Origin of the sequence: Numidum massiliense (assembly GCF_001375555.1) — a bacterium.
Taxonomy (GTDB): Bacteria; Bacillota; Bacilli; order Thermoactinomycetales; family Novibacillaceae; genus Numidum; species Numidum massiliense.
The window spans coordinates 1,612,380-1,670,050 of record NZ_CTDZ01000009.1; the positions used below are offsets into that span (position 1 = coordinate 1,612,380).

Below are 57,671 nucleotides of genomic sequence, written 5' to 3' on the forward strand. Positions count from 1 at the left end.
CGCGACGTTGTCGCCGGAGGAATTGCGCGCGATATACGACGTCGGCGAGGGGCTAGAATACCGCCTACAGCGGCAACTGTTCCGCGCGGCACAACGACATGCGAAAGGGACTGACAACAGGACAGACCGCCCGTTAGCGACGGAGGCCATGGAGGCCATGGAGGCGACGGATGTTTGGGCTAATCTATCCGTTTACGACTACATCGCCGCGTTAAAGACGAAGCGGTATACGTGGGCACACCTGCAGCGCATCCTGACGTACGTGTTACTCGGCTTGCGCAAAAGCGACCTCACGCGCTCAGTGCTCGACAACGGGCCGTCATACATTCGCGTGCTCGGGTTTACCCCACGCGGCCGCACACTACTCAAAACGATGAAAGCCCGTGCGACTGTGCCGATACTTACGCGCATTGGGCGCGAACGCCCCCCTATGTTAGAGTGTGACCTACGCGCCGCCGCCGTTTACGCCTTAGCGAGTGAAGCCCGCTTGCCACTCACAGTGGAATACGAGCGGGCACCGGTATACGTAGGCGAAACGGATCGGTCGCGAACTACGGCGCAAGATTACTCAGAAGGTGCAGACTTTCGTTTGGGTCGCAAGGCCTCTAAATAAGCGATGGCCTCATCGATATCTTTCACTGGTACGATGTCCAGCGCCGTCCCGAGATCGCGCGCCTTTTTAGCGGCGTCTGCTGCGTTCGAATCGTGTGGACCCACATCGGCAGGCACGAAGAAAATGTCGGCACCTTGTTTGTCAGCTGCGGCCACCTTATGGGTGACCCCGCCGATTTGCCCGACCTTGCCCGCTGAATCGATCGTTCCCGTACCAGCGATGTGGTACCCTTTCGTCAAGTCGGGTCCGGTCAGTTGGTTGTATACTTCTAAAGCCATCATCAAACCGGCTGACGGTCCGCCGATATCGTCCATCTCGATCCGAACAGTCGGCGAGGTCGTCACGGTCCGCTCCGTCGACTGGTAAATACCGATTCCGGCGCGGCCGTCTGCCAGCTTCGTCAACCGCATGCGTTCGGTACGTTCTTTTCCCCCGCGCTGGATTGTTAACGTAACGAACTCGCCCGCGCGCTTCTGTTGCATCAGAGTTAACAGTTGCTCGCCCGAATCGACAGCTGTCCCATCGACCCGTTTGATCACGTCACTCGGCTGTAGCACTTTTTCGGCGGGCGACCCTTTAATCGTTCGAATGACGCGAACCCCGTTCAGTTTCTCGGCCACTTGAACGTCTACACCATTCGCTTGCGCTTTTCGAAAGGCGACCAATAGCGCGTCGTCTTGCGAGTTTTGCATCTGCAGTAACTGTCGCTCTCGGTACTCGGCCGGTGTTTCATCAGCTCCGAGCATTTGCTCGTGCTTAATGAGATCGACATACGGGTTGACGAGTGCATACATGTACAGGGCGGCGTTCCCGTTTTGCATCGTCACCGTGACCAACATAAAAGTCCCTTGTTCTTTCGTCTTCGTTTCCTCTACATCAATGTGTGGCTTCAAAGCGATAGCCGAGCCTGGAGTCGCGATGTAGTAAGGCACCGGTATGAAAAACAACACCGTCACGACGAGCGCCAAGCCGACGACACTGCCTATTAGCCGTTTGTAATTTCGTCTGTATCTGCCCACGGCAAACTTCCTTCCTATCACTTGCTTCTCCTACACTCGCTTCGCGCCGTGCCTCGTCCCACCTTACACGTGCTCACACAAGCTCACACAGTATGTTCACGTCGTTGCTGGCGCCGCATCGCATATCAACATTTCATCTCGTCAAGCAAAGCGTGCTCTACGCCCGCCCCCTACCTCGTCGTTAGTGTTTATTTTCACACTGTTTTTCATGCAGTTTCGCGTTGGCTGAAGCTTGGTCTATTTTGAAAAGCGCGTACGTACATATGAAAATAACACGTCCAGCGACTGGAGGATTCACATGGTTGAAGGAGCTCGCACATATCGCCCTTGGTTCAAAAGCGTCATTTTCGGAATTACCGCATTTTTCCTTGTCGTCTCCATCGTCTTGAATCCGGAGGTGGCTTTCCAGTCTTCACTGAAAGGTTTAAAAGTTTGGTGGGAGGTCGTGTTCCCAGCGCTGTTACCTTTCTTTATCGCTTCTGAAATACTGATGGGCTTCGGCGTCGTTCACTTTCTCGGCGTGCTGTTAGAACCGTTCATGCGGCCCGTCTTTCGCGTGCCAGGCGCCGGGGCGTTCGTGATGGCGATGGGACTCGCTTCCGGCTACCCGATCGGGGCAAAGTTAACGGCGCGGTTACGCGAACAAAACATGATCACCCGCACGGAAGGCGAGCGGCTCGTTTCATTTACGAATACAGCTGACCCGTTGTTCATGTTCGGTGCCGTCGCCGTCGGTTTCTTCCACGACGTCAGTGTGGGCGTCACGTTAGCGATCGCCCACTATACAGCGAGTTTATTCACGGGTATCGTGCTTAGGTTTCACGAACCGCGAGGCGAAGAAACGCCACCGGCAGTCAAGTCGCACGAATTTTTTCTCGTCCGCGCAGTAAAAGCCATGCATGACGCCCGCTTGAAAGACGGACGTTCTCTCGGTACGCTCATGGGTGAAGCGATTATGAGTTCCGTCAACACGATTCTCATGGTCGGCGGCTTCATTATGATGTTTTCCGTCGTCATCGAAGTGCTGTCCATCATGAACGTCACCGACTTTTTTGCGCATACTGTCGCACTCGTGCTGACGCCGTTCGGCATTCCGAAAGAGCTTTCGCAAAGCGTCATTTCCGGTTTTTTCGAAATCACACTCGGCTCACAAGTGGCGAGTGAATTTAAAAATTCGCTGCCACTCGTCTACGTCGTCGCGGTGACAAGTGCCGTCATCGCCTGGAGCGGTCTTTCGGTGCACGCACAAGTGGCGAGTATCTTAAGTAGCACAGACATTCGCTATACACCGTATTTGATGGCCCGTTTCGTCCACGCCGTCGCTGCTGCCGTCGTGACGATCCTCGTCTGGAACCCGGTACAGAAATACTTACTCGCCTCAGATCAGGCAGTGTCTGTTTTTTTACAACAACTACCTGAAAATAGTTGGACCTACATATGGGCGAGAATTGAATTTATCGGCGTGAAGATTTTGCTGTTTTTACTCCTGCTCATCGCCCTCGCCATCGTGATTCACTTCGCCCAACTGTTTCGGCAAAAAGGTAAATGAAGGTCGGACTTGTGACGCCGACTCAGACGATCCTGACTACCGAACCTAGCCGTCAGAACGGAGCGATCATCGCTGCAACGCGCAAAGGTGCGTCTCCCTTACGCATATTTTTTTTGTAACGCCGCTCCGACCTCGTACGGTACGAGTTCGTTGATCGCTCCACCATATTTGGCAACTTCTTTGACAATGCTAGAACTTAAAAAAGAGTATTTGTTGTTCGTCATCATGAAAAACGTTTCTACTTCGTCGTTCAACTTGCGGTTCATTGACGCCATTTGCAATTCGTATTCAAAGTCGGACACCGCGCGCAACCCTTTAATAATCGAGCGCGCCGACTTTAAGCGCATGTAGTCGACGAGTAGTCCGCTAAACGAGTCGACTTCGACGTTGGCAATTTCCTCAGTCACTTTACGTAGTAGTTGCATCCGCTCTTGCACCGTAAACAACGGCGACTTGGACGGATTCTCGAGCACGGCGACGATGACCTTGTCAAACACGTTCGCCCCTCGTTGAATAATATCTAAGTGACCGTATGTCACTGGATCAAAACTACCTGGATAGACAGCGACAATCATGTCCATTCCCCCTCGTAAAAAAAATTAACGTTGCGTATGTTGCATACTCGGCTGCATCATCCGTTCCGCTTACTCTGCCCCGACATCCGCTCCGCTTCTTTCGCCCGCTCCGACTGCTCCGTCTGTTTCGCTAACCCGAACAAGGCAATACAAATGTTGCCGTACGTCTTTAACCGCAGTAAGCAGAGCGGGCCAACGGCCTCGGGGACGTCTTGCTCCCGCGGGTATTCCACGACGACGACTCCCGTGTCACTGAGCAAGTGGTGTCGGCCAATTTGAGCGAGCAACAGCGGTAACTTTTTTTGCACGTAGGGCGGATCGAGAAAAATGACATCGAAAGGCGCCTCCCGCTGTGCTAACACGTATAGCAACTTAAGCGCATCTCCCCGATAAACGCCTGCTTGCTGCGAAAAATGTACGGCCGCCAAATTTTTATGTATCACTTCTAGCGCCTTGCGGTCGCGCTCGATAAAAACGACCCTCTCCAATCCGCGGCTGAGTGCCTCAATGCCCAGCCCCCCCGTACCGGCAAACAAGTCTAGCCCACAGCCCCCTGTAAAAAAGGGACCGATCATATTAAAGATTGCTTCCTTTACGCGGTCTGTCGTCGGCCGTGTCCTGCTGCCGGGGACAGCGTTTAATTTGTGCCCGCGTTTTGTCCCTGCGATGACGCGCATGAGGACTCACCTTCCGTTGTAAACTTACCGTTCACGCAAGCGATTTATGCGTGAGCGGACATGTTTATCCTACCACAAATAAGGGCGATAACGAAAAATACGTGTATATTTTTTTGCGCGTCGGCAATGATAGAAAGGACAACGTTCGTTGGATATGAGACGTTGTCGACAACCGCGGAGAAGACTTACTTTTCCCCATAAGCTCTTCCTCCGGTTTCTCCTCTCCCATACTGTATCTAGGCACGCTTAGATACAAATTGACCCGCAGGTTCATTAGCTGCGGGTTCTTTTTGTCGCATATTCTTCCGCTATACTTGCGGATATCTTCCGTAAAAATAACGGTAGCAGTTGTTTTGCGTGCCACAATACTCAATCCGGTGGTCTTTTTTAAACGGGTTGTAGTATTTTAAATATTCGTCTTCGTGCATGACCGTTGCACGCGACGTATGTTGTTCGCGGATCACGTAGTACATTCGATCCACCTCCACCTCTAGATTAATGTGTCGTCGTACTTATTATTGTCAATTGATTCGACACTTAATCAAAGCAAAAAAACCACCACCTTAGCGGCGGCGGTTGAAGTCTTTCAGATGGTGATACGTTTTTTTCCCGCGAGGCGTCGTTTTAACCGCGACTTTCGTTTTGCCGATTGGCGCCCTTCGACCGATCGCGTGCGTTTTCCCGATGGACTTCGTCCCTCCGATGCCGTTTGTTCTCCCCACTGTCCTTGCTCGGCGGATGGGGTTCGCTCTCCCGACTCGCTTCGGCCATTTGACGACGTTCGCTCTCCGGGGCACCGCCCTTTGCAGCGGTGTTGACTTTCGCTTGAGATGAGGCGCAACCTTTCTAGGAGTCGGGTACTTCGTACGCGGCGGATACTTGGCGATCGGCCGCTTCCTCTTACGCGGGCTACGCGGCTTATGCGGGGCGAGGTGAAACGACTCCTGCGATTCTATATCCGGTAACAGTGGCGATACAGACAGTCGCTCGTTTGATTCTTTGAGTTGGCCCGATCTTTTTTCCTGCGCCTGTATGTTCCGTTCCTCGCTTTCCCGGGCAAAACTTTCGCGTTCACCTCGGTCTGACGAGCTGTGACGACGTCTCGGTGAGCTGTTACGCAGCGGTGAGCCTAATCCCCCACTTCGCCACAGCGGTTCATAACCACGCTTCCGAGAGCTGCGGTGGGCCCGCGACCGTTTGCTGCTCTTCGGGAGGTTAAACGTGCCTGAAGGTAACTGTGGTGGTCCTGGAGAGTGGGGTCCGAGCCCACCAGGTCCGGGTCTCCAAGTGCCGGGCGGTGCGCCTCCCCAGTCTGGCGACGCGTGGGGCGGCGCTCCAGGTGGACCCGACCCCCAATAAGGAAACGGATCCGGTGGAAATGCCCCTAGGCCACCTGGCGGTACATCGGGAGGCATCCCCCAATGCCCGGGCGGCGCCCCCCACTGTTCTGGTGGGCCCCAGTTGATCGCTGGCGGCCCGGGGGGACCCCACTGTTCAGGTGGCGACATAGGCGGCGGAGGAAGTGGCTGACTGTTGCTATATGGTACGAAACCTTGCTCGGCAGGCGGCATGGGACCCCCTCGCTCCCCTTGCGGCTGAAGCCCAAAAAACGGTTGTCGGTTGCCTAGCAGGCCGCCCCTACCCGGCTTTCTCTTAAACAAACTTTTTAATTTCGGCAAAAAGTCGAGTCGCGGGTTTTTTTCCATCATGCGGTTAAGCCATTCTTTTAGCGACATAACTCCCCTCCTTCTAGGCAGATGCAAACACAAGCTCGCTACAATATATGTGTTTATTCCGCCTTTGGAAGGGAACTATGGCCTATTTTCGCAGCAAACGAATTGCGAGATCACTTTCGTTCGGTCGTTAAAAGATGAGTGATCCAGTAAAAAAGAACCAAAAACCAATGATGATAATGGCGACGATGACAATCCAGAAAAAACCTCCACCAACAAATAGCGACGACAGTTGCTTTGTCATACCCGCCACCTCCCTTACGGCCGCACGTCGTTAAAACCATTATATGACGCATAGGTCCTTCGGTTTACGCTTGTACCTATAGGCGGATAACGATTCTCACCATACGTTATGTACGGCGCACGTATTGCTTTAGTAAATTCGCTTGTGTTAGCGAAAGGACACCTTCGGCAATTAAAACGTCAATCATTTTAAACGACAACTCGTTTTTGCGCCGCGACCGCTTTAACACTTCCTCCTCTTCCTCAGTGACGTATTGTTTGTACAGACGCCTGTAGTGAGAGACTAACGCTAGCGTTCCTCGGCGACGTTTGATCACTTTTGCCTCCTCCACCCATTCGTGAAACAACATTGGCGTCACGACGCGCCGGCCGACGACCCGGTTGATATATGAAGCGATTTCTTTGTACAGCGGCATGTACCTCACTTTGCTCACAATCTCAACCTCCGCTCTTTTTCTCTAACACTACGCTATGCATCACGCCTTAAAACGTTGCTACAAATAAAACGCAGACTGTCTGAAGTGACAGCCTGCGTTGAAAGGATGTGCGTAGGCTTTTCGTTAAAGCCGAGTTTTAATCGAAGTTTTGTTTTTCTAAAGCACCTTCCTGTACGAGGCGCCTGCGCAGTTGACGGTACGAATCCTCTGTCCAAAAAGACGGGTCCTCCATTAGGTGAACTGCATCGCTGCGGGCGACTTCGAGCATGCGGTAATCGTTCACGAGATCGGCTACTTTAAACTCAGGCAGTCCACTCTGTTTCACGCCAAAAAAATCGCCCGGCCCGCGAATTTCTAAATCTTTCTGCGCCAGCTGAAAACCGTCGTCCGTTTCACACATAATGCGCATCCGCAATTGCCCCGTCTCCGACTTCGGATCGGAAACGAGCACGCAATACGACTGTTCGTCCCCGCGGCCGACGCGCCCGCGCAATTGGTGTAACTGCGCGAGGCCAAACCGTTCGGCGTCGTAAATGACCATCAACGTCGCATTGGGCACGTCGACCCCGACTTCGACGACCGTCGTCGAAACGAGTACGTTAATGTCACCCGCGACAAATTGCCCCATAATCCCCTCTTTTTCTTTTTGCGGCAATTTGCCGTGCAATAGCCCAACCTTGTACGGGCGCAGAAACCCGCCGATTTGCGTGTACACGTCGTACGCATTTTGTAAATCGAGTTTTTCCGATTCCTCGATCAACGGGCAGATGACATACGCTTGCCGACCGCGGGTACATTGTGTGTACATGAAGCGGATGACGCGTTCGAGCTCGCTCGGCTTGATCCACACCGTTCGCACTGGCTTCCGCCCTGCCGGCCGCTCGTCCAACGTCGAGACGTCCATATCGCCGAACGCTGTAATCGCTAGCGTCCGCGGAATCGGCGTCGCGGTCATAAACAACACGTCAGGTTCGCTCCCTTTCCCGCGCAACGCGGCCCGCTGTTTCACCCCGAAGCGGTGCTGTTCGTCGGTGACGACGAAACCGAGGCGGTTAAAGTGGACCGCTTCTTGAATGAGCGCGTGTGTCCCGACAGCGACGTGGGCCAGTCCCATCTGTAGCATTGAAACGGCGTCTCGCTTCTGCTTCGGTGTCATGCTTCCCGTCAGCGTCACGACCTCGACGCCGAGAGGCTGCAGCAGTGCCGTTAACGTTTTTTCGTGCTGCTGTGCCAATATTTCCGTCGGAGCCATGAGCGCCCCTTGGTAACCACTCAAATAGTTAGCATACAGTAGTGCCGCCGCCACAACCGTTTTTCCCGAGCCGACGTCGCCCTGCAGCAAACGATTCATCGCCGCCGGGTGCTCTAAATCGCGAAGCGCTTCTTCGATGACGCGCTGTTGTGCCGCCGTCAGTGTAAAAGGTAACTGTGAAAAAAAGTGAGTGAATGTAGCGCGCGGAAATTTCTTGGCGACTCCCGCCGCCTTTTCCCGGCGCCCACGGCGCAACATTTGCATTTTTAGTTGAAACAATAACAGTTCTTCGTAAGCGATCCGCCGTCGCGCTTGTTTCCCTTCTGCCGCATCTACGGGGAAATGGAGCGCGAACATTGCCTCGCGGCGTTTCATCAACCGATAGCGGTCGACAAATGTTTGCGGCAACAGCTCCTCGATTTGCTCCCCGTATTGCGCAAACGCTTGGCGAATCATTTTGCGCAGCCAAGCGATCCCTACCGCTTCGGTAACGGAATAAACCGGTTCTAACCGATCGACCAACTGCGCGCGCTCCCGTTCGGAGTGGAACGAACGGGAGACCGTCAATTGCAGGCGGTGGCGGTCCCACTTGCCGACGAGCGTGACCGGTTGTCCGGGCACAAGCTTGTTTTGCAAAAAATGCCGATTAAACCAAATTGCCGTCATCCACACGCCTTCACAATCGACCTTCACCGCTAACCGCGACTTTTTCCGCCCGTACCACCTAAGTGACGGCGTGCCGGCAATCGTGCCCTGTACCGTCACCATCTCGCCGTGTGCTGCCTCCGTCAGATCGCGAATGCGGTAATCTTCGTAGCGAAACGGATAATACTCCAATAGGTTCATAACAGTATGGATGCCCAGCTGCGCTAAATCGCTAGCGCGCTGGGCACCGATTCCTTTCACTGCCGTTACGGGGAGGTTCACTAGTTCACACATGTTTACCCCTACTCGTTATAAAAAAATGGTTCAGTGCCAGTTTAATGCTAGGCACGGTTTATTGTGCTACAATGCCGAACTTAAACGCCGACTTAAAATACTGAACTTAACTTAAACGGTAAATAGCTTCTCCATCCGTGATGCACTAAACACGTTAACCGGTAACGACGCGCGACTTGACGATCGTAATCGCCACCGTACCGGGTCCGACGTGCGTCCCGATCACAGAGCCAATTTCCGTTTCGATAAGCTGTTCGACGTTAAACTGTTCTTCGAGCATCGCGCGTAGCTGTTTAGCCTCTTCCGGAACCATCGCGTGCATCAAGCCGATGCGAACCGGTTCGTCTCCAGCATACGCATGTAGTTTATCAAAAATGTGCTTCCGCGCCCGCTTTTTACCGCGTGCCTTCGCCTCGGGCGCCACTTCTCCATCGCTATCAAGCGTTAAAATCGGTTTAATGTTGAGTAACGTACCGAGAAAGGCAGAAGCTTTCGCGATCCGTCCGCCCATTTGTAAATATTTTAGTGTATCGACCATAAAATACGTCTCCGTTTCATCGATGAGCCGTTCGACGAGTGCGCGGCACTCCGCGAGCGTTTTGCCGGCGCGCGCCGCTTCCGCCGCAGCGACGACGATCAACCCCGTCGCGAACGACGCTTTCTTGCCGTTGACGACTTCAATCGCGAAATCGGCACCTTCTTCGACCAACATTTCTTTCGCCATCGCTGCCGACTGGTACGTACCGCTCATCGCTTGGGAAAGGTGGATGGAAACAATATCGCACGCTGCGTCCGTTGCGACTTTACGGTACATCTCAACAAATTCGTGCGGCGTCGGCTGCGACGTGGTCGGGAGCTTGTCCACTCTGGACAATCTCTCGTAAAACGCCGTCGGTTGAATCGTCACGTTGTCGAGGAACGTCTCTCCCCCGACGTGCACTTTGAGCGGCACCATTTCGATCCCGAGTTCCGCACGAATGTCTGCCGGAATATCGGCCGTACTGTCGGTCACTACTTTTACGTTTTGTGCCATTGGCATGACCCCCGTCCCCCTACTTTTATTCAACGGCGAACAAATAATAATACAGCGGTTGTTCCCCGTTGTGAATTTCTACCTCTACGTCCGGATACTTGTCCGTGACCGCGTCGCCCAAAGAGGCGGCTTGTGCGTTCGTCACGTCTTGTCCAAACAAAATAGTGACGATTTCAGTGCCGTCGTCGACCATGCCGAGCAAGAGACTTTCGGCGGTTGCGGCCATGTCCGGATGGCTCACCTTAATTTCGCCATCTGCTATACCTAAGAAGTCTCCCTCTTTGATCGTCATCCCGTCGACTTCCGTATCGCGAACCGCATACGTCACTTGCCCCGATTTCACGTTTTCGATCGTCTCACACATCGCTTCCCAGTTTTCCTCCGGCGAAGCGTCGGCATTAAAAGCGAGCATCGCACTTAACCCTTGGGGTACAGACTTGCTCGGAATAACCGTCACCGGCTGCTCGGCGACTGCCGCCGCTTGTTCGGCTGCCATCACCACGTTGCCGTTATTGGGCAAAATGATGTACTGTTTGGCCCGGATATCGTCCATCGCCTTGACGATCATATCCGTACTCGGGTTCATTGTCTGGCCGCCTTCGAGCACGTAATCGACGCCGAGGCTGCGGAAAATTTCGGCTGTACCCTTCCCCATTGCCACCGCGACGATGCCGTACGCTTTTTCTACACCGTCGTCGCGCGCTGCAAGCGCAGCGGTTTCTTCAGCTTCACTGCCGACAATCGCCCGGTGCTGTTCGCGCATATTTTCGATTTTTGCCGTGCGAATGTCGCCGTACTGTGTGGCAAAGTCGAGCAATTTGAGCGGTTCTTCGGTATGAATATGTACTTTTACGAGATCGTCGTCGCGCACGACTAAGAGCGAATCGCCGTAAGCGCCGCACGCTTCGCGGAAAGTATCTTCATTAAAATTAGAATCTCCAGCTGTAGCGGGCAACGTTTGCACGATAAACTCCGTACAATAGCCAAACGCAATGTCTTCTGTCGCTAAGTGCGCCTGAGCACTCTGTCTATGGGCCAGCTCAGTGAGAGAATCGATCGAAATCGAATGTTCTTCGTCGGCTTCCGGCTCACTTTCCCCGGTAAGTCCTGCTAAAAACCCTTCATATATGTATACAAGTCCTTGTCCGCCGGCGTCGACGACTCCCGTTTGCTTTAAGACCGGTAACAGTTCCGGCGTGTTCGCAAGCGACTTCTTAGCCGCTTGAACAACTTCCTCCATCAGCGACACAAAGTCTTCCACGCGACTAGAGACCGTCGTCCCGTGTTTCGCCGCCTCGCGGGCTACCGTTAAAATGGTGCCCTCGACCGGCTTAATCACTGCTTTGTAAGCCGTGTCGACACCGCGTTGCAACGCCTTAGCAAATTCGCGTACGGTAATGACTTCCTTCTCGCGAATTTCTTTTGCCAGCCCACGGAACAGTTGCGATAAAATGACGCCAGAGTTACCGCGTGCCCCCATGAGTAGCCCGCGCGACAACGCGCTCGCCGTTTGCCCGATATGTTCCGATTGACGTCGGGTCATTTCCTCGCTACCTGCCGAAAACGTGAGACTCATGTTCGTGCCCGTATCGCCGTCCGGTACTGGAAACACGTTGAGTGCGTCAACCTTTTTTGCCATCCGTACTAAGTGGCGCGCACCTGCTGACACCATTTGTGCAAAACTGAATCCGTTAAGTTGCTGTTGTACCACGAAATAGTCCTCCCCTTACACGTTGATCAGGCGAACGCCTTGCACGAATATGTTTACTGTACGTACATCTAATCCTAAACTTTGTTTTAACGCGTACCGCACGCGCGTCTGCACGTTGTTCGCAACTTCGGATATTTTCATTCCGTAGCCGACGATAATGTACATATCAAGATCGATACCCGCTTCACTTGTACGAACTTCAATCCCTTTACTCAAATTTTCTCGCCGTAACAATTCGGCTATCCCATCTTTAATTTGACTGCGGGAGGACATCCCGACTAAACCGTAGCATTCCAATGCCGCCCCGCCGACGATCGTCGCAATGACGTCATCCGCAATGTCGATTTGCCCTAATTCGTTGTATACTTCAATAGCCATCTGTCTCCTCCTTAAATCTGATGATCGCCGCAAGTGTAACTGCTATTTTTTTTTACCTACATGCAAATATGACCGCCAAAGGCCGCTAACCGTATGCCCACACATTGTGAACAACCCTTAAAAAGTAACGATACCATTATCATTGTACAATAAATGACACGATAAAAAAAGAACACCTTACACGATGGTAGATTGTTTAAATGCAAGGGATTCAGGGGTTACGTCTTTAGCGGGGTTTAGCGGGGTTCCTCAAACACGCCGTCGTTAGTTGCTTTGAACGGCAAATTGCGGTCGAGTGTCTAGTGGGAGATTGAGGAGGTCTTGCAAACCGTATATCGCTATGCTAACATAAAAAAGTATGGTCAGCCTCGCATTCTGAGAGAAACTTAGGGGGTGGAAGTATTGGCTCGCAGATGTTACATTACCGGTAAAAGTGGACACGCAGGCAACCGCGTCAGTCACTCCAACCGTAAATCACGACGCAAATGGGGCGCTAACGTTCAGAAAGTGCGCATTTTAGTGGACGGCAAACCGAAGCGCGTCTACGTCAGCACTAAAGCATTAAAATCGGGATTAGTAGAGCGCGCCTAGGCTTATCCTCAAGGCGCTCCGGTAAAAAGCACCTGTAGCGGTGCTTTTTTAAAACCGCATCTGACTCCTTCACTTTTGTTTATAAAAGGCACTCATGATCGCTCTAACAATACCTCCGATAAACCGCGGCAATTTGATCGTGTAGAACTTCACCCCTAGCCCTCCTTGTCGTGAACGAACTTCTCGCCTATTCCCCATCATTATATTCTATAGGGCAGGAGGTGTACCTAGAACTACATTTCCCCCCCTTTTTTGGTCGACCTTTTGCACTTCGTCAGCGCGTGTCATCTAACTCGCATGCCCATTTGACCACCTATTGGCGACAGTACTCACAGTGGGTCGCGGCTCTGAACGATGAGGAGTTCGCCTCGACGGTGTGTGACGGTGCCGCTCTCCCCTTGCCATTCGTTGCTAATTGATAAGTTGCTCGTACGCGCCAGCGAGGCATCGACGAGTGGAAAGCGAAAGCCTTCTAACGTAATGCCAGTGACGGTCTCGCGCCACGCAATGAGCGACATATACGTATACGCTTCCTTAGCCACGTGCACTGTACCCGGCCCGACGAGTTGCATGCGGTTGTGTTCATTTTGCATCACCCCACGTACGCCCGCTTGCAGCAACCGTTCTAGCAAGCACACGTTCGCTAGCGTATGATCCCAGCGACTTCCCCAGCCGCCGAGCAGCACTACTTCTTGCGGTGCCCACTCGAGCGCCTTCGTCACCGCGTAATCGGTGTCGGTCACGTCTTTGTCCACCGGCAAGCGCAACGTCGGTACGTTATGGGCTCTCAATTCCTCAATTTGTTCTGGCGGTGCCGTATCGAAATCGCCGACGGCGAGCGTCATTGGGACGTCCCTTTCCATTAACTCGACAATGCCGCCGTCTACGCCGATGACGACATCGTCCGGACGGATGATGAGGTGCTCTGTGGCACCCCAGCTACCGCCCGTCGCGATGACAACTCGCCCGCGTCGTTCGCTTTTACTCATATCCATAGCTATCCGCTCACTCATCATCATCCGTTCACCCATAAGCGCACTCACCTCCATTACCTTTGCTCATCTTCGCACGCACATCCATACATACGTGACACTGTTGGCTTAGGCCCGTGCACGTAATTATTCGCGAAACGAAGCGTTGAACGGCGCTCCTACTCATACGCGAGTAGCCGCCTCTTTTAGCGCGTTTAGACGCGCCTGCCGGTCCGTCGCGCCAAACACGTAAGACCCGGCGACGAGGACGTCAGCGCCGTGTGCCACGACAGCTTGTGCCGTTGCGGCATTAATGCCGCCGTCCACTTGGATACGCAAATCTAAGCCGCCCGCCTCCGCCATTTGCCGCAAGGCGCGAATTTTCGGCAACACGTTAGGGATGAACGACTGCCCGCCAAATCCGGGGTTTACTGTCATCAAGAGGACCATGTCGAGATCGTCCAACACGTATTCGATCGCCGAAAGCGGCGTCGCCGGATTGAGCGCCACACCGGCCTTCGCCCCTTGCGCCTTCACTAAGTGGATCGTCCGGTGCAAGTGCGGACACGCCTCGGCGTGCACGGTAATCCAATTGGCACCACTCGCCTTAAACGCAGGGATGTATTGGTCGGGGTTTTCAATCATTAAATGGACGTCGAGCGGTAGCTCAGTATGTGGGCGTACCGCGTCGACGATGAGTGGGCCAATCGTAATGTTCGGGACGAAGTGGCCATCCATCACATCGATGTGAATCCAGTCAGCCCCTCCCTGTTCGACATCGGAAATTTCTTCTCCTAAACGCGCAAAGTCGGCTGATAAGATCGATGGTGCGGTCAAAATCATAGTTAGTACCTCTTTTCTTCCTGTATCTCTTGTAAAAATTGTAAGTAGTTGTCGTAACGCGACGCCGAAACCGCGCCACTCTCTCGTGCCCGTTTAACGGCACAGCCCGGTTCTCGGTCGTGTAAACAGCCCCGATATTTACAATTCGCAGCGAAACGCGCAATTTCCGGAAAATACGCCGTTAACTCGGCAGCATCCCAGCCTTGAAAAGACAGTTGACTAAACCCAGGTGTGTCGACGATCCATCCGCCGCTCGGCAATACGACCATTTCGACGTGCCGCGTCGTATGGCGTCCCCGCCCTAATTTAGCACTAATTTCGCCCGTGGCGAAATCGCCGTTCGGAATTAATGCATTCAGTAACGAAGTCTTTCCTACTCCGGACTGACCGGCGAACACAGAGATGTGACTAGCGAGCGCCTCACGCAATTCCTCAAGACCCGCATCACTGACGACACTCGTCGTCACGACCGGATAACCGACCTTTTCATACGTGCGTACCGCTGCGTCGACTGCGTCAGCAGACGGACTGAGGTCCGTTTTTGTTAAAACGATGAGCGGCTTGAGGCGTGCGCGTTCAATGTGAACTAACAGTTTGTCGATGAGCAACAACTGCACGACCGGTTCGGCCAGCGAGGCGACGATGACGCCTTGATTGGCGTTAGCGACTGCTGGACGCTTAAGTTCCGTCTCCCGCGGGACGACGTGATGAATGTAACCTTGCCCCTCTTCGGTTATATCGAACGATACCCAGTCACCTACTAACGGAGAAAACTGCTTTTTTTTAAAAAGGCCGCGCGCTCGGCACTGCCACAGTTCCTCATCTACTTGCACATAGTAATAGCCACTTAACGCTTTGACAATTCGCCCTTCAGGCATACAGTTCCTCCTATACGAGATACGCACAAATATACGAGATACGCACAAACATGCAGGCGGCGAAATAACGACAGACTACAGGCGGCGAACGCGTTCGCTTACCGAGTGCTCGTCAGACACGCCGTCAATCGCCTTTAATCCTCTTCGTCTTCTTTTTCTTCTTCATCCTTTTCCCGCCGTTTGGCTTCTATTTCTCGCGGTTTCTCCACTTTTTTCAACGCTTTTTCCAGTTATTTTTCCTTTTTATTGTTTTCTTTCTCTATTTTCTTTATTTCCCTCTCTTCTCCCCACGCGTCCTTTTCCTTATTGTCTAACGACTGATCACCTACTCGGCGGTCGGCGTAGCGCCCCTTACGCGCATCTCCCGCGGAGTCGTTTAAGCTGACGTGCAATCTAATAACCGAGCCTTTCGCCACTTTCGTCCCCGCTGCCGGCGTCGAACCGTAAACGCGATACAAGGGTACGTTGACGTTGCGGTCGTACAACGCACCGTCTGGACCGTTGCGATACACTTTAAATCCAAGCCGACGCAATTTTTCTTCGGCCGCGTCTTGGAACTCCCCGCTTAGGTCAGGGACTTCGACGAGCGTTTTATCTTTGTCGCCCGGCCGCACGTACAAGGTCACTTTTTGGTCGGTGCGCAGCGATTTCCCACTGCCGGGGTCTTGCTTTACAACGTGACCAGGCGCATAGTCGTTGTCGTCCAAATCTTTGATGACGACATTTTTTTTGGCGAACCCTAAATTGTACAGCGCGGATTGCGCGTTCTCCAATGGACTGCCGAGCATATTCGGGATCTTGACACTTTTTATTTCGCCCTCGCTCACGTATACCTTCACCTTGTAGCCGGGTTTTACTTTTTCCTTCGCTTTCGGTGATTGGCGAAAGACTATTCCCGGCGTTTCGTCGCGCTTCTCCTTGACGACTTCCCAATCGAGCTTTTGCGACTCGAGCGCCGCTTTTGCCTCGTCGACCGCTTTTCCGACGACGTTCGGGATCACCACACTGTTTTTCGTCGTCGTGGACCATAAATACGTCAGACCGGCCGTACTAAGCACGATAATTAACAGGGTGGTTAAGAGAGAGATGCCGACTTTTTTCCAACTGACCCAATTGCGCGATGTCGCTTGTTTTTGCAGGCGCGATACGCGCGAATGGTTCCCCGACGCGTCTTTCGGCGTCGCGGGTGGAATCGTGTCTTCACTACTCTCTTCCGCCTCGTCCATCTCCCCTGAGTCGGAAGACAATTTTTTTTCAGTAGCGTAATCGCCTAGTGCCGGGACGACCATCGTCGTCTCCCCGTCCAATTCTTTCGGCTGCCATTTTTCTTCGTAGAGACGGGACGGCGTTAAGGCTGTATGAAGATCTTGTTGCAGTTGTTGCGCTGAATCGTAACGGTGGAGCGGATCTTTCGCCATCGCGCGGCGGATGCAATTGTCCAAGCTTTGTGGGAGAGCGGGACGCTTCTCGCGCGGTGCAGCCGGTTCTTCCTGCAAGTGCTTGAGTGCGATCGCAATCGGGCTATCGCCAGCGAAGGGCAACCCTCCCGTCGCCATTTCGTACATGACGACGCCGAGCGAATATATGTCCGATTTCTCTCCAATATACCCGCCGCGCGCCTGTTCAGGCGAAAAGTAGTGCACCGACCCCATCACCGAACCGGTGTGTGTAATCGTCTGTGAACTCGTTGCGCGAGCGATGCCGAAGTCAGCGACTTTCACCCGGTTGCGCGGTCCGATCATAATGTTGGCCGATTTAATGTCGCGGTGTATGATTCCAGTTTCGTGAGCGTGGTGAAGGGCGTCGGCAATTTGTTCGCCGATTAGCGCGACTTCAGAAGGCGGAAGCGCCCCTTCGCGCTTGATCCGCTCTTTCAACGTCATGCCCTCGATGTACTCCATAACGATGTAGTGAATGTCGCCGTCTTGCCCGACATCGTATATGTTCACCACATTCGGATGCGATAAACTGGCCGCCGCACGCGCTTCGCGGCGAAAGCGGTCGACGAAGTCGTCGTCGTTACTGAGTGACTCGTTGAGCACTTTGACGGCGACGTAACGATGTAGGACGACGTCTTTTGCCAAATAGACGACTGCCATCCCGCCACTACCGAGACGTGCTTCCAGTTCATACCGTTTGCCTAGCTGTTTTCCAATCATCGAACGATTACCTCGCTTTCTCGTCGGGAGCCGAAACCGCCGTCCTTTTCACGAGTGCGAGTGAAATGTTGTCCGTTCCCCCGGCTTCTAACGCAAGGCGCATCAGTTCATCCGCTTTCCAATCGATTGTTTCATCCCGCTGGATCGTCGCGTGTATCTGCTCATCGGAGACCATGTCTGTCAGGCCGTCCGTACATACTAATAAATAGTCGCCAGTCGCCCACACGTGCTCCGTAACGTCAGGTTCTACGTCGCGATCTGTGCCGACGGCGCGCATAATCATATTTTTCTGCGGGTGGTCTCTCGCTTCGACTTCGGTAATTTCCCCCGCGTTTAACAGTTCGTTAACTAAGGAGTGGTCCTGCGTCAACTGGCGATACGTTCCCTCGCTGATGAGGTAGGCACGGCTGTCACCGATATTGCCGATCACAATGTTCTCAGCCCGAACCACTGCCACGACGAGCGTTGTCCCCATCCCGCGCATCGACTCGTCTTCTTGCGATTTTTTTAGCACGAGCTCGTTGGCACGTTGCATACCGCCTACGATCTCATCCTTTAACTGTACTGGCGTGAGAGATCGGGCGTCTACTGCCTGTAGCTTTTCACTGACGACTTCGGCGGCTAAGCAGCTTGCGACATCGCCCGCTTTGTGCCCACCCATTCCGTCGGCGACTACCACGAATCCTCGCTCGGCATCGAGCGCCTGAACGGTAATACTGTCTTCGTTGTGTGAGCGGACGCGCCCGATGTCGGAGCGATAAGCCCATTCCATAAAGGTCACCTCTTAAGTAAAAGTTCTGTAGCGAAAGCAACCCACTCGTATGATCGCAAACGATGCTGTAAAGGTGAACAACTTTCGTCTATAAAAGGTAAAACGTTAGTCGCGAGCGAGAAGTGTACACCTGTCTGTCGCTCTAACCGATCATGTTTTACTAGATTATAGCACAGCGCAAGACGAATGCGCAGTTTACCATTTCTAGTAAGGTAGGCGGCAGGCGGTCATCATACGGATCAAACACGCGTCGTTCGACGTACCAACACAGCGATGCCTTACCACGGGATGATTGTCGGCTCATCGCAGTTAAGCCCTAGCACGATAGCGATCCGCTTACTGGTCTCCGCTCCCGAGGCGCGTGCCGGCGAGGTCGGTAACGCCGCGTACAAACTCGGCGGCGGACATCCGCTTTTTTCCAGCCGGCTGCACGTCAGTGAGGCGCAAGACCCCGTCGCCAGTTGCTACGTCAATCCCTTGTCGACTTACGCCGATCACCGTACCGGGCGCGACTTTACCCGAAGCAGCCTCTGCACGATCTCCGGTTGCCGTACCTTCTACGATGTCCTCCCGCTTCGCCGACGCCACCTCCCCGCTAGCTTCGCTGACCGCGGGGGTAGCAGTTGTAGTCGCCTGCCCGTCTGTCACCACTTCGCTCGCCCACAGTTTCAGTGACTGCTTCCCCCATGTCGTATATGCGACTGGCCACGGATTTAGACCGCGAATGTGGTTGTAGATCGCCTGAGCTGGTCGCTCCCAGCGAATGCGTTCGTCTTCTCGCCGCACATTGTAAGCAAATGTCGCTTGTGCCTCGTCTTGCGGCACGGCGTCTGCGCGCCCACTGACAATCGCCGGTAGCGTCTGGCGCAGCAGGCTCTGACCTAAATCGCTCAGTTTATCGTGCAATGTGCCTACTGTATCGCTGGCGGCAATCGGCACCGCCTGTTGTGCGATGATGTCTCCAGCGTCGAGCGCTTCTGCCATGTACATGAGCGTAATGCCCGTCTCGCGTTCGCCGTTCATAATCGCCCAATGAATCGGCGCTCCGCCGCGGTACTTCGGTAATAACGAAGCGTGCACATTGACACAACCGAGTGCGGGCATGTCCAAAATCGCCTTAGGCAAAATTTGGCCGAAGGCCGCGGTAACGATGAGATCCGGTTTTAAGGCGCGCAACTTGTCGACGGCGTGTGGCTCGCGAATTTTTTCCGGTTGCCATACGGGTAATCCGAGCGCCTCGGCGGCAACTTTTACCGGGGGCGGGGTAATAACGCGCTTTCTCCCTTTAGGGCGATCGGGTTGGGTGACAACACACCCGATACGGTAGCCGTCCTCGACTAAAGCCGTTAAAGAGGGCACCGCGAAATCCGGGGTGCCCATAAACACGATATTCCACTCTTTCACGACGGTCACTCCTCACTTTGCTCTTCCGGCGCAAACACGCGCTCCGCGATGTCGATATACAACACGCCGTTCAAATGATCGACTTCGTGCTGAAACGCGCGCGCCAAGAAATCTGCGCCGTCGTACGCGACAGGTTCTCCGTGGCGGTTTTGTGCCTTCACTTTCACCGACTGGGCGCGACGCACTTCGCCGACGAGGTTCGGTATGCTCAAGCAACCTTCAGCCCCGATTTGCTCGCCTTTCTTTTCGACGATTGTCGGGTTGACGAGTTCGATCAGCCCTTCACCGGTGTCGACGACGACGACGCGCTTTAAAATGCCGATCTGCGGAGCCGCTAGGCCGACGCCGTTACTGGCGTACATCGTTTCGGCCATATCATCTAACAATTTGTGTAAATTCGCATTAAACTTTGTGACTTCCTTCGCTTTTTCTCGTAACACCGGATCAGGGTGTTTCACAATGAAGCGCACGGCCATCGTTAGTGCCTCCTTACAGCAACACGTGTGGATCGCGGTCGATCGTCACTTTCAGGTCGCTCGCCTTAAACGTCTCCCGCGTCGAGGCGAGTGCCTTAGTCAACGCTGACGCGACCCCAGTATCGTTTTTGTATTTTATCATGGTTTGCATGCGATATCTATCTTTCACGCGAAAAATAGGCGCCCGCACGGGGCCTAGGACTGTGACGTCAGCAGGTAAACGCAGTTTCAACATCGCCGTCATATGGTGGCTCGCCTTCATCGTCAGCGCTTGATCCGCACAGCTAAAATGAACGGCAATAAGTGCACAAAAGGGCGGATACGCCGTCTTTTTCCGCATGAGCGTCTCTTTGCGGTAAAAATTAAGTACTTCATATGTCGCGGCCATTTGAATGCTGTAATGTTCCGGATTGTACGTTTGAATGATGACTTGCCCCGGTACCTCGTGCCGGCCTGCGCGCCCCCCGACTTGCATAAGCAGTTGAAACGTCCGTTCACTCGCGCGAAAGTCTGGTAACCCTAGCGTCGTGTCTGCAGCGATGACGCCCACGAGGGTGACGTTCGGAAAATCTAACCCTTTGGCAATCATTTGCGTCCCTAAGAGCACATCGGCGCGACCCGAGCGAAAGGCACCGAGCAGCTTTTCGTGCGCCCCTTTACCTGTCGTCGTGTCGACATCCATGCGGATGACGCGAATGCCGGGAAACTGTTTGGCCAGTTCTTGCTCGACTTTTTGCGTCCCGGTACCAAAATAGCGGATGTGCGCACTGCCACAGTGCGGACACTCCGTCGGAACCGGCTCCGCATACCCGCAGTAATGGCAACGCAACATACGGTTCGTCTGGTGGTACGTGAGTGAAATGTCACAATGCGGACATTCGACACTCTCACCGCACTGGCGGCACAAGACAAACGTCGAGAAGCCGCGCCGATTCAAAAAAAGCACCGTTTGTTCACCGCGTGCGATGCGCGCTTCGATCGCGGCCGAGAGCTCGCGGCTAAACATCGAGCGGTTGCCAGCGTCGAGTTCGGCGCGTAAGTCAACAACGCTCACTTGTGGCAACGGTCGCCCGTGAACGCGCTCTTCCAGCGCCAAGTAGTGCATGTCCCCTGTTTTTGCGCGGTAAAACGTCTCGAGTGCCGGCGTCGCACTGCCGAGGACGACGGTCGCCCCGTGGTAGCGCGCGCGCTGCCACGCGACGTCTCGCACGTGGTAGCGCGGATTGTCTTCCTGTTTGTACGACGATTCGTGCTCCTCGTCGACGATGATGAGTCCAAGCTGGCGAAAGGGAGCAAAAATAGCGGAACGCGCCCCGATGACGACTTGCACGTCCCCGTGTAGCACTTTGCGCCACTCGTCATAACGCTCCCCAGCAGAGAGGCGGCTGTGCATAATCGCCACCCGCTCGCCGAAGCGCGACTTGAACCGTTCCACCATTTGCGGCGTCAACGAAATTTCTGGGACGAGCACGATCGCTTCACGCCCCAAGCTAAGCGCCGTAGCGATCCCTTGCAAGTACACTTCCGTCTTGCCACTTCCAGTCACACCGTGCAGCAAAAACGTCGCTGGCTCTTTTTTTTTCAACTGGGAGTCGATCGGCGCGAGAGCCGCCTGTTGCGCCTCCGTCAACGGCAACGGCTCGTCCGCACGTATGTCCCGGTCATACGGGTTGCGGTACGACTCGCGCACTTCCGTCTCGAGCGCACCCAATTCTACTAACCGCGTCACCGTACTGCGCGACGCGTTAAGCTGGGCAAGTAGCTTTGGCAGCGGTAGCGGGTCTGGCTGCGCGATAAAAAAGTCGAGCACTTCCCGCTGTTTGTGGGCGCGTGACGACAGCTGCGCGCGCTGTGCCTCTAACGTAGGTACGCGAGCTGGAACAACCCACGTCGTCCGTTCTTTCGTCACGCGATCACGCACTTTTTCCCGCACTTCGAGCCGTCGCTCGGCAATCAGCTGCACGAGTAGCGCCCGCGTCACGCCGGGAATCGCTTCCGCCTTTTTTAACGACAAACCACCGCTTGCCGCAGTTACCGCGTCCAACAACTTCTGTTCTGCTTCCGTCGCCAGTTGTTTGCCAGCGGCGCTCAATTCCTTGCCGGGCAGCAGGATCCGTTCGTATTGCGCCTTCAAGACGGCAGGCATCATCGCCTCAAGCACCGTCACCGTCGGGCAAAAATAGTACGCACTCATCCAACGGGCCAATTGCACGAGCTCTTCGTTGAGAGGCGGCACGAGATCGACGACATCGGCAATTGCGCGCACGTTGGCCACCGCGGGCTCATCGTGCAGGCCGACGACGTACCCTTGTACGAGCCGCCGGCCAAACGGGACGCGCACGCGGCAACCGACCTCGACTTGACTGCGCCATTCGGTAGGAATCGCATAATCGAACGGCCGATCCGTCGACTCTGCCGCAATATCGACGATGACGGCCGCATAGTTCGCGCCGTCACCCATCGAGCATATCCCTAACTTCGTCTAACAGTGCATCGGCGATAGCGGCCTTACTCATGACCGGCAGCGAGGTAACGAGCCCTCCGGCATTGTAGATTGAGACGGCGTTCGTATCCGTCGCAAACCCTACGCCCGGTTTGCTGACGTCGTTGGCGACGATGAGGTCGAGGTTTTTCCGCTTCAGTTTGTCTTGTGCGTGTGTCGCGACATCGTTCGTCTCCGCGGCGAACCCGACGAGTAGTTGCCCCTCTTTCGTCCGCCCGAGCTCTGCCAAAATGTCCGGCGTACGCGCAAACTTCACGGTCAGCTCCCCGTCCTGCTTTTTCAGCTTGTGTTCGGAATACGTCGCCGGGCGGTAATCGGCGACCGCCGCCGCTTTAATGACGACGTCTTGGTCGGGGAAGCGCGCACGCACTTCCCGGTACATGTCCTCTGCCGACGTCACTGGAACGACGGTGACGTCGGCGGGTGGCGCCAGATGTGTCGGGCCGCTCACTAACACGACGTCGGCGCCGCGCTTCGCCGCTTGCTCTGCAATGGCATACCCCATCTTTCCCGACGAACGGTTGGAAAAAAACCTCACCGGGTCGAGCGCCTCAACTGTTGGCCCGGCCGTGACGAGCATACGGCACCCTGTCAAATCGCGCGTGCGCTTAAACATCGTCGCGATCGCCTGCATGATCTCCTCCGGTTCGGCCATGCGCCCCTTACCGACGTACCCGCAAGCGAGCTGGCCTTCTCCCGGTTCGACAAATGCGTAGCCACGCTTTTTTAAGGTGGCCATATTTTGTTGGACGGTTGGATGGGCGTACATGTGCACGTTCATTGCTGGCGCGATGAGTACCTCCGCCCGCGTCGCTAGCATAAGCGACGACAACATATCGTCTGCCAGCCCGTAGGCGAGTTTAGCAATCGTATGCGCTGTTGCCGGCGCGATGACGACGAGGTCGGCGTGATCCGCTAAATCGATGTGCGCGATCACTTCCGGATTTGGTTCGTCAAACACTTCTGTCGTCACTTCGTGCTGTGACAGCGCCTGAAAGGTGAGTGGCGTCACAAATTCAGTCGCGCTGCGCGTCATGACGACACGCACTCTGGCCCCCGATTGGGTCAGTTTACTGCATAAAGCAGCCGCCTTAAAAGCGGCAATGCCGCCTGTTACCCCTAAGACGATCCGTTTCCCCTGCATGGTGTCACCTTCCTAAAAAAATAACAACCTTGAGGAGGTTGTTATTTTTCGGTTTGCTGCTGCTCTTCCCGCGTCACGATGTCGATTTTTCCGGTGGCAATTTCGGCGAGAGCGACGCTCACATACTTTTCCGTTTGCGAACCCTCTGTTTTCTCCCCTTGCTCTTCTTGCAAATACCGCGCCCGTTTGGCAGCCGCAGCAACAAGCGTGTATTTACTGTCCACCTTTTTCATCAGTCGGTCAATCGATGGATACAGCATCATCCGTCATCATCCCCCTAATTATTGATCGAGCAGACGCTCGACGCGACAGTGTTCGGCTTGTACAATCGATAAAATACGGTCACACGCCCGCTCGACCTCGTCGTTGACGACGGCATAATCGTAGCGGTCGATCAAATTCATTTCTTGTTCGGCGACCGACAAGCGCCCGGCCATAACTTCAGTTGTTTCCGTTCCCCGCCCAGATATACGTTGCTGTAACTCTTGCATCGACGGCGGTGCAAGAAAAATAAACACACCGTTCGGAAACTTCCGTTTAATTTGCAGTGCGCCTTGCACCTCAATTTCTAAAATGACATCTTTACCGGCACTGAGCGTTTCTTCTACAAACGCGCGCGGCGTGCCGTAATAGTTACCCATATATTCCGCCCACTCAAGTAGTTCGTCGCCTTCGATCATCGCTTTAAAATCGTCACGGCCTTTAAAGAAGTAGTGGACACCGTCCACTTCATTCGGTCGCGGCTCGCGCGTCGTCGCAGAGATGGAGTAGATGAGATCGGTTTTCCGCTTGCGAAACGCAGCACAGACTGTCCCTTTCCCTACCCCGGACGGACCAGAGAGAACGATAAGCAAGCCAGATTTTGACGTCAATTTTTGCATGTATTTACCTTTCCTATCTACATCTTTTTAAAGGTCATTTATGTATTGTGTTCCTATCGCGCACGTAGCACTATTATAACACGTTCCCGAAGGTACGGAATTGTTTTTTTGCGCCATCTTATAAGCCTGTATCGTTCGCATGGTCTTTGTTCGACAACCGCTGTGCAACAGTTTCCGGTTGAACGGCGGACAAAATCACGTGATCGCTGTCCATAATGATGACAGCGCGCGTCCGCCTGCCGTACGTGGCGTCGATCAACATCCCGCGATCGCGTGCCTCTTGCATGATGCGCTTAATCGGCGCAGATTCCGGGCTAACGATCGAAATGATGCGGTTAGCGGAAACGATATTGCCGAAGCCGATGTTAATGAGACTGATCCCCATCTCCTTACCTCCTGCCTGTGTCGCGTCGCCTCTCACTCAATATTTTGCACTTGTTCGCGTATTTTTTCCAATTCACTTTTCACGTCGACGACAATTTGGCTAATCGCTAGTGCGTTCGCTTTTGAGCCAATCGTATTAATTTCCCGATTCATTTCTTGAACTAAAAAGTCGCATTTCCGGCCGATCGGCTCCGTGGATGAAAGTAGCTGCAACGCGTGTTTACAGTGACTGTCGAGTCGTGTCAACTCTTCGTCAATCGCACACTTTTCCGCAAAGACTGCAGCTTCAGTTAAGAGGCGCGCCTCGTCCAGCTGCACCTCGCGCAAAGACTGTTGCAGTCGCTCACCCATGCGGCGCCGGTACGACTCTACAACGAGCGGTGCGTGCGCCCACATCGTTTGAACCGCGGTGGCGATCCGTTCAATGCGCTTCCTTATGTCTTTGGCCAACTCAACCCCTTCAGTCGCACGCATTTCTTGTAACGCAGTGCACGCTTGCCGCACGTGGTGGATGAGCGCCTCGCGCCAACCTTCGACGTTTACTTCCGCCTCGCGCACAGTTAAGATGTCAGGAACGTGCATTAAGTCAGTGACGCTCAGTTCGCCCGCGAGGGCGAACCGCTCTTGCAATGCACGGGCAGATTTCACGACGCGCGCAGCGAGTTCCCAATCGATGTCAGCTTGCCGCGTGACCGTCGCGTCCGATTCCAGCGTCACAAACACATCGATCCTGCCGCGGTAAAAGCGTTGCTGCACTTCTTTCTTTACCGCCTCTTCTAATAAAAACAACTCACGCGGCATACGTACGGTCACTTCTTGAAATCGGTGGTTGAGTGAGCGAATTTCCACCCGATAAAAGACTCCGCCATCGTACCCCTCGCTGCGACCGTACCCGGTCATACTATTTACCATCTCGATCACATCCGTTACTTTATTTTACTTAAATACGGGCAAGCTTACAAGGGCGGCGGAAAATCCCCGATCAATTACGCCACTTCGCGATCGAGCGAACGCGGCGTGCGGGGGCGGTGGCGTATATTCGGCAATATGCCAGCGATGATCGTCGGAATCGCCGAGGACACTAAAATTAAACTCCATTCGCGCCAGCCGATGTCGGTCGTATTAAAAATAGGTTGCAGCGGTGCATAATACATGACACCTAACATCAATAAAGCGGAAGAAGCGACAGCGACAAGCAAGTATGTGTTTTCAAAAATGTTGCGGTGAAACACCGATATTTCACTGCGACAGTCAAACACGTGCACGAGTTGCGCAACGACGAGGGTTGCGAACGCAACAGTCTGGGCGCGGACGAGGTTCCCCGGATTTTCGTGATACGTCAACCAAAAAGCGCCGAGCGTACAAAGGCCGATCAACGTGCCGCGACTGACAATTTTCCACCCGAGCCCGCGCGCAAACACGTTTTCTCTACTGTCGCGTGGCCGTTTGCGCATCGTATCGCCCTCTTGCGGGTCGACGCCGAGCGCCATCGCCGGCAACCCATCAGTCACTAAATTCACCCACAAAATTTGGATCGGCACGAGCGGCAGCGGCAACGATAACAACATGGCGACAAACATGACTAACATTTCTCCGACGTTACTGCCTAATAAATATCGAATGAACTTGCGGATGTTGTCATAAATGCCCCGCCCTTCTTCCACTGCGGCGACGATCGTCGCGAAGTTGTCATCACTGAGGACAAGCGAAGACGCTTCCTTACTGACGTCGGTTCCGGTAATGCCCATCGCAATGCCGATGTCCGCCGTTTTGATCGCCGGGGCATCGTTCACTCCGTCCCCGGTCATGGCGACGACTTCGCCGCGCGCTTGCAGGGCTTGCACGATTTTTAATTTGTGTTCCGGCGACACGCGGGCGTACACGTAAATGTTGTCGACGTGCTGTGCCAATTGCTCACCCGTCATCCGGTCGAGATCACTGCCGTTCACGACTTGGCCGTGGCGCGGTAAAATGCCGAGCTGCCGCGCGATGGCCACCGCTGTCGTCTGGTGATCCCCGGTAATCATCACTGTCTTAATGCCTGCCTCGTAACACGTCGCAATCGCGTCCCGTACTTCCTCCCGCGGCGGGTCGATCATCCCCATCAGACCGACAAAGACAAGATTTTTTTCCAGTCCGTCTAGTTGCTGTCCCTGTTGCTGTTCACTTTGTGGTCCCTGCCGTTGCCCCCACTGCTGTTCCTTCTGGAGTTGTCCCCCTTGCTGGATCTGCGGCTGTCCCTGCTGCTGTCTCTGTTCCCAGACTTGCTGTTGTTCCTGCTGCAGTCCTTGTTGCTGTCCCTGCGCCCCGTCTGGCAGTCTCCCGTTCACTTCGCGGTATGCAAAGGCGAGATTGCGCAACGCCATCCCGGCAAGCGATTCGTTAGCAGTCAATATTTGCCGCTTCAACTCCGGCGTTAGCGGCCGCACACCGCCATCCCACAACACGTGTGAACAGCGCTCCAAGAGCACGTCGGGCGCACCTTTGGCGTAGACGAACTGTTTGCCCTCACCTGTCTGAAACAAGACAGACATGCGCTTGCGCTCCGAATCAAAGGGAATTTCGGCGATCCGTCGCCACGTTTGCGCAAGCGACCCCGCGTACCATCCCGCCTTCGCCCCGACGACCAACAGCGCACCTTCGGTCGGGTCTCCGTCTACTGACCAGTCACCGGTCTGATTTAATCGTTTCTTTCGAGCTATCCCGCTCGCCGCTGCCTTCACTAACCGCGCATCGTTACAGAGTACGCCAATTTGCAACATACGCCGCAGGTCGGGAAACCGGCGCAAGTCGACTGGACGATTTTTCCACAAAAACTGACCTTCCGTGTCGTACCCTTGCCCGGTGACAGCAAACACTTTTCCACCCGTCCACAACCGCGTGACCGTCATTTTATTTTGCGTGAGCGTCCCCGTTTTGTCCGAACAAATGACACTGGCGCAGCCGAGCGTTTCCACTGACGGCAGCTTGCGCACGATCGCTTTCCGCTTAATCATGCGCTGCACGCCGATCGCCAGCGCTACCGTTACGATCGCCGGCAACCCTTCCGGGATGGCAGCCACCGCCAAACTGACACCCGCGAGAAACATACTATACGAGTCGTGCCCTTGCCAAATACCGACGACGACGACCGCCACGGTCGCTAGCAGAGCAATGACGATAAGCGTTTTTCCGAGTTGCTCCAATTTGCGCTGCAGCGGCGTTTCCATCGCTTGTGCGGAGTCGAGCAAATCGGCGATTTTCCCCATTTCTGTCTGCATGCCCGTATTGACGACAACTGCCACCGCCTTCCCCCCGACGACCATCGTCCCTAAAAAGCCCATATTTCGCCGATCGCCGAGCGGCACTTCCTCCCCGGAAATCGGGCGGTTATGTTTTTCAACCGGCACCGATTCACCGGTAAGTGCCGATTCTTCCACTTTTAAACTGTACACGTCCAAAAAGCGGACGTCGGCTGGGATACGGTCACCGTTCTCAATCGCGACGACGTCTCCCGGAACTAATTCCGCGGCGGGAACGCGCCCCCACTCGCCGCCGCGTAAGACGAGCGCGGTCGGCGACGTCAACTGTTTTAACGCTTGCAGAGACCGCTCCGCGCGAAACTCCTGAAAAAAGCCGAGGAAGGCGTTTAACATCACAATCGCAATGATCGTAATCGCATCCGCATGCTCCCCGAGCAAACCAGAAATGAGCGTCGCGATGAGCAATATGAGCACCATGAAGTCTTTAAACTGGTTGACGAACAACACGAACGGAGAGATGCGCTTCCCCTCAGCGATGCGGTTCTCCCCTACTTCCTCCCGCCGTTTGAGAGCCTCCTTCTGACCTAATCCGCGTGTGAACTGTACATTTAACCCCTGTGCGATGTCCTCTTTCGTAAGTTGGTACCACTCGTGTGAAGGCGCCAAAACGTCTCCCCCTTTGCCGATAAAAAAGTGTTCTCTAAGTTTTATTCAGACAAGCAGGCAAATATCCCCCAACCGCGCAAGTTGGGGGGAGGGTTTAGAAGAAACCTATCCTAAGATAAATTTACATATTCTTACTACCAAGTCTATGTTCTTTTCCTGTAACCTCCAGCGAAAGGAGCCGCTCGATCGCCACCTTTTTATAATCGACCAGTTCCTCAAAGTATCGGAGGTCAACGCGTTCACTTTGCGTGAAGCGGCGGTTCCGCGCCTGCTCAAAATGGGCCTCCAAGTACAGTTCGGCGACGATAAATTTGCGACCATTGCCTTCACTAGCAGCTTGATCTTCCGCCTCCTTTAAAATAGAGAGCAACTGATACACATCGACCATCTGGTCAGCGAGTGGCTTTAAGTGATACGTTAAAATATCTTCCGACTGCCTTCGGAGGAAGTCGACGTTTGCCCGAATATCTTCAAGCGCTTGCTCGAGAACCGGCTTAAACGGCTGCGATAACGGATGCGTAAGCGCCGCAACGTCCTGTTTAACGGTGTCAATAAACACTTCATCCCCATGAAATTTTTGGATGACGCGCCACAGGTCGAGGGCGAGGATGTTAGCGGTCCCTTCCCATACCGTCAGCACTTGTGCGTCGCGCAACAGGCGGGGCGTGACGTATTCTTCGATGTACCCGTTTCCGCCCAACGTTTCAATTGCCTGGTGTGTCAACTGTTTAGACATTTCCCCTGTGCGGTATTTGATGAGCGGAATGAGCACGCGGGCCATACACTTTTCTGCGGCGCTAGCTTCACCACTCTCGACTTTGTCGTAGGTGTGAACCATGTCGAAGGTCGAACCGGTGTTTACTTCCGTTTCGACGAGCATTTCGGTCAACGTCTGCTTCACCATCGCGTATTGGAGAATCGGCCGACCAAAAGCGTTGCGCGCCTTCGCGTAGTGCACCGCTTCATAAAAGGCACGACGCATAATCCCTACAGAGGCGACGGCGTTACAAATGCGCGAAATGTTCAACGCTTCCGCCATGTATTTGAACCCCTGATCTGCTTCACCTATTAAATACCCCTCCGCTTCTTCTAAGATGACCTCTGCGGAGGGTACAGCATTGACCCCTAGTTTCTCTTTCAGGCGGCGGACGTATACGCTGTTACGCGTGCCGTCCGGTTTGACCCAAGGGACGAGAAAAAGGCCGAGGCCTCGCGTGCCAGGCCGATCACGGTTGACGCGGGCGAGCACAGTGGCCACCATCGCCCCTGCGTTACTCGCGAAAAACTTTTCACCCGTCAGCCGATAGACTCCTTCCCCTTTCTCCGGATCGGGGACGGCGACCGTTAGGTTGGCACCGACGTCAGAGCCCCCTTGTCGTTCTGTGAGCCAGGTGGCGCCCTCGTAAAGCGTCGCTTCACCGAGTGCACTCAACCCTGTAAGATATGCTTCTTTCTGCTCAGCAGTCCCGTAACGGTCGACTAAATGAGCTGCCGACATCGTCAAGGTGACGGGACAGTAAAACCCCGGCTCGCTTTCACTTAGTAGATACCCTTGTAAAAAAGAGTACATATAAGGTGCTTTATGACCGAGTTCGGGAATGTCTCGGTAAAGGTAGCCGACGATGCCCGCGCCGTAAACGTCTTTCACCGTTTGCAAATAACCTTCATTTTTGACGATGTGTGAGATGTCCTCGCCGCGGCGATTGTATTTTTGGAGATAGGGCTGACCGTCGCGATCCGTGTAGGCGGCTCGTTCATCGACCGGTCCGGCGACGAGTGCGCCGAAGCGGGTGAGTTCACGGTTCGCCCACTCCAGCATGGAAGCCGGCAAGTACCGCCGCGTCACGTACTGTAAGTTAGGATCTTCTAAGTAAAAGTTTGCCGTTTCCGCTGGACGGGGGATGTTGTCTCCATACTCCCTGCGATCAATCTCCCGTTGGATGTAGCGCATGCTAATCACTCCTTGCATTGTCTTCTTTTAGAATACTTTTTCAAGGCATTTTCCCAATGTCTTCCTTACGCGCGCCTTGATAACGCCCACCCCCTAACGTTTTCCTTCAACAGTAACGGCTTCCTTCAACCGCTGCTTGAGAATTTTTCCACTCGCGTTGCGCGGTAGTTCATCGAACAAAGCAACGACGCGCGGCATTTTGTACTCGGCGATTTTTCCCTGGAGAAAATGACGAATGTCGTGAACCCACGTCGCCAGCTCTCGCGTCGGTGTTCCCGGCTCAGGTACGAGACAAGCTTTAACCGTTTCTCCCCACACGTCGTGAGGCACCCCGACGACGGCTACCTCCCGAATCTCAGGATGGGTGACCAATACATCTTCAACCTCTTTCGGATAAACGTTCACCCCGCCGGAAATGATGACGTCTTTTTTCCGGTCGACAATCCAGAAAAAGCCTTCCTCATCTCGATAAGCTAAATCGCCGGAGTAAACCCATCCATCTCTCACAGTTTGCGCCGTTTCCTGTGGACGGTTAAGGTACCCGAGCATCGTTCCTTCGCCGCGCAGCCGAATCTCGCCAACTTGACCAACGTGGCAACGTTGCCCTCGTTCGTCGACAACCTCAATTTCCGTGAATAAAGCCCCGCGTTTCCCGATGCTCCCCGACTTATGATAATCCCGCTGGTGGAATAGCAGGGTGCCACTAGGCCCAGCTTCCGTCAAACCGTAAACGCAAGCGAGCTTCTCCCGACCAAATCGGTTCGCAATCGCATCGGCTTGCGTTTTTGAAAGCGAGGCACCGCCATAAATCCAATACTTCGCGCTAGAAAGATCGGTTTGCTCGAAGGTAGGCGCTTGCATACTTAACAAATAGGCAACTGGCGCTCCAAAGAAATGAGTGATTCGCTCGCGTTCCGCTAGCCGTAAAAAGTCTGCCGAGGTAAAAGTCGGATGAAAGACGTGTGCCGCCCCAACGATAAAACCAGCGCCAAACATGAGGTGCAAAGGAGCTGAATGGCTAAGGGGCATCATATGCAACAGCCGGCTATCCTCGTTAACGGAAAATTCAACCGCAATCATCGTACCGACCGTTAACACGTTGCGGTGGCTAAAACGCACGCCTTTCGGTCGGCCCGTCGTCCCCGATGTGTAAAGAATGTCCACCTCATCCTCTTCCGTCAACGCATTCGGGTCAAACCACGGGCCTTCACCGGCAACACAGCTTGCCTTCCAGTCCTCTAATCCTTCCCACGCTTGTTCCGCTTGACCCGTTTTGACGTATAAACAGGATGGTAACCGCTTACTTAACGGTGCAACAGAAGGATAGAGCTGTTCGTGGACAATCATTCCTTTAGCTTGGCAGTCTTCGAGGATGTAGGCGACTTCCTCCACGCTAAAGCGCGTGTTGATCGGCACTGCGACTCCTCCGGCGCGGACAATCGCCAAATACAAGATGGCAAAGTCGGGGACGTTTGGCATCATCAAAACAACTTTGTCTCCTCGTGTGATGCCTTTTTGCTGTAAGTGCCCCGCTAAGTGATCCGCCTGTTCATGCCATTGTTTATACGTGAAGCGCTGCTCCCCAAAAACGAGTGCTTCTTTGTCCGGATACTTATTGGCGTTCATGTACAACAGTGTTGAAAGGTTCATACGGGCACCTCCATCGATCCAAATTTGTTTATTCGCGACAGTGTTTCAAGGCGTCTTTGTTTGCACACGACGTTTTGTTGAACTCGCTCATTTCTTACTTAATAAAATGATAGTATAACGGGCGCTCGCTTCTTTTGATTGGAGTACGCGATTTGGGTGCGATATGCTATTCCTCCCCTGTCTCTTCCGCCTCCTCGTGCGTGACGCCATTTTGTGACTCCAAAGTAGCCAATCCTTCTAACTTTTCTTCAAAACGGGTCTTATACTCTACGATTTCATCCCGAAGCTGGACGAGCTCTGCGATGCGCGCATTTAACTCGCCAATTTTTTCTTCCCCGTATTGGATCGTTCGCTCCAGTTGTTTACGTCCCGTGCGATCCTCGTCGAACAACGCGATCATTTCTTTAATCTCGTGTAACGAAAAGCCGAGACGTTTCCCACGCAAGATCAGCTTTAGACGGGCGCGGTCACTTCGGGTGAAGTATCTTGTCCCTTTGCCGCTGCGCCGTGGATGAATAAGTTCAACTTCTTCGTAATAACGGATTGTCCGGGTGCTGATATCTAGTTCTTGTGCCAGCTCCGAAATAGTAAAGGTCGATGTATCGTTGGAGCGCGTCATCCCCTTCCATCTCCTCTTGCCTTTGATTGATACCACTTTATCATTAATTTATGTTAACGTCAACGTTAAATATCAATTAATTAGGATGTTTCTATACATACAAATGCCTACACTTGAACAGGATCAACGACGATCAACTAGGATCGTACAAGAGTAACTATAAAAAAAAGGGGCTTACGCCCCTCCTGTTAAACTAATAATAAAGTGGTTCATTGGCCTTATTTATTCTATACTCTGCAACGAGTTCCTTAAACGGTGATTCTTCCAAATACGGTTGGAACAAAGGAAGCCGTAAATAGTCATCCTCCATATCGCCCAGTTGGACCGCTATTTTAAGGTTTTCGTAAAGCAGGTGTTTAATTGCCTCCGCATCTAATCCTTCCGCCTCTTTCGTATCGGCATTCAATTCGCTGCATGTGTCAATGGCGGTGGACCCGCCGGGTGCCCCCGACCGAACTGCCGCAATCTCGTTTAACTGTATTTCCCCTCGGTCACCTAGACATCGTTCGTCCTCTCGGTCAAGCTCGATCGCCCGATTCATGTCCTTAATTGCGTGTGCGTAATCTTGCATATGAAGATAGAGACAGGCGCGGGTATTGAAAAAAAAGGGATCGTCTCTCAAAATATGCATCGCCCGGTTAATGTCTGCCAGCGCGGCATCGTATCGTTGCAAACGTATGTACGTTAGCGCGCGACTATGAAGGGCTCCGAAATCTCTGTCGTCTAACTCGAGTTCCTCAGAAAAGCTTACCAACGCCTGTTCATCCTGACCGATCTCCGCCAACATTTCCCCTTGCTCCATATACAAATAACGGGGGTAATCATCTAAAAAAATCGCCCGGTCAATATAAGCTAATGCCGTCGGATACATCCCTAACTCCCGATAAGTCAAGGCCATATAATAATTAGCAAATTCCCACTGCGGATTAAGCGCTTCAGCCTTCTCGATATCTACTAGGGCTCGCTCGTAATCTTTTAAATACATGTGCGTGATACCCCGCTGCAAAAAAGCTTCCCGATAATTCGGACGCTGTTTAAGTGCCTCGCTAAACGCATTGAGCGCTGCTTCGTAATTTCCATTTTCTTGGTGTTCTATTCCCTCCAAATAAGATTTCTCGTGTTCAACCGGCTTCTCTCGATCGTTACGATCCACACGTAGGTACAGTTTTTTAGATACGATGACTCCTATCCCAATTACGAGTGCGTACACTGAGAAAAATAACTGACTAGAGAGCAAAGGGAAAAATGAATACACCTTATATGCTACGGTAGGGAATAGTTCAACAGCTGTCATTGCCATTTCGATACCTATTACTGGAAGAAACCATTTTTCCTTCGTCCCCTTATACGCCCAAACAAACACCCAACCTAACAAGGCATGAAGAAGCGCTGCCCACTCGGGAAGATTTTTTTGCATGAAGACTGACAACATCAAACAAGCCATAGCGGCAAATGTACGATCCTTCTCACTTATATTAGACGCAAAAAAGATAAGACCAAACAAAATAGGAATGGATAACAATTGATTTAATTCGTAGATCATTTCCTCACTCCCGATCTTTTGATAAATCTTTTGATAAGGCATTTGATAAGTCATTAAAGCGGGCATTCGTTATCGCTATACTGTACGTTTATTGTATCTTATTTTCCGTATATTCGGTAACCAATTCCTTGAACGGAGACTCCCCTAAGTACGTTTGGTATAAGGGGAATTGTAAATAGTACTCGAGTCCATTGTCCAATTTGAGCGCGATCTTAAGGTTTTGGTAAAGTAGGTGTTTTAACGTTTCCGTGTCTGCAACTTCTACCGATTTCATTTCGTCACAAGGTTCGTCTGCTGCGTCGATTTCGGTGTTTAGGCTACTTGTATTCATCACATCGGTAGCAATTTTGCCCAGCTGTATCTCCTGCTGGTCACCCAATTGTCGCTTACCGGCGTGATCGATCTGTATGGCTCGGTTCATGTCTGCCACCGCATGCTCGTAATCGTGCATATGAAGGTATAGACACCCCCGGTCGTTGAATAGTAACGCATCATCTTCCGTAAGTTGAAGTGCGCGATTAAAGTCTTTCAATGCATCTTCATATCGTTGCAAGCACGTATAGGCAAGTGCACGGTTACATAAGTAATAGTAATTACTGTCGTCGAGGGCAATCGCCGCACGATAGTCTGCAAGTGACTTCTCGAAATCACCCATTACGCAAAGTAAAACAGCGCGATTATGGTAATAGTCCCCTCTATCCGCGTTTAATTGAATGGCCTGATCATAATCGGCAAGTGCATTAATGTAATCCTTCATTTCTTCACGGTCAATGGCACGATAAAAATAGGATAAGTCATCGTCAGGCGATAATGAAATGGCTTTCGTGTAATCGGCAATTTCTTTTGATGATTACCTCAAATTTGAATAATCGTTAGCCCGAGCAAAATAGTACGGGCTGTATTCCGGATCAATCGCAATTGCTGCACTAAAATCTTCTATTGCTTTACTGTAATCGCCCATGTCGTAATATGTATACCCCCGATTTGCATACACTGTATCGTCCTTCGGATCGATGTCAATCGCTCGACTGTAATCTCCCAATGCCTCCTTCCACTTCTCCCGGCTTTGGTATATTTCTCCGCGACTGATATAAGCAGGGACATGCTCCCCATTTAACTCAATCGCCCTTGAAAAGCTTGCCAGCGCCTCCTCTTCCTGTTCCGATTCCTCATAAATAAAGCCTCGCTCGCAGTAGAAATCGCTATCATTGGGATCCAAAAAAATGGCTCGATCAATATAAGCTAATGCCGTCGGATACATCTCCAATTTTCGGTACGTAACTGCCAAGTAATAATTGGCTAAACCCCATTCTGGTTTTAACTCCTCCGCCTGTTCATAGTCCTTTAACGCCCGATCGTCATCATTTAAAAGAAGGTACGCCGTCCCTCGCTGTAAAATACCTTCAGGAAAATCCGGATGAATGTTTAGCGACCCGTTAAATGCGTCGATCGCTTCTTTGTAGTCCCCGTTTTCGAGATGTTCTACCCCCTTCCTATAAAACTTATTTCTTTTGTTACTCATGTACTGATACATTTTCCGTCCAAAATAGCTTTTTCTATAAGATAAACCGCTGCCATGCCGTCCCATCAGCTTATGTAAACATAAAACAATGACGAGTGTATAAGTAAAGTTAATAGCAATGAATGAGAGCCGGAATTGAACCGTCCCCGGGGGGCCATGGCATAAGTGACATCACCTTGAAAAATGCGTCAGGAAATAATTGTAAAACCTCATGCGCATAAGCGAGAATTTGTACACAGATTAAAGGAAGCCACCACTTTTCTTTTGTTATTACGTACGACCAAACAAACACCCCGCCAATCAACGCGTGAAGTAGGACAGACCAATCCGGTACTAAAATCAGAATTAAAAATAACGATACGACCACCAGGAGGGACTGTAGCATCGGTCCCTTTAGTACTAAATTCAAGTAAACTAAATATAATACTGTCAAGACAATAACGATGTCAAACATATGTGCCAATAAAAAAGTCATTCACTCACTCCCCTTCACAATAATACTTATCACATAAAAGTCGTTCGTTATAAGTGCAGCACACGACTACTAATCGCGAACGTCCCGGCATACGGGATAAACCGTTAACTATTCATCTTTTTGACGCTCCTTCCCCTCCCAATACGCCGCAACAAGTTCCTTAAACGGCGCTTCCTTCATATACGGTTGGAATAAAGAGAATTTCTCAAAGTCATCTACCGCATAATCCAGTTTGACGGCTATTTTCAAATTCTCGTAAAGCAGTTGTTTAATCCCCTCCTCAGAGTCGACATTAATGGTACCTGGTTCACCGTTGCCTAATTGGATCTCCTCCTGTTCGCCAAGTTCCCGAAATCCCTCGTGATCGATCCGGATCGCCTCATTCATGTCTTCTACGGCACTTTCATATTTTTGCATATGAAGGTGCAAACAAGCCCGCGTGTTATACAGCGCTGCATTGCTCTTCTCGCTTTCGATCGCTCGGTTTAGGTCTTCTAAGGCGCTTGTGTACTCGTCGAGAAGCATATAAGCAATCCCCCGATGGAAATAGCACTCATATGCTTGACGCAACTCAATGGCTCGGTTATAGTCCTCAATTGCTTTTGGAACATGATCACTTACTTGATAAACATTTCCCCGCATAAAGTAGTAAACACTATTATTAGGATCTAAACTGATGGCCTTACTATAATTCGCAATCGCAAGATCATACTTTTTCAGACCGTAAAATATATCCCCCTTTTTTTTGTAAGCATGCTCATACTGTTCATCTAGCTCGGTAACTTTTGTGTAATCTTTGAGTGCTCTTTCTTCGTGTCCAATTGATTCTAAAATTCGAGCGCGTTCACAACGATAAGTAGTGTCCTCAGGTTCTAATAACACCGCTTGATTAATACATGGCAAAGCACTATGGGGTCCCCCCATGTTATGATAAGCATATGCCATGCAATAATAGATGAACGCATTATTGGGGTCTAGCTTCTTAGCTTGTTCGTAATCATCGAACGCTGGGAAGGGTCTTCCGGTTGCAAAATAAGCTCTTCCCCTCTCGAGGTATAGTTCAGCATTCTCATCGTTTAGTTGTATTGCTCTATTAAACAATCGGATCGCCTTGCCATAATTATGTTCCCACTTCTGTTCCATTGCCCGCCGATCGTACCATCGTACGATCCAGTCATCTTCTGCTTGTGTCTTTCCAGAAACCGTTCTATTGAGAATAACAGTCAAACTGCTACCGAATACTATCACATAAAGTCCAGTAAGCAATGAGTGAACAGGGTCTTCATAAATGATCTCTGGAAGCCATGGAAATCGCCCCGGAAAATTCAACAAAAAGGCAGGGAGCTGGAAAATGGTTAAGATAAGCCACCATTTACTTTTCGTAAGCACACATAATGAAAAGAACAATACGACGAGCAAACCGTGCATTAAGGTAGTTAGAGACGGTACATAAGTTGCTACAAAAACAAAAAACAACGCCAAGGACACCCACAAAAAGTTGGGGTGCCGGTATTTTATGAACAAATAGGATAGCCATACGATGACGGGTAAGATTAAAAGGATCCAATTATCTTTTATCCAAATTTCCATCGTTAAATCCTCCTTTGAATCAGAAAAGCTAGGCATAGTATAATGCTAGCTTCTCTGATTTCGATTAACGAAACTTGGTGAATTCATACTACTTCCCTTTCCAATTACTATCACTGGTTTTCCCCAAATACCGTGCTATTCCTTCTAAGACTGGATTTATCCATAATGCATTGGCCGCAACTAAATGTAGAGTCAAATTAGTATTCACAAACCATTTTGGCATGTGACCAGTAGACATTATCACAGGCATGTCATTTTCCTGTATTCTTTTACTACCCATCTCTTTTGTTTCCTGTCTCTGTTTCTCACTGTCAGACTTGTTAGGCCCTTTGTGGTAATTTACCACCCTTTCGTTAAGGTCATTCTTAAGATTATCATTCATCTTTTTAGTTTCAGGCCTCATGGAAAAAATGTACAAATCCTCTAAATCGGCTATTGTAACACGATGAACCTCGAAGTTTTCCGGAACATTTTCTTCCCATCTAGCTCCTCCACTCCTCCTGGTGCCATCCCACCCAGGAATCTCAGGCTCACCAAGCTCCATTAATCCTAAAGCTACAGCGATAGTCAAAACACTGCCGATAATTGCCCCCGGTCCTGGAGCCACCCCGCCAACGGCAACCGCACCTTGGTTACTCACTCCAAGTTCATCAACCTTAACTATATGTTCGTAGATTTGTGAAAAGGGTGGCCTGACATCTTTTATAAAGATATCCTCATTAAACATGTGTGGATCAACAGGAAATAATTTTTTTACATCTTCGGCCGCATGCTTCGGATCAAACAGTTTTTTTAACGTCTTTTCAAATTCGGATCCTGTATTACTCACCGCCCCCGGTTGCACCGCTATATGCGGCTTCCTCCCCGTTGCATCCACATACTTCAGTGGTTGGTTCAACACATACGGATACGGGTTGGTCGTTTGCGGATGGAAGGCGTTGCCTCCCCAAGGATCCTCGGAAATAAAGCGACCGATTGCCGGCATGTAGTGCCGCGCCCCCGCATCGTACAGACCTGTGGCAGCTTCAAAGGAGTGGCCGGTGTAAGAAGCCGATACTGAAGGACCTGCAAACGCATCGAAACAAAAGTCCCCATCGGAGGCACTCATTGCACTCATCGATGTTCCTACTTCGGCATCGCCCGCGCCATTCCCTTTCACATAGAAATCAGCGGCATCATCTTTCGCTGAGTTTATAGTATCTGTCTCCGCAATAGGATTCATCGCCGCAGTAGGCATACCGAATGCATCATAGGCGTACTGCACGACTTGGTCACCGCGATCCGACGAGACGTGCGTCGCGCTCCCTAAGGTGTCATGCTGGTAATAAAACGTTTTCTCAGCGTCCAACACCCCGTCTAACGCCAGTGCACCCTCATCCGGCGTTCCCGCTTCAGCAACCGATGAGGCACCCGGCGCAAGCACTTCCTCACCGATTAAATCGGCTCCGGCTGTCCCTCGTGCCCCGCGTATAAAGCGGCGCACACCGTCTGGGCCAACTGTCATGAGGACATCGTCTGTTGCCGCCAACGGGTCGACGACAAACGATTCAGTGTTTTGCCCTTCCGAAGTAACTTGCCCATTTACGGGTACATCAGCATGATGTGTAGCCGCTTCACATGCAGACTGTGGTGCTTCGCATGCTGACTCTGACACTTCACATGCTGACTCTGTTTGTGCTCGCTCCTGCAACGCTCCCTTTTGAGACGTTGCCACGTCGCCTTCCCGCGGCACGATGGAATGCGAGGTGCGTTGCACCTTCTGACCGAGGCCGTTATATGCGTAATGAGTCTGAACACCGTCCGCAGTCTTAGCCTCGACGAGCCGATTTGCCGCGTCAAACGTATGCTGCTGGACAAGCTGATCCCCTCGGTATATCTCAACTAAGTTCCCCCGCTTGTCGTAACTGTAACGTTGTGTCTCGCGATGCGCGAGGTCAAACGTCTGCACCAAACGGTTGGAACGGTCGTATTGGTACAGCTCTCCCGCACGTAGGAGTGAACCCTCTTTTCCTTCATGTACATCGATCCGCCCCAGGCGGTTGCCCAATTGATCGTAAAAGTAGTTGCGACGCAACCCGTCGCTATGCGTCACTTCGGTCAGGCGGTGCAGTTCGTCGTAGGCGTAACGCGTTTCCTCCTGCCGCCCGTCCTGATCCGTTGCCACCGTACGCATGCGATTGCCTGCTCTGTCGTAGGTAAAAGCTTGCGACGTATACGCGCGACGCTCGCGGTCCGCGTGGGTGAGCTGCGTGACCCGCGATAAGGAATCATACGCGTACGTCGTCGCATGCCCGTTCGGTAAGACGCGTCGCTGCAGTTGCCCGTTCGCGTCGTACGCATACGTTGTCTTTCTTTCCGCGTCGTCTGCCACTTCGACGACTTGATCGAGCGCGTTGTAGGCGTATCGCACACGGTAGCCGTCCGGGTAAGTGACTGAGGCCCGTTGACCAGTCGGCGTCCACGAATAGACCGTTTTGCGCTGTGCGGCATCGACGACGTGTGCCAATTGCCCACCTACGTCGTACGCAAATTCAGTCACCCCGAGCCAGTCGCGAAGGCGCGTGAGTTGACCGGATGGGTTATATTCATAGCGCACTTCCCGTCCATCACCAAACGAGATCCCGCTGACTTGTTGCCTGCGATTATAGGTGTACGCCGTCTCGAAACCGTCGCGATCGACAACGCTTGTTAATTGGCCTAGACCGTTATATGAATAACGCGTCACCTGTCCAGCCGCATCAACTGTCCGTGCGATCAGCCCGCGCGCGTTATACTGATACGTGAGTGTTTGCTCTGGTTCTCGATTCGTCAGCCACTTCTCTAAATCGATTGGGGCATTTTGGAACTCGGCTGCCATACGTTCTCGTACGGAAGGGTCTCGTACGGTGTGAAGGGCGTTCAGCGCATCGTATGCATACTGTGTCGTGTGTCCGTTTTCATCCACCAGCGAAGCGATGCGTCCGCGCGACGTGTATGTGAACGTTTTGCAACTTCCATCTGGGTTGACGACTTGACAGAGGCGCCCCGCGACATCGTACACGTACGTCGTTTTGTTCCCTAACGCGTCAATGTCAGCTATCACTTGTCCTGTTGGGTCGTACACGCGTTCCCGCATATGGCCGAGAGGGTTTACGACTTTCGTCAGTTGCCCTAGTAAGTCGTATTCAAACTGCCACGAATGGCCGTTCGGAAGTGTCATCTGCGTCATTTTTTGCAGCGCATCGTATGCGTAGGTCGTCGCGTAACCGCGGGAGTCACTCACTTTCACTAGTTGGCCGAGTGCATCGTAAGTAAACGTCGTGACACGACCGGCTGAATCGATCTGCCGCGTTAAGCGCCCCACGGCATCGTAATCGTAACGAGTCACTGCCCCAGAAGGCTGTGTCATCGCGACGACGCGGTTGAGTGCGTCGTATGTGTACGTCGTGTGCCCATCTTCCGCATCAGTCACTTGCACCACGTTATCGTTGGCATCGTACGCATACGTCGTCACGTAACCGTCGGGGTCGGTGACGGTGCGGACTCGCTCTAACACGTCGTACGTATAGACCGTTTTGTTTCCGTTCGGATCGACAACTTTTTGCAAATGACCGAGCTTGTCGTACGTGTACCGCGTGGCGTTTCCGGCGGCATCGGTCACTTGCACCAACTGATCGGATTCGTCGTATGTAAATACTGTCTCGTATCCTTCCTGATCGACGATTTTGCTCACGTTTCCGTGAGCGTTGTAGTGGTAGCGTACACTGTGTTTGTCCGGACCTGTCCATTGCACCGGACGGTGCTCCGCGTCATAGGCAACATGCGTCGTATGCCCATTTGCATCGGTTAGCGCGCTGATCCGGTTCAACTGGTCATACGTAAGGTGGATCGCGTGTTGCAACGCATTCGTAAGCGACGCAAGGTTACCCCGCGCATCGTAAGTAGGCACGAGGCGGGCGCCGTTAGGGAGCTTCGCTTCTTTCAGTTGCCCGATCGCCGTGTACGAGTATGTCGCCGTATGGGCGAGCGGGTTAACCTCCTGGATCATATTCCCACTGTCATCGTACGAAAAGGTGTACGTCGCTCCATCTGCTAACGTGAGCGAAGCGAGTTTGTTTTGCGACGTGTACGTCATTTTCGTCACGTGCCCGAGCGCGTCCCGCATGGCGATACAGTTGCCTTCCCGATCGTAATCATAGGTCGTCGTGTAACCACGGCGATCCGTGTAACGGACGAGGTCGTTGTAATCGTTATACGTATACCGCTCTTTTTCACCTAACGGGTTTACCTTCTCCACGAGCCGGAACCGCTCGTCGTAGACGTAAGTCGTCTCGTGGCCGTGAGCGTCTTTCACAACGGTCCGCTTCGCATCCTCGTCATAAGTGAGCTTCGTCACGCCGCCGTTTGGAGCAACTTGCATCGTAGCCCGCCCTTTGTCGTCGTACGTGTTCTTCACAACCCCGCGGCCGTTCGGACTGATCACTTTCGTCATGCGGTGGTTCTCGTCGTAGTCGTAGCGAATCGTCTGTCCCGCGACATCGGTGAACGCGACTAAGTCGTGCTGGCGGTACGTGTACGACACTTGGCGTCCCGCATCGTCGCTCACCCGTGTGATAAGGCCTGACGCGTTGTATGTAAATTGTAAAGTGCCGCAAGGTGTCTGTAGTGTCACCAACTGTCCGACGCGGTTGTATAGAAGTTCCGTCACTCGTCCTGCTGCATCCGTAACTTGCGTCAACTGTCCCGCTGGGTCAAACGTATAACACTCCTGTGACGGCGTATCCAGCACATACGTACCGTCTTCGTGAGCCTCTAAACGATGCCGCGACCCGTTCGGGGCAACAAAACCGCCATATTCATGTGTTAAAAACAGTTGGCGGTGTCCGTCTGCGAATGTCACTTCCACGTCTTCATCGTTGACCGCTTTCAAATGAACGCCGTAATTCCACTGCCAATTTGCGCCAAATACTCCGACTTGGTCGTCTTGCGCGTTATAAAAACGCGTGAGCGCCACCGGACTCGCGCCAGGGATGACGAGATCCGTATGTTCGTAAAAGAAGTTTCCTGAAGCGATATTGATCGGGTCTGGCGTCTTCGGAGATTGTTTGTTGTCCCCTTTCCCGTACATATTGGACAATTTACTCGTTTGCTCCGTGATGGCTTCTTTGACCTTTTCCGGCAAGCTGTTAAACAGTTCCTGATACGTCTCCTCTTTCGTCCATTGACCGGACGAATAACCGGGCACACTTAGCTGTCCGCTTTGCAGCATCTCGTTCATCCGGGCGATGTACGTTTCCATCAGATGGGCGTCTTGTTCCAACTGTTGTAGCGCATTTGCTTGTTGATGGTCAAAGGTGTGCAACTTGTCGAGGGTCTCTTCGATTTTTTGCTGACCTTGCAAAATCTTTTGTCTGGCACTGTCTTCATCCAGATTAGGCAAAGATAAAATGTCGCGAATTTGCGATAGAGCGGCGTTAACGTTATTGGTGCGATCCGAAACAGCGGTACGCACATAATGCAAACTGTCTTTCACATCTTGTTCGAGAAATACATCGCGAATCAAGCCACTCTCTTCCGGTTCCGTCGATTGGAGTGCCTGTTTGCAACTGTGCAGAAAGGACTTGTACCTTTCTAAAAAAAGCGTGTACTTCTTTAAAAAGGGCAGGTGGCATTCTAGAAAAAAGGTGCGAATCGCCAGCCCCGCCGCTCCTTTCAGGCTGTCGTCCAACGAAACGACTTCCGAGGCGGCAGCTTCGACGGCTTTCACATGACCAATTTGCTCCGCGATCGTTTTTTCAGTCATATCGAGCATATTGTGCAGCGCTTGCACATCCAGTGTTTTCACGATCGTTCACTCCTTTCACCTGGCAGATTTTATCGAGGTGCCCATTTTCCGGTCGACCTCGCGCATCGTCTCCACAGCTTCACTAGCAGCTGACACATTTTTTAAGAGAACGTGCTGGTAATCCGTAGCTAATCGTTCAAGCCACCCGTTCAAGTGATTCATCCGCGTCACGACGTCTAGTGCATTTTGCCCCATATCGTAAGCTAAGATGGGCTGCATGACACCTTGCCCCGAAATTTTTAACGTTCCTAACGCCTTCTCCACCGCGTGATACTCGATTTTAATGTCGCTACCCACACCTTCACCTCCATCCTTAGACGCCTCCATCCTTAGACGCCTAGGTTGTACGAGCGCCAAAACAAGCACGCTCGTCCATAAGCGAAACGAAAAATTGTTTCTCGTGCGTTTATGGAAAAAACGGTTACCGCGCTTTTTCGTAGAAATAAAAAAGAGTTTCTCTCGCAGACGTTCCCCCATTAAACACCGAGACGATTAACTTTTTAACCGACTGATTTGATCCCGTTTGGACGACATCGCACTTGCGATGTGTCGGTTAGCGCTTTCCAAGGCGGCTATTTGTCCTTGAATACGCTGCACGTGATCTTCCGTTTGCTCCATTAACGCCGTGTAAGACTTCTTCAGTTCATCGCGAATCGCCCGAAATTCTCCCGCGTGTGTTCCCGCCCACGTCGCTTTAGTCAATGCCGGTTCATATATTTTGTTTTTGTCGTCACTAAACTGCTCGTACGCATGCGACACACTAGTTTTCGCTGCATCGAGCCGCTGGATTTTCTCTAAGTTGCCGTTCAATTGACTCGAAAGGTTGGAAATGTCGTGTTGTAGGTCTGAGATGACGGACTGTTTCGCATCGCTCGGTGGCGCCATATCATCACCCCATACGTTTTGGTTACTGCCATCGGGTAGGATTCTTGGAGTCTAGCAAACCGGGAAAGCTCGTCTCAGAAAAAACAGTTAAGTAAATTATGAGTAATGCGGAAGATGTTAAGCATGAAATATGATAGTCAATTAAGGGTTTACATGAAGCAGGCTATATTTGGCAAGGAAAAAGTTAGACATCCCACAAAGTTTTTTCTAAAGGCGCACTGAAACGCGTAACCGTGAACATTCAACTTTAATAAACCCGTTGAATCATCCCGTACCGCACACTTCAAAAAAATAGCCCCAATCACACCCCACAGCCACTAGTATGCTATACTGAATAAGGAATTTGAGGTGAGACACAAATGGCAATTGACGGCATCGTTACGCGCGCGCTCGCACGTGAGAGCGAGCAGCTAATCAGCCAAGGACGCATCAATAAAATATATCAACCGAACCCGACCGACCTCCTGTTACACATTCGCGGCGGCGGTCGCAACGTGCGTCTGCTACTATCGGCGCACCCGGTGTACGCGCGCGTACATACGACCGACGAAACGTATGAAAACCCGCTTGAACCGCCGATGTTTTGCATGTTGCTGCGCAAACATCTCGAAGGCGGCATCATCACATCCGTGGCGCAAGTCGGCCTCGAACGCATAATCACCTTCGACGTGCGCGCGCGCAACGAATTAGGCGACATTGTAAATAAACGTTTAATCGTAGAAATTATGGGGCGCCACAGCAACATCGTCTTAATCGATCCGGCAAGCGGGCACATTTACGACGGCATCCGCCGCGTCACCCCCGCCATCAGCCAGTACCGGCAAATTGTGCCGGGCGCGACGTACGTAGCGCCACCTGATCAAGGGAAACGCGACCCGTTAACGGTGGACAAAGCGGACTTTTTGAAACGTCTCGACTTTAACAGCGGCCGTCTCGACAAACAGCTCGTCGCCGCTTACACGGGGATCGGGCCGCTTTTGGCTAAAGAAATTGTGCACCGCGCCGGCATCGGTTCACGGGAAAACTACTGGCGCGCCTTTCACGACATCATGGCCGACGTGCGCGCGGACACGTTCGCCCCGACACTCGTGTACGGGAAGAAAAAAGACGTGTTTGCCGCCGTTTCGCTTACCCACGTCGCGGGGGAAGTACACCGTTTTCCGACGATGCACGGGTGTGTCGCCGCTTATTTTTCTGGCAAGGCGGAACGCGACGCGGTGAAAAACCGTACGCACGATTTAATGCGTTTCCTCAGTAACGAGTGGAAAAAGAACGAAAACAAGTTAAAAAAAATGCGCAAAGAACTGGCGGATACGGCGCGCGCCGACGAGTACCGCCTGTACGGGGAACTGCTAACCGCGTATATGTACCAAGTGACGCCTGGCGCACGGTCGATCGACCTCGTCAACTACTACGACGAAGCGGGAGCGACGGTGACGATTCCGCTCGACCCGAGCCGCTCCCCGGCGGACAACGCGCAACACTATTTTAAAAAATATAATAAGGAAAAAGCGCGCACGGCACACATTACCGCGCAAATCGAAAAAACGGCAGCCGAAAACGACTATTTAGCCACTGTGTTGCAACAGTTGGAAAGCGCTGGGATCGAACATATTGAGGACATTCGCGAGGAGTTAATCGAGGAAGGCTACTTGCGCAAACAGGCGCGCCGCGACGGACGCCGCGCGAAGCAGAAAAAAGACAAACGCCCCGAGCTGACGCGCTTTACCTCTAGTGAGGGCATTCCGATTTACGTCGGCCGCAACAATCGCCAAAACGACTATTTGACGAACCGGTTAGCATCGAGCGACGATACGTGGCTACACACGAAAGACATCCCCGGCTCCCACGTCGTCATTCGCGGGACGAATTTTGGCGAAGCGACCTTAATGGAAGCGGCGCAGCTGGCGGCTTTCTTTAGTAAGGGGCGGGCGTCGTCACAAGTGCCGGTCGATTACACTGCCGTTAAGCACGTACGTAAACCGAGCGGCGCCAAACCGGGGTTCGTCATTTACGATCACCAAAAAACGGTGTACGTCAACCCCGATGAAGCGATGGTCCGCCAAATGGCGCAGGAACAGTGATCTCGTAGATCGCTGTATGTCGTGTGGGCAGTGGCGCGAACGTAATCCCAATCACTTCGCGCCCGCCGCGCACCATCCACACACGCCTACGGTACTTCGCGCCCGCCCCTTTCCCTTCTCCTACTTGCGGTTATATTGGGCAAAAATGTTTTGTAGTTTCATCGCCAAACCGACTTCGCCTTTAACTTTTAACTTCTTAAACATAAAGGCAGAAACCGCATTCAATTCGCCGCGGACGAGTTTCTTAAAATTGTCGGCGGACATTTGGATACAGCAATCGGCGGGCTGTTCGTCACCTTGCACGACGTTCGCCGTCCCTTGCGACAAATGCAGTTGGTAAGTCCCCCCGTCATCCCCCGACAGATCAAATTGATACACCGTCTCCATACCGGCGATCGGTGCAGCATCTTCTTTCGCGAGCGTTTCTAACTCAGAAAAAACGTCTGCAGTTTTCATGTTATACTCCCCTTGCATGATAATATAACTCGCGGGGCAACAAAGTTAAAAAAACGTTGCCCCGCCTTTTTAGCTTCGTGCAATTTTAACGTTAACTTTAACGGAACTCACGCGGAATGCGGCGGGCGACGTCCGTGTCGATGGCCGCGCGAATGACTGCCTCGCGAATGCGGCCGGCGACTTTTTTGTTAAACACACTCGGCGTAATGTAGTGTTCGCCTAACTCGTCGTCTCCGACGATGGAAGCGATCGCCTGCGCCGCTGCGAGTTTCATCTCCTCGTTGATCGTCGTCGCACGGCAGTCGAGCGCCCCGCGAAAGATGCCTGGGAAACAGAGCACGTTATTAATTTGGTTCGGATAGTCGGAACGTCCCGTCGCCATGACTCGTACGTACGGCTCAGCTTCATCAGGGAGAATTTCCGGCGCTGGGTTGGCAAGTGCAAACACGATTGCATCGTCAGCCATTTTTTTCACATCTTCTACTTTCAACACACCAGGCCCGGAAATGCCGATAAAGACGTCTGCCCCCTCAATCACTTCCGAAAGACTCCCCGTTACCTGTGCCGCATTCGTGTGCGCCGCGCACCACTGCCACATCGGATTGTCGTACTGTTCAGATGCAACGAGCGCCCCGGCGCGATCGACACAAATCACATTTTTTGCACCGGCCGACAGCAACATTTTCGTACAAGCGACGCCAGCCGCGCCGATTCCCGTTACGACAATTTTTGCCGTTTCAATCGCTTTGCCAACAATTTTTAAGGCGTTAAGTAGCCCGGCGAGCAAGACGACGGCGGTGCCGTGTTGGTCGTCGTGAAAGACGGGAATATCCAATTCTTCCTTCAGCCGCTGTTCGATTTCAAAACAGCGCGGCGACGAAATATCCTCGAGGTTAATGCCGCCGAATGCCGGTGCGATCGCTTTCACCGTGCGGATAATTTCTTCCGTATCGGTCGTATCGAGACAGATCGGCACGGCGTCAATTTTGGCAAACTGTTTAAATAAGACCGCTTTCCCTTCCATAACCGGCATCGCTGCGCGCGGGCCGACATCGCCGAGCCCTAAGACAGCGGTTCCGTCGGAGACGACAGCGACGGTATTCCGCTTCATTGTCAACGAATACGCTTTATTTTCGTCTTCGTGAATCGCCATGCAGACGCGGGCGACGCCAGGTGTATACACGTGGGACAAGTCCTCACGGTTTTTGATCGGCATTTTAGGTTTCGTTTCAATTTTACCGCCGATGTGCATGAGGAAAGTGCGGTCTGACACGTTAATGAGTTCGATTCCGTCCAACTGTTGCACCGCATTAACAATGCGTTCACTGTTTTTGTCCGGCAAATTAACCGTCACGTCGCGCACGGTCGATTCACGGCTTTGGTGGATGACGTCGATCGCGACGATGTCACCTTCCGCTTCGCTAATCGCCGTTGCTAATTGTCCGAACGAGACTTTGTTTTTGTCCATTTCTAAGCGCAAGATAATACTTAAATTCGCTTGGGTTCGCATTTCGCGATGTTCACACTCCTACATATGCAATCAATTTTCCACACAAAAATATGTATTAACGCCCTACTTATTGTGGCACATGTGCGATAAATGAGCAACTACACGATGCAAAAGCAATCGTTTTTCAAAAAGTGCAAATGCGCCAAGTAGCGCACGGAAGATAGGCGGAAAATAAGCGTTAATACTCGATCTTCATATCGCCGAACGTAATCCAGCCTTTCTTGCGCATCCATTCGGAAATAGCCAGGCTGAATACAGCCGGTCCAATAAAGTGAAGCAGGAGCACATATGAAAGCACGTCCCACGAAAAGCCCATCGCTTCAAAGGTCATCAATTGCCCGACCAAGCCGCTCGTCCCCATCCCGGCGCCCGCCGGTACGTTCGACATCTGCAGCCACACCGTGCCCACTGGTGCTAATATGGCGCCCGCGAGCGTCGGTGGTAATAAAATGAGTGGGTTTTTGACAATATTACCCACCTGCAACATCGACGTGCCGATCCCTTGCGCCAGCCAACCGCCTATCCCGTTTTCGCGAAAACTGCTCGTCGCAAATCCGACCATTTGTGCCGCACAGCCGATCGTCGCCGCGCCGGCAGCAAGTCCTTCCAATCCGAGCATGATCGCGATCGCCGCACTGGAAATCGGAGCTGTTAACGCTAAGCCCATTAACACGGCGACGAGAATCCCCATCAAAAACGGCTGCTGCTCGGTCGCCCACATGACGACGTCGCCAAAATAAGTCATGAACCCGGCAATGGCTGGACCAAACAGTGCCGAGACGGCGTAACCGGAAGCGATCGTCACAAACGGACTCACAATAATGTCGAGCTTCGACTCCTTCGAGACGATTTTTCCCAATTCGACCGCGATGACGGTCGCCGCATAACTTCCCGCTGGCCCGCCGAGCTCGGCGCCAAATGCCCCCGTAATGAGTGCGGAGAACAACACGAGGGGCGGCGCTTGCAATCCGTAAGCGACGGCGACGCCGATCGCCGGACCCATCAGATCCATCGCCAGCTGGCCCATCGGGACAAAATGCGGCAAGCTCAATTGTTCCCCGACCGTCTTTAAAATTAACCCAATAATAAGGGAAGAAAATAGCCCAAGCGCCATGTAACCCATCGCAGTCACGAAGTACGTCTGCAGTGACAAGTGAACACCTTTTTTGCGCAGAAAAGCTTTCATTGCCAGATCCTTTCCCATGCGGAACTCGTTACTGTAAGGCAAACGGGGAGGCGGTGGCTACATCCGCATCTCCCCAGATCCTTTCCCATGTAGAACTCGTTACTGTAAGTGCTGTTAAGTGTTGTTGCTCACGTTACTTTAATACGTACACTAATACGTTACTACATTAACAAAATAATGTCATGCTTTAGGGATTGCCTTATGTTACTGGCACTAAGCTAAACGACATGCCGAGTTCTTCGGCGAGCATTGTCGGCAACCACTGCTATCTTGATCAACATTGCGTGGCACGGAGATCCTCCTGTCTTTCGATCGCAAGTTTTAGTAGTGGCAGGATGCACCCGCGTTCACTCTTCTTCCTTAGCAGGTTGGCGGTAGGTTGGCAGCAGGTTGGCGGCAGCTTAGCAGCAAGTTGGCGGCAGGTTGGCTAGCTCGTCTTGCGGCTCCCCGGTTTAATCGGCGGCTCGGCCCCTGCAGCACAAAGCGGGCACTGTTCTGACGTGTACGTCTCGACCTGTATCTTAACGAGCGAATGGAACGGATAACGGAACGGCGAACCATTCGTACTGCGGTCGACGACGCTGGCGATGCCGAGGACTTCCGCACCGTGCCGTTCGGCGACGTCTAACACTTCTTGCACCGAACCGCCGGTCGTTACGACATCTTCCACGACGACGATCCGCTCCCCCTTGTACAATTGAAAACCGCGGCGGAAGGTCATCTTGCCATTTTCGCGCTCCGTAAACAGTGCCCGGCAACCGAGGGCGCGCGCTACTTCGTGTGCAGCGACAATACCGCCCACCGCCGGGCCGACGACCACGTCGACATCGCTCGCTTGAAACGGCTCTGCCATCGCTCGTCCGACCGCTTCCGCATCTTCAGGATGCTGAAACAGTAACGCGCATTGCAAGTAGCGGTTCGTGTGACGACCTGAGGTCAATAGATAATGTCCCTTTTTTATAACGTTATTCTTTTCCAACAGTGCAACCCACTCGTTGTGCGTTTCGATGTGAGCCCCGTTAGTCTGTACCGCTTCCTTCTCCGTTACCGTCTCATTCACAGCTGTCGCTTCACGTTTGTTCAACACACTCATTCCTCCACACGTTGCTTTATTTACTGCTGTCATTCCACAATTTCTATAGCCACTTCCATGCAATGAGTGACACTTCCATGCAATGAGTGACACTCATCCGTGCGCACCGCTTAAGACAGTTTTCCCGTTTCCGAGTGTCAGCTGTGCGGTGCGTAACTGCAGCGTTACTGCTGTCGTTAGGCCTCTCCTGTAAGTGCCTGCCCGATGCGTTCGTACACGGCGCGCGGATCGTCGGCGTGCGTAATCGACCGCCCGATGACGAGGTAATCCGCACCGCGGCGCACCGCTTCCTGTGGGCTCATGACGCGCTTCTGATCGCCGTGGGCGTGTTCCGGTAGACGGATGCCCGGAGTGACCGCGAGAAAGTCTTCGCGTGCCCCTCGCTTCAGTTGTTCGACTTCCCAACCAGAACAGACGACGCCGTTCAAACCAGCCCCTTGCGCTAACTCGGCGTAGTGGCTGACACTTTGCGCGACTGTGCCCGCAATGCCAATCTGTTCATTCAACACGTGTTCATTCGTACTCGTTAACTGGGTGACGCCGATAACTTTAGTCGCCTGTTTTTCTGTTTGAATGTCGCGAACGCCAGCGACGGCAGCGCGTAACATTTCCGTCCCTCCGGCAATGTGTACGGTTGTGAGGTCGACGTTTAGCCGCGCGAGTGACTGTGCCGCAAGGTACACCGTTTGCGGAATGTCGTGTAACTTCAAATCGAGAAATACCGGATAGCCGTGTGCTTTTAATTTGTGTACAAATGATGGGCCAGCAGCGTAAAACAACTGCATGCCAACTTTTACGAAGGGCTTGTTGTCGCCAAACTTCGCCAGTAACTGCTCGGCCGCCCGCTCGTCTGGCACGTCGAGGGCTACGATAATGCGTCGATCTTTGTGTGTCTCGTTTACTGTCACTTTTTCCACCCCGCTCCTGTTAATTCGGCAATGCGTTCTACGTGCAACTTGTCGAGTAACGGCGGTAACGCAGCGATAATTTCTGGACAAATGTACGGGTTCGTAAAATTGGCGGTGCCGACTGCGATTGCCGATGCACCGGCGAGGAAAAATTCAATCACATCTTCCGCCGACGTAATGCCCCCCATGCCGATGATCGGCAAATCGACGGCCTGGCTCACATCCCAAATCATCCGAAGCGCCACTGGTTTAATCGCCGGACCGGACAGACCCCCCCGTTCATTCGCCAGAATCGGACGCCGCGTGTTTAAGTCGAGACGCATGCCGAGCAACGTGTTAACCATGCTTAGTCCATCGGCACCCGCAGCGGCGACGGCGCGGGCGACGGCGACGATATCGGCAGCGTGCGGCGTCAATTTGACGAACACGGGCACGCGACTGACACGTTTGACAGCTTGTGTCACTTCGGCAGCTAATTGCGGATCGGCCCCGAAAGCCACCCCGCCACAGGCGACGTTCGGACAGGAGATGTTTAGCTCCAAGGCCGCGACGTGCGGACTCGCGCTCACTTGCGCGGCTACTTGTTCGTAATCTTCCACCGTATTGCCAGCAATATTGGCAAAGATCGGTACTCCAAACTGATCGAGCCACGGGAGTTCAGTCGCACATACTTCGTCGACGCCCGGGTTTTGCAACCCGATCGCATTGAGCATACCTGCCGGCGTTTCTGCCACCCGCGGCGTCGGATTGCCGCGGCGCGGCTCAGGTGTGGTCGCCTTGATCGCGATCGCGCCTAACTGGCGCAGATCGTAAAACTGACTGTACTCTCGCCCGAACCCAAAACAGCCGGATGCGGGCATGACCGGATTGTTTAACGTTAGCGAACCGAGACGTACCTCGAGACGTTCACTCACAAAACCACCTCCCGAAACGGAAAAACAGGGCCGTCACTACAAATTTTCACTTGCGTTAGTTGGGTCTCTCGCTCACAAAGCCGGGGCTCTTGCGTGCGCAGTTGGCAGACGCAAGCAAGACAAGCGCCTACGCCGCACCCCATCCGCTCTTCGAGCGAGACGTATCCGTCGAGCGCTGTCTTCGCAAACAACTGTTGTAACGCGCGTAGCATCGGCAAGGGCCCGCAGGCGTAAAACACATCCCACGGATACGGGCTCTCGATCAAGTCTGTGACGCGGCCGCGCGTGCCGAGGGTGCCGTCGTCTGTCGCGACGGCAACCGACCCAAACGCCCGAAATTCGTCGACGTAAAACGCAGCTTCGCGTGAGGCAAAACCGAGGATACTGTCGACGACTGCGCCGCGCGCATGTAAGTCGCGCGCCAACCCGTACAGCGGCGGCACACCGACTCCCCCTCCGACGAGAAGCGCCCGTTTAACCGTCGGCGCCGCCGTCAGTGGAAAGCCGTTGCCGAGCGGTCCGAGCACGTCTAGTGTGTCGCCGCGGCGACGGGAAGCTAGCCACGTCGTCCCTTTTCCAGCGGCGCGGTAAATGAGTGTAACTGTCTGTTCACGGGCGTCCTGTACAGCTATACTGATCGGTCGGCGCAGCGTGAGTTCCCATCCACTACCGCATCGAATGTGGTAGAACTGTCCCGGAGCTTGCCCGTGTGCCACCTCAGGGTCGTGGCAGTCGATTTGGTAAATGTCGCTTGCGATGCGCCTATTTTGTAATACGGTGAGCTCTTTTTTCACCATCTTTGTGGCCATCTTTGTGACACCCTTCCTTTTTGCCGTTACTCTTTTCTTCGCGTGAGTTTAGCGCGCTAGTGGCTCGGCCGTAAACGTCACTTCCTCTAACGTGATGAGCAGCCCCGCTAACGTGTCGAGCGAGGTTAAACACGGCACGCCGTTTTCGACCGCGCCGCGCCGAATGCGGAAGCCGTCCCGCTGTGGCTCGCGCCCGCGCGTCCACGTATTGACGACCATATCGACCGCGCCTTGACGAATAAGCTGTAAAATGTCTTCCGCGCCTTCACTTAATTTCGCAACGGTCTCCACCGGAAGGCCGTGGTTGCGTAAAAACTGCGCGGTACCGACAGTCGCTACCAAACGGTAGCCGAGTCGCCCGAGCCGCTTGACGAGTGGGAGGACATCCTGCTTGTCCTTGTCCGCGACGGTGACGAGTACCGTCCCTTCGCGTGGCACGGTGAGGCCAGCTGAGGCGAAACCTTTATACAGCGCCCGCGGAAACGTTGCATCTCGGCCCATCACTTCACCCGTCGATTTCATTTCCGGACCTAACGTTACCTCGACGTCTGACAGTTTGGCAAACGAGAACACAGGAACCTTAACAGCAACTATCTCCCCTTCCGGCCACAACCCAGGCGCTAAGCCGAGCGTGGACAGTGTGTCACCTAACATGATGTTCGTCGCTAAGCGCGCCAGCGGAAGTCCCGTCACTTTACTCAAAAAAGGCACTGTCCGCGAAGCGCGCGGATTGACCTCGATCACGTACAGCTCGTCCTCGTAACTGACAAACTGGATGTTCAGCAGGCCGCGCACGTCTAACGCCCGGGCAATGCGCGTCGTTACTGCAACGACTTCTTCTTTTTCCTGATCACTAAGCGATTGCGTGGGATAGACGGCAATCGAGTCGCCGGAATGCACGCCCGCCCGTTCGAGGTGCTCCATGATGCCGGGAACGAGAACGTTTTCTCCGTCGCACAAGGCGTCGACTTCAATTTCTTTCCCCCGTACATAGCGGTCGATTAAGACAGGTTGGTCCGGATTGACCGCAACTGCTTCTTGCAAATACGTGGCGAGTTCGTCGTCACTGTACACGATTTGCATCGCCCGTCCACCGAGCACGTACGACGGGCGTACGAGCACCGGAAAACCTAGCGTATTCGCCCGGCTATGTGCCTCTTGTACCGAATTCACGGTCACCCCGCGCGGGCGGCGAATGTGTAACCCGGCGAGTAATTCCTCAAATTGTTCGCGGTCTTCTGCCCGGCTGATATTCGCCATCGTCGTCCCTAAAATCGGGATTCCGAGGCAGTCGAGTTCTCGCGCCAAGTTAAGCGATGTTTGTCCCCCGAATTGGACGACGACGCCGAGTGGCTGCTCGTGGTTGACGACGGCGAGCACGTCTTCGATGTCCAGCGGCTCAAAGTAGAGTCGGTCGGAAATGTCAAAGTCTGTAGATACTGTTTCCGGGTTGTTGTTAATGATGACCGCTTCGTATCCGGCCTCGCGTATCGCTTGCACCGCGTGTACCGTCGCATAGTCAAATTCGATCCCTTGTCCGATGCGAATCGGCCCGCTACCGAGGACGATGACAGGCGGCTTTCCGTCTCTCCGGCCCTCTGCTAGCACGCCTTCCGCAGCCGAGCCTCCGACGTTCGCTTCCACTGTCACACCGACCGCTTCTGCCATCGCGCTGTCTACTGCCTCCGTCACGCGATCCGTTCCCGTCGCGCTGTCAACTTCCGCTTTTATACCGTCCGCCTTCGCCATCGCGCCATCCGCTGCCGACTCCCGCTCCGCAGCAAACGTGCGGTATAAGTACGGACTTTGTACCCCAAAGCGGTTTAAGCACGTGTCAACCTGCTTAAACGTCGGACGGATGCGCCATTTGCAAGACAACGCACGTACCTCATCAATTGTACACCCTTGGAAAGCAGCAATCGTCGCATCGCTGAATCCCATGCTTTTTGCTTCCATGAGTAATTCCCGCTGTAGCGGTCTCTCTGTCAACCGCTGCTCGAGTGCGACGAGCCGCGCTAGCTCCCCCAGGAAAAAGTGGTCAATCGCCGTGAGGGCGTGAAGGTGCTCGACCGTGTAGCCGCGCCGCAACGCTTCCGTCAAGGCAAACAGCCGCATGTCATGTGCCTCGCACACGCGCTCTTCGAGCGCCGCACCGTCTAACGCCGCATATGCTGGCAATTGCAAGCCACTCACCTCCAGTTCGAGGGAGCGAACCGCTTTTTGCAACGATTCAGCAAATGTCGCCCCGAGTGCCATCACTTCTCCTGTCGCCTTCATTTGCGTCCCTAAACGACGCTCTGCAGCCGGAAACTTATCAAACGGCCAGCGCGGGATTTTCGTGACGACGTAGTCGAGCTCGGGTTCAAACAGTGCCGCCTTTTGCCCTGCGACTGGGCGTACGATTTCCGCGAGCGTGTAGCCGAGAGCGATTAAAGAGGAAACTTTCGCAATCGGATAACCAGTCGCTTTCGAAGCGAGCGCGCTCGAACGGCTGACGCGCGGATTCACTTCTATGACGTAATAGTTGCCGTCGTTCGGGTCAAACGCGTACTGCACATTGCAGCCACCTTCGATTTGCAATTTGCGAATGATGGCAAACGACGCTTCTTTAAGCCGCGCGAGGTCGTCCGCAGCTAGCGTGAGCGCCGGGGCGACGACGATGCTGTCGCCGGTGTGCACGCCGACCGGATCGACGTTTTCCATGTGACACACCGCGACACAGTTGTCGTCCCGGTCGCGGATGACTTCAAACTCGATTTCCTTATATCCGGCGACACTTTGTTCGACGAGCGCCTGACCAATTGGACTGTACGTCAGCGCTCCTTCCATAATTTCTAGGAGCTCATCCTCTGAATCAGCGATACCACCGCCTGTGCCGCCGAGCGTAAACGCCGGTCGTACGATGACTGGATAGCCGCTCTTTGCGGCAAACTGCACCGCTTCTTCCGCCGTGTGCACAATGGCGCTCTCCGGGATCGGCTGGCCGATGTCGAGCATGAGCGAGCGGAACCGTTCGCGGTCTTCTGCCCCTTGAATGGCGTCGAGGTCCGTCCCTAACAAGCGGACACCTTCCCGCTTAAGCACACCGCTTTCCGCTAATTCGACCGCGAGGTTGAGCGCCGTCTGCCCCCCGAGAGTCGGCAAAATGCCGTCCGGGCGTTCTTTGCGAATGATGTGGGCGAGAAATTGCGTCGTCAGCGGTTCGACGTAGACGCGGTCGGCCGTATCCGGATCGGTCATAATCGTTGCCGGGTTGCTATTCGCCAGCACCACTTCGACCCCCGCCTGCTTCAATGCCCGACACGCTTGTGTCCCGGCATAGTCAAATTCTGCGGCTTGTCCGATCACGATCGGTCCTGAGCCGATGACGAGCACTTTCTTAATATGAGGAAATTTTGGCACTCAAACCTCTCCTTTACGTTGTTCGTGTTGTCGTGACGTTTTTAGAAGCGCCGCGTCGTAGACGATCTCTCCGTCCACCATCGTCCATACCGGCCACCCTTGCAGTTCCCAATCGGCAAACGGGGTGTTTTCGCTTTTGCTGTAAAACGTGCTAGCATCGACGCGGGCACATCTTTT

48 protein-coding genes (2 of these 48 cut by a window edge) are annotated in these 57,671 nt (G+C 53.0%); 4 read left to right on the forward strand and 44 right to left on the reverse strand.

Annotated features, from left to right (window positions below):
* On the forward strand, positions 1-613 hold the 3' end of the coding sequence (locus BN1247_RS08060) for a tRNA(Met) cytidine acetate ligase (protein ID WP_074011092.1). It extends 770 nt beyond the left edge of the window; only the last 613 of its 1,383 coding nucleotides appear in the window; its start codon lies beyond the left edge, outside the window; its stop codon occupies positions 611-613.
* Here the strand turns inward: BN1247_RS08060 and BN1247_RS08065 are convergent.
* On the reverse strand, positions 565-1,632 hold the full coding sequence (locus BN1247_RS08065; protein ID WP_054949926.1) for a SepM family pheromone-processing serine protease: 1,068 nt from the start codon (positions 1,630-1,632) through the stop codon (positions 565-567). The genes BN1247_RS08060 and BN1247_RS08065 overlap by 49 nt on opposite strands.
* A gap of 298 nt (positions 1,633-1,930) precedes the next feature.
* Between BN1247_RS08065 and ylbJ the strand changes: the two genes are divergently transcribed.
* A complete protein-coding gene (gene ylbJ / locus BN1247_RS08070) occupies positions 1,931-3,181 on the forward strand; it encodes a sporulation integral membrane protein YlbJ (RefSeq protein WP_054949927.1) in 1,251 nt (416 codons plus the stop codon).
* Positions 3,182-3,279: 98 nt separating this feature from the next.
* Here ylbJ and coaD read toward each other — a convergent pair whose 3' ends face one another.
* The 9 genes from coaD to BN1247_RS08110 all read right to left on the reverse strand — a co-directional run bounded on the left by coaD (position 3,280) and on the right by BN1247_RS08110 (position 12,159).
* Entirely contained in the window at positions 3,280-3,756 is a 477-nt protein-coding gene (gene coaD, locus BN1247_RS08075; RefSeq protein ID WP_054949928.1) for a pantetheine-phosphate adenylyltransferase, read from the reverse strand.
* Positions 3,757-3,812: 56 nt separating this feature from the next.
* Complete coding sequence (gene rsmD / locus BN1247_RS08080) at positions 3,813-4,433, reverse strand: 16S rRNA (guanine(966)-N(2))-methyltransferase RsmD (protein ID WP_054949929.1); 621 nt, start codon at positions 4,431-4,433, stop codon at positions 3,813-3,815.
* Positions 4,434-4,741: 308 nt separating this feature from the next.
* The gene (locus tag BN1247_RS17685; RefSeq protein ID WP_157360857.1) at positions 4,742-4,906 is read right to left on the reverse strand and encodes a hypothetical protein; all 165 of its coding nucleotides are present in this window, start codon (positions 4,904-4,906) and stop codon (positions 4,742-4,744) included.
* Between the two features lie 90 nt (positions 4,907-4,996).
* A complete protein-coding gene (locus BN1247_RS17690; protein WP_147675207.1) occupies positions 4,997-6,169 on the reverse strand; it encodes a hypothetical protein in 1,173 nt (390 codons plus the stop codon).
* Between the two features lie 347 nt (positions 6,170-6,516).
* Positions 6,517-6,843 (reverse strand): hypothetical protein, encoded by a 327-nt coding sequence (locus BN1247_RS08090; RefSeq protein WP_054949931.1) that lies wholly within the window; start codon positions 6,841-6,843, stop codon positions 6,517-6,519.
* 139 nt (positions 6,844-6,982) lie between these two features.
* Positions 6,983-9,037: an ATP-dependent DNA helicase RecG gene (gene recG, locus BN1247_RS08095; protein ID WP_054949932.1), complete on the reverse strand. Its 2,055-nt coding sequence runs from the start codon at positions 9,035-9,037 to the stop codon at positions 6,983-6,985.
* 154 nt (positions 9,038-9,191) lie between these two features.
* Positions 9,192-10,076, reverse strand: coding sequence for a DegV family protein (locus BN1247_RS08100; RefSeq protein ID WP_082415851.1), 885 nt, complete (start codon positions 10,074-10,076; stop codon positions 9,192-9,194).
* A gap of 19 nt (positions 10,077-10,095) precedes the next feature.
* Positions 10,096-11,781, reverse strand: coding sequence for a DAK2 domain-containing protein (locus tag BN1247_RS08105; protein WP_390622037.1), 1,686 nt, complete (start codon positions 11,779-11,781; stop codon positions 10,096-10,098).
* Positions 11,782-11,796: 15 nt separating this feature from the next.
* Positions 11,797-12,159: an Asp23/Gls24 family envelope stress response protein gene (locus BN1247_RS08110; protein ID WP_054949933.1), complete on the reverse strand. Its 363-nt coding sequence runs from the start codon at positions 12,157-12,159 to the stop codon at positions 11,797-11,799.
* A gap of 402 nt (positions 12,160-12,561) precedes the next feature.
* On the opposite strand from BN1247_RS08110, the gene rpmB reads away from it, so the two are divergent.
* Complete coding sequence (gene rpmB, locus BN1247_RS08115; protein ID WP_054949934.1) at positions 12,562-12,750, forward strand: 50S ribosomal protein L28; 189 nt, start codon at positions 12,562-12,564, stop codon at positions 12,748-12,750.
* A gap of 69 nt (positions 12,751-12,819) precedes the next feature.
* On the opposite strand, the gene spoVM is transcribed toward rpmB, so the two are convergent.
* From spoVM to BN1247_RS08245, 25 genes are all read right to left on the reverse strand, one after another.
* The gene (gene spoVM, locus BN1247_RS17700) at positions 12,820-12,951 is read right to left on the reverse strand and encodes a stage V sporulation protein SpoVM (RefSeq protein ID WP_082415852.1); all 132 of its coding nucleotides are present in this window, start codon (positions 12,949-12,951) and stop codon (positions 12,820-12,822) included.
* 128 nt (positions 12,952-13,079) lie between these two features.
* Positions 13,080-13,781 carry a thiamine diphosphokinase gene (locus BN1247_RS08125; protein WP_054949936.1) on the reverse strand — a complete coding sequence of 234 codons (702 nt, stop codon included), beginning with the start codon at positions 13,779-13,781 and terminating at the stop codon, positions 13,080-13,082.
* Positions 13,782-13,904: 123 nt separating this feature from the next.
* On the reverse strand, positions 13,905-14,564 hold the full coding sequence (gene rpe, locus BN1247_RS08130) for a ribulose-phosphate 3-epimerase (protein ID WP_054949937.1): 660 nt from the start codon (positions 14,562-14,564) through the stop codon (positions 13,905-13,907).
* Between the two features lie 2 nt (positions 14,565-14,566).
* Positions 14,567-15,442, reverse strand: coding sequence for a ribosome small subunit-dependent GTPase A (gene rsgA, locus BN1247_RS08135; protein ID WP_054949938.1), 876 nt, complete (start codon positions 15,440-15,442; stop codon positions 14,567-14,569).
* A 230-nt stretch (positions 15,443-15,672) separates the two neighbouring features.
* Positions 15,673-17,601 (reverse strand): Stk1 family PASTA domain-containing Ser/Thr kinase, encoded by a 1,929-nt coding sequence (gene pknB, locus BN1247_RS08140; protein ID WP_054949939.1) that lies wholly within the window; start codon positions 17,599-17,601, stop codon positions 15,673-15,675.
* A gap of 7 nt (positions 17,602-17,608) precedes the next feature.
* Positions 17,609-18,373 (reverse strand): Stp1/IreP family PP2C-type Ser/Thr phosphatase, encoded by a 765-nt coding sequence (locus BN1247_RS08145; RefSeq protein WP_054949940.1) that lies wholly within the window; start codon positions 18,371-18,373, stop codon positions 17,609-17,611.
* A 336-nt stretch (positions 18,374-18,709) separates the two neighbouring features.
* Complete coding sequence (gene fmt / locus BN1247_RS08150) at positions 18,710-19,753, reverse strand: methionyl-tRNA formyltransferase (RefSeq protein WP_054951566.1); 1,044 nt, start codon at positions 19,751-19,753, stop codon at positions 18,710-18,712.
* A gap of 29 nt (positions 19,754-19,782) precedes the next feature.
* Positions 19,783-20,253 carry a peptide deformylase gene (gene def, locus BN1247_RS08155; protein WP_054949941.1) on the reverse strand — a complete coding sequence of 157 codons (471 nt, stop codon included), beginning with the start codon at positions 20,251-20,253 and terminating at the stop codon, positions 19,783-19,785.
* Between the two features lie 13 nt (positions 20,254-20,266).
* Entirely contained in the window at positions 20,267-22,714 is a 2,448-nt protein-coding gene (gene priA, locus BN1247_RS08160) for a primosomal protein N' (RefSeq protein ID WP_054949942.1), read from the reverse strand.
* Complete coding sequence (coaBC, locus tag BN1247_RS08165) at positions 22,707-23,900, reverse strand: bifunctional phosphopantothenoylcysteine decarboxylase/phosphopantothenate--cysteine ligase CoaBC (protein ID WP_054949943.1); 1,194 nt, start codon at positions 23,898-23,900, stop codon at positions 22,707-22,709. Before coaBC ends, priA begins: the two co-directional genes overlap by 8 nt.
* A gap of 41 nt (positions 23,901-23,941) precedes the next feature.
* A complete protein-coding gene (rpoZ, locus tag BN1247_RS08170; protein ID WP_054951567.1) occupies positions 23,942-24,160 on the reverse strand; it encodes a DNA-directed RNA polymerase subunit omega in 219 nt (72 codons plus the stop codon).
* A gap of 21 nt (positions 24,161-24,181) precedes the next feature.
* Positions 24,182-24,781, reverse strand: a complete 600-nt coding sequence (gmk, locus tag BN1247_RS08175) for a guanylate kinase (RefSeq protein ID WP_054949944.1) — start codon at positions 24,779-24,781, stop codon at positions 24,182-24,184.
* A gap of 118 nt (positions 24,782-24,899) precedes the next feature.
* The gene (remA, locus tag BN1247_RS08180) at positions 24,900-25,166 is read right to left on the reverse strand and encodes an extracellular matrix/biofilm regulator RemA (RefSeq protein ID WP_054949945.1); all 267 of its coding nucleotides are present in this window, start codon (positions 25,164-25,166) and stop codon (positions 24,900-24,902) included.
* A 32-nt stretch (positions 25,167-25,198) separates the two neighbouring features.
* Positions 25,199-26,077, reverse strand: coding sequence for a YicC/YloC family endoribonuclease (locus BN1247_RS08185; RefSeq protein WP_074011093.1), 879 nt, complete (start codon positions 26,075-26,077; stop codon positions 25,199-25,201).
* Between the two features lie 74 nt (positions 26,078-26,151).
* Positions 26,152-29,073, reverse strand: coding sequence for a cation-translocating P-type ATPase (locus tag BN1247_RS18150; protein WP_054949947.1), 2,922 nt, complete (start codon positions 29,071-29,073; stop codon positions 26,152-26,154).
* Between the two features lie 121 nt (positions 29,074-29,194).
* Entirely contained in the window at positions 29,195-31,024 is a 1,830-nt protein-coding gene (locus BN1247_RS08195; RefSeq protein ID WP_054949948.1) for an acyl-CoA dehydrogenase family protein, read from the reverse strand.
* Between the two features lie 93 nt (positions 31,025-31,117).
* On the reverse strand, positions 31,118-32,674 hold the full coding sequence (locus tag BN1247_RS08200; RefSeq protein WP_054949949.1) for a class I adenylate-forming enzyme family protein: 1,557 nt from the start codon (positions 32,672-32,674) through the stop codon (positions 31,118-31,120).
* 166 nt (positions 32,675-32,840) lie between these two features.
* Positions 32,841-33,293, reverse strand: coding sequence for a MerR family transcriptional regulator (locus tag BN1247_RS08205; RefSeq protein ID WP_054949950.1), 453 nt, complete (start codon positions 33,291-33,293; stop codon positions 32,841-32,843).
* 193 nt (positions 33,294-33,486) lie between these two features.
* Positions 33,487-34,890: a tetratricopeptide repeat protein gene (locus BN1247_RS08210; RefSeq protein ID WP_187119750.1), complete on the reverse strand. Its 1,404-nt coding sequence runs from the start codon at positions 34,888-34,890 to the stop codon at positions 33,487-33,489.
* Between the two features lie 34 nt (positions 34,891-34,924).
* Positions 34,925-35,491, reverse strand: a complete 567-nt coding sequence (locus BN1247_RS08215; protein WP_187119751.1) for a tetratricopeptide repeat protein — start codon at positions 35,489-35,491, stop codon at positions 34,925-34,927.
* A gap of 195 nt (positions 35,492-35,686) precedes the next feature.
* Complete coding sequence (locus BN1247_RS08220) at positions 35,687-36,358, reverse strand: tetratricopeptide repeat protein (RefSeq protein ID WP_187119752.1); 672 nt, start codon at positions 36,356-36,358, stop codon at positions 35,687-35,689.
* A gap of 583 nt (positions 36,359-36,941) precedes the next feature.
* Positions 36,942-38,423 (reverse strand): tetratricopeptide repeat protein, encoded by a 1,482-nt coding sequence (locus BN1247_RS08230; protein WP_054949955.1) that lies wholly within the window; start codon positions 38,421-38,423, stop codon positions 36,942-36,944.
* An 88-nt stretch (positions 38,424-38,511) separates the two neighbouring features.
* The gene (locus BN1247_RS08235; RefSeq protein WP_054949956.1) at positions 38,512-44,247 is read right to left on the reverse strand and encodes a T7SS effector LXG polymorphic toxin; all 5,736 of its coding nucleotides are present in this window, start codon (positions 44,245-44,247) and stop codon (positions 38,512-38,514) included.
* 15 nt (positions 44,248-44,262) lie between these two features.
* Positions 44,263-44,544, reverse strand: a complete 282-nt coding sequence (locus BN1247_RS08240; RefSeq protein WP_054949957.1) for a YwqI/YxiC family protein — start codon at positions 44,542-44,544, stop codon at positions 44,263-44,265.
* Between the two features lie 195 nt (positions 44,545-44,739).
* Entirely contained in the window at positions 44,740-45,132 is a 393-nt protein-coding gene (locus tag BN1247_RS08245) for a YwqH-like family protein (protein WP_054949958.1), read from the reverse strand.
* 359 nt (positions 45,133-45,491) lie between these two features.
* On the opposite strand from BN1247_RS08245, the gene BN1247_RS08250 reads away from it, so the two are divergent.
* Complete coding sequence (locus BN1247_RS08250) at positions 45,492-47,216, forward strand: Rqc2 family fibronectin-binding protein (protein WP_054949959.1); 1,725 nt, start codon at positions 45,492-45,494, stop codon at positions 47,214-47,216.
* Positions 47,217-47,336: 120 nt separating this feature from the next.
* On the opposite strand, the gene BN1247_RS08255 is transcribed toward BN1247_RS08250, so the two are convergent.
* From BN1247_RS08255 to BN1247_RS08295, 9 genes are all read right to left on the reverse strand, one after another.
* Positions 47,337-47,672, reverse strand: coding sequence for an SCP2 sterol-binding domain-containing protein (locus tag BN1247_RS08255; RefSeq protein WP_054949960.1), 336 nt, complete (start codon positions 47,670-47,672; stop codon positions 47,337-47,339).
* Between the two features lie 97 nt (positions 47,673-47,769).
* Positions 47,770-49,182: an NAD-dependent malic enzyme gene (locus BN1247_RS08260; protein WP_054949961.1), complete on the reverse strand. Its 1,413-nt coding sequence runs from the start codon at positions 49,180-49,182 to the stop codon at positions 47,770-47,772.
* A gap of 178 nt (positions 49,183-49,360) precedes the next feature.
* Positions 49,361-50,368 carry a PTS sugar transporter subunit IIC gene (locus tag BN1247_RS08265; RefSeq protein ID WP_054949962.1) on the reverse strand — a complete coding sequence of 336 codons (1,008 nt, stop codon included), beginning with the start codon at positions 50,366-50,368 and terminating at the stop codon, positions 49,361-49,363.
* 427 nt (positions 50,369-50,795) lie between these two features.
* A complete protein-coding gene (gene pyrE / locus BN1247_RS08270) occupies positions 50,796-51,455 on the reverse strand; it encodes an orotate phosphoribosyltransferase (protein ID WP_231633202.1) in 660 nt (219 codons plus the stop codon).
* Positions 51,456-51,637: 182 nt separating this feature from the next.
* Positions 51,638-52,369 carry an orotidine-5'-phosphate decarboxylase gene (gene pyrF / locus BN1247_RS08275; protein ID WP_054951569.1) on the reverse strand — a complete coding sequence of 244 codons (732 nt, stop codon included), beginning with the start codon at positions 52,367-52,369 and terminating at the stop codon, positions 51,638-51,640.
* The gene (locus BN1247_RS08280) at positions 52,366-53,283 is read right to left on the reverse strand and encodes a dihydroorotate dehydrogenase (protein ID WP_074011095.1); all 918 of its coding nucleotides are present in this window, start codon (positions 53,281-53,283) and stop codon (positions 52,366-52,368) included. Before BN1247_RS08280 ends, pyrF begins: the two co-directional genes overlap by 4 nt.
* Complete coding sequence (locus tag BN1247_RS08285) at positions 53,280-54,092, reverse strand: dihydroorotate dehydrogenase electron transfer subunit (protein ID WP_231633205.1); 813 nt, start codon at positions 54,090-54,092, stop codon at positions 53,280-53,282. The genes BN1247_RS08280 and BN1247_RS08285 overlap by 4 nt, the downstream gene beginning before the upstream one ends.
* A gap of 48 nt (positions 54,093-54,140) precedes the next feature.
* Entirely contained in the window at positions 54,141-57,494 is a 3,354-nt protein-coding gene (carB, locus tag BN1247_RS08290; protein WP_054949963.1) for a carbamoyl-phosphate synthase large subunit, read from the reverse strand.
* Positions 57,495-57,671, reverse strand: partial view of a dihydroorotase gene (locus BN1247_RS08295; RefSeq protein ID WP_054949964.1) — the 3' portion only. Its footprint extends 1,140 nt past the window's final position; the window shows 177 of its 1,317 coding nt (coding positions 1,141-1,317); the start codon falls outside the window, past its right edge; the stop codon is at positions 57,495-57,497. It abuts the gene before it with no gap.

Excerpts from the sequence above, each read along its gene's own strand:
- ylbJ (WP_054949927.1), top strand. The coding sequence starts at position 1,931 with ATGGTTGAAGGAGCTCGCACATATCGCCCTTGGTTCAAAAGCGTCATT.
- coaD (WP_054949928.1), bottom strand. The coding sequence starts at position 3,756 with ATGATTGTCGCTGTCTATCCAGGTAGTTTTGATCCAGTGACATACGGT.
- rsmD (WP_054949929.1), bottom strand. The coding sequence starts at position 4,433 with ATGCGCGTCATCGCAGGGACAAAACGCGGGCACAAATTAAACGCTGTC.
- BN1247_RS17685 (WP_157360857.1), bottom strand. The coding sequence starts at position 4,906 with ATGTACTACGTGATCCGCGAACAACATACGTCGCGTGCAACGGTCATG.
- BN1247_RS17690 (WP_147675207.1), bottom strand. The coding sequence starts at position 6,169 with ATGTCGCTAAAAGAATGGCTTAACCGCATGATGGAAAAAAACCCGCGA.
- recG (WP_054949932.1), bottom strand. The coding sequence starts at position 9,037 with ATGTGTGAACTAGTGAACCTCCCCGTAACGGCAGTGAAAGGAATCGGT.
- BN1247_RS08100 (WP_082415851.1), bottom strand. The coding sequence starts at position 10,076 with ATGCCAATGGCACAAAACGTAAAAGTAGTGACCGACAGTACGGCCGAT.
- BN1247_RS08110 (WP_054949933.1), bottom strand. The coding sequence starts at position 12,159 with ATGGCTATTGAAGTATACAACGAATTAGGGCAAATCGACATTGCGGAT.
- spoVM (WP_082415852.1), bottom strand. The coding sequence starts at position 12,951 with ATGATGGGGAATAGGCGAGAAGTTCGTTCACGACAAGGAGGGCTAGGG.
- BN1247_RS08125 (WP_054949936.1), bottom strand. The coding sequence starts at position 13,781 with ATGGGTGAACGGATGATGATGAGTGAGCGGATAGCTATGGATATGAGT.
- rpe (WP_054949937.1), bottom strand. The coding sequence starts at position 14,564 with ATGATTTTGACCGCACCATCGATCTTATCAGCCGACTTTGCGCGTTTA.
- rsgA (WP_054949938.1), bottom strand. The coding sequence starts at position 15,442 with ATGCCTGAAGGGCGAATTGTCAAAGCGTTAAGTGGCTATTACTATGTG.
- pknB (WP_054949939.1), bottom strand. The coding sequence starts at position 17,601 with ATGATTGGAAAACAGCTAGGCAAACGGTATGAACTGGAAGCACGTCTC.
- BN1247_RS08145 (WP_054949940.1), bottom strand. The coding sequence starts at position 18,373 with ATGGAATGGGCTTATCGCTCCGACATCGGGCGCGTCCGCTCACACAAC.
- fmt (WP_054951566.1), bottom strand. The coding sequence starts at position 19,753 with ATGGGCACCCCGGATTTCGCGGTGCCCTCTTTAACGGCTTTAGTCGAG.
- def (WP_054949941.1), bottom strand. The coding sequence starts at position 20,253 with ATGGCCGTGCGCTTCATTGTGAAACACCCTGATCCGGTGTTACGAGAA.
- priA (WP_054949942.1), bottom strand. The coding sequence starts at position 22,714 with ATGGGTGACGGCGCGAACTATGCGGCCGTCATCGTCGATATTGCGGCA.
- coaBC (WP_054949943.1), bottom strand. The coding sequence starts at position 23,900 with ATGCAGGGGAAACGGATCGTCTTAGGGGTAACAGGCGGCATTGCCGCT.
- rpoZ (WP_054951567.1), bottom strand. The coding sequence starts at position 24,160 with ATGCTGTATCCATCGATTGACCGACTGATGAAAAAGGTGGACAGTAAA.
- gmk (WP_054949944.1), bottom strand. The coding sequence starts at position 24,781 with ATGCAAAAATTGACGTCAAAATCTGGCTTGCTTATCGTTCTCTCTGGT.
- remA (WP_054949945.1), bottom strand. The coding sequence starts at position 25,166 with ATGGGGATCAGTCTCATTAACATCGGCTTCGGCAATATCGTTTCCGCT.
- BN1247_RS08185 (WP_074011093.1), bottom strand. The coding sequence starts at position 26,077 with ATGGTAAATAGTATGACCGGGTACGGTCGCAGCGAGGGGTACGATGGC.
- BN1247_RS08195 (WP_054949948.1), bottom strand. The coding sequence starts at position 31,024 with ATGCGCTACATCCAACGGGAGATTGATCGCAGGGAGTATGGAGACAAC.
- BN1247_RS08200 (WP_054949949.1), bottom strand. The coding sequence starts at position 32,674 with ATGAACCTTTCAACACTGTTGTACATGAACGCCAATAAGTATCCGGAC.
- BN1247_RS08205 (WP_054949950.1), bottom strand. The coding sequence starts at position 33,293 with ATGACGCGCTCCAACGATACATCGACCTTTACTATTTCGGAGCTGGCA.
- BN1247_RS08210 (WP_187119750.1), bottom strand. The coding sequence starts at position 34,890 with ATGACTTATCAAATGCCTTATCAAAAGATTTATCAAAAGATCGGGAGT.
- BN1247_RS08215 (WP_187119751.1), bottom strand. The coding sequence starts at position 35,491 with ATGGGTGATTTCGAGAAGTCACTTGCAGACTATCGTGCGGCGATTGCC.
- BN1247_RS08220 (WP_187119752.1), bottom strand. The coding sequence starts at position 36,358 with ATGAGTAACAAAAGAAATAAGTTTTATAGGAAGGGGGTAGAACATCTC.
- BN1247_RS08230 (WP_054949955.1), bottom strand. The coding sequence starts at position 38,423 with ATGGAAATTTGGATAAAAGATAATTGGATCCTTTTAATCTTACCCGTC.
- BN1247_RS08245 (WP_054949958.1), bottom strand. The coding sequence starts at position 45,132 with ATGGCGCCACCGAGCGATGCGAAACAGTCCGTCATCTCAGACCTACAA.
- BN1247_RS08250 (WP_054949959.1), top strand. The coding sequence starts at position 45,492 with ATGGCAATTGACGGCATCGTTACGCGCGCGCTCGCACGTGAGAGCGAG.
- BN1247_RS08255 (WP_054949960.1), bottom strand. The coding sequence starts at position 47,672 with ATGAAAACTGCAGACGTTTTTTCTGAGTTAGAAACGCTCGCGAAAGAA.
- BN1247_RS08260 (WP_054949961.1), bottom strand. The coding sequence starts at position 49,182 with ATGCGAACCCAAGCGAATTTAAGTATTATCTTGCGCTTAGAAATGGAC.
- BN1247_RS08265 (WP_054949962.1), bottom strand. The coding sequence starts at position 50,368 with ATGAAAGCTTTTCTGCGCAAAAAAGGTGTTCACTTGTCACTGCAGACG.
- BN1247_RS08285 (WP_231633205.1), bottom strand. The coding sequence starts at position 54,092 with ATGGCCACAAAGATGGTGAAAAAAGAGCTCACCGTATTACAAAATAGG.